Origin of the sequence: Salipiger abyssi, from assembly GCF_001975705.1 — a bacterium.
Lineage (GTDB): Bacteria > Pseudomonadota > Alphaproteobacteria > Rhodobacterales > Rhodobacteraceae > Salipiger > Salipiger abyssi.
Window position 1 is genome coordinate 3,175,571 of sequence record NZ_CP015093.1, and the last position, 51,930, is coordinate 3,227,500.

Consider the following 51,930-nt stretch of genomic DNA (forward strand, 5'->3'; position numbering starts at 1 on the left):
CCGATCCCGAAACCGGGCAATCGGTGCGGACCATCGTCCCCGAAATCTCGGAAATTTCTTTCGTCCCCGTGCCCGCCGATAAGGGGGCCACAATCAGGAGTAAAAACGTGGAAAACGACGAAATCACGGTGGATGAAAACGCCACCGAAACCCGCGAAGACGAGCGGGCGCAGACCCGGGCAGCGATCCGGCAAATTGCCCGTTCCGCTGGCCTGACCAGCGAACAGGCTGACGACATGGTGGACCGTGAGCTGTCCATCACCGAAGCCCGGGCGGAAGCCTTTGAGGCAATGCAGGACCGTGGCCGCACCACGCCGCGCATCCGCACGGCTCACCGCGAGGCAGACAACCCCGCCACGGTCCTGCAACACCGCTCCGACGCGCTCTATGCGCGGACCTCTGGCGAAGCCCCGTCTGATGGGGCGCGGCCCTATATGGGCGAGACGCTGCGCGACATGGCACGGGCTTGCGTGGAGGCGACCGGCACCAGCACCCGGGCGATGGACACGGACCAGCTCTTCCGCGCTGCCATGCACACCACGTCCGATTTTCCCCAGCTTCTCACCAGCACCGGCAACCGGACGCTGGTGACGGCCTATCAGGCGGCGCAGAGCGCGGTGAAGACCACGCTGGCGCGGCAGTCCACCCTTGCCGACTTCCGGCCCGGGACGCGGCTCAAGCTGAGCGACATCGGCACTCTGGGCAAGGTGAGCGAGTCGGGCGAGATCAAGCACACCAGCCGGGCGGAAGCGTCCGAGTCCTATGCGCTCGACACCTACGCCACCCAATTCGCGATCAGCCGCAAGGCGCTCATCAACGATGACCTTGGCGGCCTGAATGACTGGGGTGCAACGGCGGGCCGCATGGCGGCGGAGACCGAAGCCAACCTGCTGCTGTCGCTGCTGCTGAGCAATCCGACGATGGGCGAAGACAACACCGCGCTCTTCCATGCCGATCACGGCAACCTCGCAAGCTCCGGCACGTCGCTGGGCAGCGTGGCGGACATCAACGCTCTGGGCGCGGCCCGCAAGGCCATGCGCGGCATGAAGGCACTGGACGGCAAGACCCCGATCAACGCCACGCCTCGTTATCTGCTGGTCGGGCCGGAGTCGGAGACGGCGGCAGAGCAAATCCTCGCCCAAATCTACGCCGCGAGCTATCAGGACGCCAACCCGTTCTCGGGCCGCCTGACGCTGCTGGTAGAGCCGCGCATCACCGATGAGAGCTGGTATGTCTTCGCTGACCCGGCTGTCCTGCCCGTGCTCGAATACAGCTATCTCAGCTCCGCTCAGGGGCCGCAGATGGCGTCCCGCGAAGGCTGGGACGTGCTGGGCATGGAGTTCCGCGTGGTGCTCGACTTCGGCTGCGGTGCGGTCGACTGGCGCGGGGCCTACCTCAACCCGGGTGACGCCTGATGGCGTCCGTGGCTGAGCTGACTCAAATGCGGGCGGACCTCCATGCCGCCCGCATGACCGGGGCACGGGAGTTCCGCGACCAGAACGGCGAAACCGTCGTCTACAAGTCCGACTCCGAGATGGCCCGGGCTCTTGCCGCGCTGGACGCTGAGATCGCTGCCCAGTCCGCCCGCCCAGCCTCCACCATCCTCTTCAAGACCTCGAAAGGACTCTGAGATGAAGAACTACGTGCAGAAGGGTGAGAACATCACCGTGACCGCAGCCGCCGCCGCCAGCTCGGGCGATGGCGTTCTCATGGGCAGCCTCTTCGGCATTGCCGCCGGGGACGCTGCTATCGGCGAAGACCTCGACCTTGTGACCGTGGGCGTCTTTTCCATGCCGAAGGTGAGCACCGACGTGATGACGGTTGGTGCGCCCGTCTACTGGGATGACTCTGCCGGGCTGGTCACAACCGACGACGACACCGGCAGCAACGCGGAAATCGGGCTGGCCGTGACCGCAGCCGCCAACCCCAGCGGCACCGTCAACGTGCGGCTCCACGGCTGAGACGATGAACGCCCCGGCCACCATCACGTCGGACCTGTCGCGCCTTCACCGGGCGCGGGACAAGGTTGCACGACTGGTGGTGGCCGATCCGGCCTATGCGCCGATCTTCCAGCGCCTTGAGCTTGAGATTGCCGAAGCTGAGGCGGCTGGCGACATTCTGGCCCGCGCCCGAGCTGTCGCTCAGATGGCCAGAGGGGACAGAACTTCGCGCTGATATTCCAGCGTGGCACCGTCGCCATACTCTTCTCGGGTGAGGCGATGGCCCATCAAATCCCGCCGCACCCGTTCATCAACCTTGGCCGCAAGCAAGCGGTCTTCAAACGCATGTCTCAACGAGTAGAGCGAATGTCTGTCGGACTCCAACAAGCCGTTTTCCCGCAAGAACTTGTTCACCGCACCGGACAAGCCCGACCTGTCGCGGTAGCGCGGGAAGCCGCCCGGGAAGCCGCGCATGGCCTCCAAGCTGACCCCAGTCAGCGCGATCTTCCGACGCGCCCGGCGGCTCTTGAGCTGGCGGCCTACCGGCTCAATCGAGATGTGGGGCACGTTGGCCTTGAGATGGATCGTCTCGGGCGTCAGAGCGGCAATCTCCGAGGGTCTGCATCCCGTGTTCACCATCACCAGCAAGATGGCGCGGGCCTCATCGTTGAGACCGTCCAACGCGCCGGGCTTCAAAAGGTGATCCCGAATCCACGGCACCGAAAACGGCGGGCGCTTCTTGGCTTCGCCTTCCTTCAAGGACAGGTCCGAAAGCGGCAGGACAAGCCCCAGCCGCTTCATCCGGTTGACCGTTTTGAGCACGTCGCCAAGGTGGATCAGGTCCTTGTTCGCGCTGTTGGGCGTCATGTCCTCATCGGCAATGCGGTCAATCCACCAGTCGCGGAAGGCCAGCATATCGTCTCCGGTGATCTGGGGCAGTGGCCTATCGCCAACAACTTCGACGAAGTTCTTAACCGCCTTCTTGCGCGGGTTCTGCCAGCGCCTGATTTGGTCTTCACTCTTCCCCAGCGTCTTGTCCTTGGCGAGCGCCCAGTAGAGGTCAAGCGCCCGCGTCACCGTGATGGGCGGCTCTGTGACCGCGCCCAAGATGGCGGCAGCCTCGACCGGGTTGGGCTCGCCTTTGTGCTCCGGCACGGCTTCGATGCGGTCCAGAAGCTCAGCCTTGGGCAGCTCTGCCACCTTCGCGGCGGGCATGAATCGGAATCCCCGGCGCTCTGCCAGCTCACGCGCCGCATCAAATCTGCGCTCTGCATCCTGAGTGTCACCGGCCAATCGGCTTTCCCAACCCTCGATCAGCTCAGCCCATGCGGCTTCAGCCTTCAACTTGGCGAGCTGTTCGGAGTCAGTGTGCAGGCTCTGAGAGACCAGCTCGCGCGGCTCGATAGCGGCGAACCGCTTGGGCACCCGGCGGCGCAAATGGTAGGTCTTCCCGATCTTCTTGAGAGACATGGGCGAGCCCCAATGGCGGACAATGTAGCAGAAAAGTGGACAAAAATGTCGACCATTGTCAACCGCAAGTTTCCGATGATCCGGCCTAGTGGCCTGAGATCATTGGAAATTTTCGGTTTTCGCCTGAGTGTTTATGGCGGAGACGAAGGGATTCGAACCCTCGAGACGGTTTCCCGCCTACTCCCTTAGCAGGGGAGCGCCTTCGACCACTCGGCCACGTCTCCGCCGACCCGTTTAGAGGGGGAGACGCCGAGAAACAAGGCGAAAATACACTCTTTTTGCATCCGTTCGACACGGTGAAAATTCTTGCCAAACAGTAAAGGGCGTATGTCGCCGGGCCGCATGCGAAAGAGCGCTGTAGCGTGACAGCCAAACTTGCAGTGTTTGACACGCAAACTTGCAGCAACGCGATTTTGAAGAACGGCCATTGAAGGGCGCGCCAATGGCCGTTCGAACGGTCGAGACGATCAGACCTCCAGCATCTCGTAGGCGGCGGCGACTGCATTGCAGGGCATGCCATTGTTGGTCACGATGCGGCGCATAAGCGTCAGCTCCTCGGCTGTCACCTCGACTTCGCCACCGCCATAGATCCGCATTGCCAGCTTGCCTCGCTCCAGCGACGACGACTCGGCCTCGCGGGTTGTGTTGACGATATGGCCGACATAGCGGCCCAGCGTCGCCTCGACAGCCGGACGGACCTCGGAGCCGTCCGCGTCGAGGACGGGCGGGAACATGACGAGCGGGGTGCCGTCGAGATTGGTGATCGGCTGATCGAAGTCGATTTTCATGGTACTTCCTTTCTTCGGGGGGAGGTTTCAGGGGGGGGGATATCAGGATACGACGGAGAGCTTGCGCAGCACCCCGTTCGCGTCTTTGATCGTCAGGGTGCCACTGGCTGTCTCGCCTGCCAGCGCTGCATAGGAGCCCATACGCACGTGCCCTGCGCCTGCCGGATCAAGCAAAAGGTCTGCGTCGTCATCGACGCCATCGACATAGATCCGGGCAGGGCTCCCTGTCCCGGCCGCGCCAATCGCCACATAGTTCAGCGCTACGGACCCGACCCCGTTGTTGAGAAAAAAGAACGGATGCTCAGCGTCATTCAAAAACGAAATACCGCTGTCATTGGCGCGCATGCCCATACGTGAGCTGGCCGCGCCGGTCATGTTTGCAGTGATATAGAACTGCTCGTAGGGACTTCCGGCCATGGCGCCAGCGGTGAACCAACTGAACCGGGTGCCGTTTGCCTGCATATTGATGGCCCGGCGACCGCCGTCTGCCCACGGCTCCAACGCACCCGGCCCAAACGTTATGCCATTATAGAACGTGCTGCCGTTGGGAGCGATATAGAGCGCCACGTCCACCGGGTAGGAGGTCGCGTGCACGTTGGGGTCTGCGCCACTGCCAATGGTCAGGCCGCGCGTGGAGCCCGACAAAAATCGCCCGTGAGGCGTGATGCCGGGTGCGCCGTCATCAGCAGTCGGGCTTGGCCCCTTGTTGCCGACTTGCAGCTCCCCACCCCAGACGGACCCGGCCCCGGGCATGCGCACAGCGTCGAGGTAAAGGGCCCACCCGGGGCCGTCCGCATCATGGTTGGCCATATGGGATGCGAGGGTTATAGTTTTGTCGCCCGATGTCGTGTTTTTGCTCGTCGCCGCAAACGCACCCGCAATACCGTAGTCCGTGGCCACGACGATGGTGGCATTGTTGGCAAAGTATTCCAGATCCTCGGTTCCATCGAACACGCTCGGGTCAGTGAGCTGCGATACCGTCGTGGTGTTATTCCCAGCCGTCGCCCCCGAAAATCCCATGGCGTCACCAAAAAAGGCCCTGGGCGCTCTGGCGGCGGCGAACGGGGCTTTCCCCGCAGGCACTGTAGCGTTCGAGAAGAACACGCTTTCCGGCGCGCCCAGCTGAACACCGGTGCTGAAATCGACGGCGGCTACGTTGATGCGCTGCATGGTCTACGCCCCCAAGAATACATGGCCAGAGAATTTTATCGTGGTGGTCGCGGTGAGGTCAGACACCTCCGCGCTGACCGGCGTTGTCGCCGCCGCCGGATAGCGCAGCAATGTAATCCGTCCGCTGGCGTCGTCTTCAATCTGTAACCCGAACCGCGTGCCCGCAGCCGCATAGTCATAGATCTCAAGCGACGCAGATCCATCGACGTATGTCGCAAACGGCAGGCCGATATCAGAAAGGTCGATCTTGATCTTACCCGTAGACGTATTTAGCCCGGTAAGGCTCACCCGTCCGCTGAACTTGATGCAGTTGCTGCTGACACGCTCCCACTGTCCGCGTGTTGCGAAGCCGTAGGAGAAATTGGTAACACCGTCTGTTATGAGTGCAGGCGTCCAGCGGTTTGCATTTGTGGCAATGCCCCATACCTCGCCATCGGCTCCATAGTTCGGGCCTGAGATCACGTAGCCACGACCCGAGCCGCTATCCACGCTGTTTAGGTTATCATAGGTCAGGATCTCTGCGGCAGGGTTTGCAGGGCGCACATGATTGTTTTTGACAACCATGTGCGCCTTGGTCACATCCGAGTAGTTGCGCACGCCCGCGCCTGTATACCCGTCGAGAATGCAGTCCTGAATGTCCACCACATTTCCATCGGAGAGCGCTTCTGCGGTGATCTCAACGCAACTGTCGCCCTTGGTGACGAAGGTCACGCCGCGCGCGATCAACGAGGACATATTGGCGCTGCCGACTGTGAGCGGCGAGCTATCGACGCGTGTCGATCTCAGGACGGTTCCGGGCAACAGGCGAAGCTCGACCTCCGGGATATTTACGAAGACCGCCGCATAGTTCGCGCTGATCTGCGCACCATCGAGCGTGACAACACGCGTCATGTCCCCGACGGCACCGTCGATAACAGTGAAGCCGAACTCGGTCGCAGCGGCGACATCAGACTGCCACGGCACGCCTTGCAGCGTCACATCACCACCACGCCACTGCATGGCGTAGTGAAAAATCTGGTCTGCGAGGCACCCGTCCCTGAACGTCCAGTCACCGCATCCCTCGTGACACGTATAGGCTGCGGCGTGGTTGTTGAGCGGCATGATGTTGTCGCAGATCACATCGAAACTGTCATTCCCGTCCACCACATGACGCAGCCGGATGCCGGTGATCCCGTCCGCCCTGCATATGGCGGACCTATCGAACCACACGCCGTAGAAACCGCTATCGAGATCTTCGGTGACTGGCCCGTAAGCATCGGTGTGACCCCGCAAAGTTGTGTTGATAGCAGAGGCTCTCTGTCCGTCCTTGAAATGGATCGCGCGCCCCTGAAAGCCCTCCACGTAAACGGGCTCGAAAGTGCAGTTGTAGTAGCCCTCAGAAAAGAGCGCCGCCGGGCCAAACCCGTTGGCCATCGCCTGCCGAACGCCGCCGCCCTGCCAGATGCCGCCGCTGATGCGCACGTCACGTACGGGCGTGTACGTATCGACCGTTACGGTGTGGGAGGTCGCGTCGTACTCGAAGCGCAGCGGCCGGTCGAGAGTGAGAGTATTGCCGGTCACATCGGTAATTCTGACGGGCTCGCCCTTGTAGATCTCTTTGCCTGACAGGGTGTACCAGCGCTCTCCATCGCTTTGAATAAACGCCTGATCGCCTGCACTGATGCCCGACGCCGAGGCCACGGTGATCGTGGTCGCCCGACGCCCGGTATCCGCAGAAAGTGTTGTGCTCGGACCTTCCTGACCGCGCACCTCAACGGGGGCTCGTACACGCCCCGTATTCCACCCATCGCCCGCCACAGCCAGCCAGCCGGTGAACGCAGTCGCGTCGATCCGTGTTGCACCGAACGCGATCTCCTGACCGTGCGCTGAAATCACGGCAGTGCCATCCATGCGCAGCGCCGCTCCGGTCGAATGCAGCTTGGTGCCAGCGGCGGCTGTGATGGCGGCCTGAATGATCGCGGTGCTATCGACCGTGCCTGTATAATCGGCGCCAAAATGACCGAAGTCCCAGGCCCCCGACGGGCAGGCGCCGGGCAGGTCCGCGATGGTGCCGTAAAGCGCATGCCCGACTGGCATTTTGAGGTAGTTCCGCTCCCCGTCGCTGAACACTTTTCCGGGAGGAACCGCATTGCGGTTGCCAGCGACACCCCACCAGCTGACAAGCTGGTCGCGCCCAGCGAACGCGGGCATGGGATACCGGTCCTCAAGGCTGTCGCCCGCCTCGAATGTGGTGCTGCCTGCGCTGGCCGTGCTGATCACGCCCTCCCAAATGAGCACGTCAACATGGGTGATCCCGTCGGGCCAGCCATCGACCATGGTCAGTTCGGCCCCATCCCGCGTCCATTCCGTGCGCGGCTGATAACTGCCGCCGGCCAGCACGATGACAGCATCGTCATTGGCGGGGGCAACTGGCAGGGTTATGGGGTTCGGAGGTGGCGCGCCTTCGTAGCGTTCGCTGCGCATCCGCGACGAGGAGGTTATCAATCCTGTGTTCACGAGCGCAGTGGCCAGCGTGGCCAAGGCCACCCGGCCGAGTGAGCCGTCATAGTGGCCCAGAAGGTCGCTGACAGAGGCTAGTTGAGCCTTATCTACCGATCGCATCCCGTTGCTCATCTCGTTCTCCGTTAAGCGATTTCGGCTGTGGCTGGCCCTGCGATACCTGCCAGGGCCTCGTCATTGCGGGGCTGCGCGTAGTAGTCCCAAGCGCCCTGCGGGGCGCAGGCGGAAGTACGCAAGTACAGTGTCACGTCATCGAGATGTCCCTCGAAATCACCGGACTTGAGGAACTCAAGATGGGTCGTACCCGCCGTCACGGTCAGCTCCGCATAGTGGCGGCCGTTCGCGTTGACCTCTGCGGCTGACACCACGGCGCCACCTGTCAGCCGAGCGGTGACCGTGCCGGACTGGCGATCCGAGATCCGATAGGCCAGACGCAGAACCTGGCCGGCGCTTACGGCAATCGACTGGCTGAGGACCGTTTCGGTCAGCGGCGTGGCGCTGGCGGCGGCGTAGCCGCTTTCGATGGTCCAGCCCGTCCCGGCGACCCATGCAGAAGCGTCGGAAAACTGACCGTTGGCGATAATTGTCTGGCGGGTCGCGTCGCCATCCATGAGCGAGATCGTGCTGCCAGCCGTGACCGGGACCGGATCGCCGACGGCGTGCATTTCGGTATCGAGCATTCCTCCGGCAGGCACGCGGAAGAGCTGCATTCCGGTGGTGGCTCCCGAGGGCACAGCCATGGTGATCGTCGCGCTGCCGAGCCCGCTGCTCGCTGTGATGGCCTGCGCATCCAGATCGTCCGGCAGCGCAGGGTCGTCCTGACCGACAGTGATGGTCACGACCGGCGAATAGGCGCTCTCTGTATCACCAACGGCGATGGCCACGGCGCGCAGCTCAACCTGGTCGCCAACCACATACCCTTCGATCAGGCCGGCTCCCTGAGCGACCGGAACCGTTACAGATGACCAGCCATTCGGTCCCTCATAGCGATGCTCGATTCGATACGACTTCAGCAGCGCGGAGCCTTCGCCCGGCGCGAGCTGCACGGTGATCTCGCGAGGGCCAGTATCTTCCCCGGATGCCAGGCTTTCGAAGATCTCAAGCCCCGACCGGATGGACACCCATTTCGGCGATCCCGGTGCAGGCCCGACATATTCAACCTCATCGCCAATGCGCCCGGTCCATGGCGGAGCCACGTAGGCGTCAGTCAGCTCGTCGATGATCGGTGCGTGCGCGACCATGCGCACAACGGAGGTGAACTCCTCGCCAGCCTCGACCCCTTGTATCACGACTGGATAGCTGTCGGCTGCGGCTGGGCCAAAATGCACCAGGTCGCCCTCCTGGGGCGTCACACCGGAACCGACAAGCAGCAGCGTGCCGGTTTCGCCCGGTACTGTCCGGACGAGCCGCAGCACGGATTGCCCCACCGTATCCTGATCCTCACCCGGCGCAGGCTCGGGGAAATGCCGGAAACGCATGGCATATGTCTCGCCTTCGAGCATGGAGACCAGTTCGTCCAGGACGACGATCTCACCCTCCACCGCTCGCACCCGTCCGACATACTGGTGCTCGGTCAGCAAGTAGTTCGAGAACATAACCAGGTCGCCGCGTGTCGCGGTCCTCACGCCGTGATCCTGCGTTGCCTGATGCACATCCGGTCGGTGGATCAGCTCATAGGCGCGGCGGGTCGCCTCGCGCGCGATCTCGGCGGGGTCTGTCTTGCCAGGCATTTCCAGCACTTCGGTGAGGTTGATCGGCCCGTCATAGCCCGGCCAGCGCACCAGGCGCTCGGCCTCGTTGTAATCGTCTGTGGCGTCGCGAAACTTGACGCGGAAGCCATGCGGCGGCTCGAAATAGCTGCGGGTCGTGCTGAGTTCGTCGGCATTGCGCGGATTGATATGATCGACGATCAGGCTCTGCGGCCGGTCGATTACGACACCCCATTTACCGCCCATGCGTCGGGGCATCGCACGTCCGGCGGCGGCGATCACCGTCAGCACATCGCGCAGTGTCATGCTTTCGTCCTCGAAGACGTGATCGAACTTCAGATCCTTCAGCCGGCAGAAATCGTGCCAGTCCTGAAGCTCTTCGAGATCAATATCCTCGTCTGCGCTTGGCTTGGGGTTTGCCTCAGATTGGAGCGCCAGCCGATAATACGACGCGGGATTGCTGGTCGCACGCTCGACCCATTCCCCCGTCTCATGGTCCCAATCCGGGCAGATCCGGCTGCACAGCGCGTTGAAATTGTCGATCTGTCCGTTGAACTGCGCGGTGGCCCGACCACGAAAACCGACTTTGGTCACCTTACCGTCATAGGCGATCGGGTTCTCCGGCCGAACCGTTTGCAGCGCCGCCCAGACCAGCCGCTTGATATAGCGCTCGTTCGGTCCCGGACTGTCCATGAGCGTGACCTGCACCTGCCAGCGACCGCGCGTCGGCAGATCCCATGTATATTGGCGGAAAAAGGATTCCTGTTTTTTCGCGCGGAAGGTCAGTGTCGTGACCTCCTGCCAGGGATCGGAGGAGGTCAGCCGCTGTGCGATGCGGACGCTGACGCGGTACTCCTTCTTGTCGCCTTCGCGGTTGTAGCGGATCAGGCCTGCGGGGAACCAGAAGATCACCGAGGCGGCTGCCGCATCCTTTCCGGTAGACCGCACAACCGGTGTTTCGATGCTCGGACCGTCGATCCGCTCGCCGGCATCATCGGTCGGCCAGGGCCGCTCCAGCTCCGCACCGACGCGCTCTTCCACCACCTGCCACGGGTAGAGGCCGAGGGAAGTGTTTGCCGGCAAATCGGTATGGGTTTCGGTTTCGATCTCGTCGAATTCGTCGATCGACGTGTCGCCCAAACGGATATCGCTCAACTCGACATTGCCGCCGCCGAAGAGGAAGGCTGCGCGGATATACTGGATATCTCCGACGATCTCGCTCCAGCTCGACCCGGCGAAAGGCGGGGCATAGCGGATCGTACCCATGATCTCCGGCACCGCGCCATCCGGGCGCATCTCGTTGCGGAAACCGGAAATCTGATACCGGTTCCTGACCTTGTCGGGCTCCGGCGGCGGAAACATCGAGTTGATCAGCAGGTTCCCGACCGCCGTCGTGCCCATCATGATCAGAGCGCCCCAGGCTTCCGCCCCGAGGCCGAAGGTGCCAGCCAGCATCGGCCCAAAATATGCCCCCAGCGCCACCGCCGCGACCGCCACCACGATCTGCAACACCGATTTCATGGCGCCGTCGCCGGGCGCCAGGCGCAGAACCACGCGCACGCCCGGCCGGGGGCGGGCAATATGCCAGATTGCCGGATCGACAATCTGCACGCCCTGGTCGGTCACCAGCGCAACGCGAACCCGGCGCCGTGCAGCCTCCGGCAGGCCGGGCATCGCAATTGTCACGATCTCGGAGAGCGTCGCGCCTTCTTGAACTTCGAGATCGACACGCCCGGCGCCGGGATCGAACATAGGCGCTGCGAGGACGGGGATATTGCGCGGTCTGGTCATCGTGCGGCAAGCCCGATCAGCTCGACATGGCGATAAACGCCGTTAAGACGCGGCCTCCACCGGCCCACATCATAGCTCTCCACCTTCGCGCAATCGCCGGAGGAGACGTGGATCATCAGCCCGTGGCGGATCACTATGCCCACATGAGCATTCCAGCGGTCTCGCCGGAACACGGCGATGTCGAAGGCAACAGCCGGCCCGTCCACCGGCACCCACAGTGGTGATGCGGCCTCGCCGGCGATCAGCGCGGCGATCTCCGCATGCTCGCCCTCGGCGCCTTGACCGAGGTATTCCGGCAGGCTCACGCCGAGCTCTTCCTGGTAGATGATGCAGGCGAGCCCCCAGCAGTCGCAGCCCAGCCGGGTGCGGCCGTATTCCTGATAGGGGATACCCACGAACCTGTTTGGCCAATCCATCATGTCGCGTGCCTCCCTGTTCATCGGTGCAGCCCCGGGAACCACGAGCGGGACATACGGGCCTTGGGGAAAGGCTCGTTCTCGCGCTCCTCGAAGCTGTAGGTGATGGTGATCTCGGTGCCGGTGATCACGGCTGAGGTGATTTCCAGCCCCAGCGCCTGCTCGATCGGATCGTTGGGCATATCCGCCATGACCGTGGCCAGACTGATGCCCGCCAGATCGGTGTAGGAGCGGACAAGCTCCGCCATTGCGGGGCTGAGATTATCCAGGATCAGCTGGCCGGCTTCAGGCGTATCGTCCAGATCGGATGGCAGGATCGCCGCCGCGATCACGAACAGGAAAGGCTCCGTCTCGGGGTCGGCGCCGAGCCAGGACGACCGGGTTCCCCGGATCTGCCCTTCATCCGTAACCGAGATCAGATCTGCATTGTCAGTCGACAACCGGATCGGAGCGTCGAGCTGCGCATGGGTGATTTCGATCAGGATCACCGGCAGCTCGTCCGAGACCTCCGCATCCATCATCTGGCGGGCGTTGAGGGAAACGCGTCTCATGGCAGCACCGCGACAGTGAAGGTCAACCGGAACTTGACCTGCTCGACAACGGTCTCCTTCGGCAGCTCGGCGCCGAACAGACAAAGCCATTGCGCCGACATGAGAATTGGCACGCCGTTTTCATCGAGCACCGCCGTGCCGTTTTCATCGAGCATCGCCCACCCGTCGGTGGTCGGATCAGGCATCCGGAAAACGCGGGACCCGAAGTTGGTGTCCTGCTCGAAAAACCGGTCGAAGACGCCCTTTTGCAGCCGGGTGCAGACCAGAGACAAGGAAACGGGCTTTGCGACCGCCGAATAGCGCCGGCGGTAGCGCGGTCCGCCGGTTTCTCCACGCCGCTTCTGACGTGGATCATTCCATCCGGCGTTCCAGCTATTGCGCTCGGGCTTGTCGAGTTCGGAGGGCCAGTTCAGTGGTGTCATCGCCGCACCGGCCCTTTCTTCACGCCCATCATCTGCAACTGCTTGCGCATCGGATTTCCCGGCTGCGCCATTGCCGCTGCGCCCTGCTGACCGACCGTCATCAGCAATTGCCGGCCACCCCGACCGTCCGACTGTTCCTCGAACTCGACACCCTGACCGGCATAGTCGTTGACAACGACGCTGAGCGGCTGCGCCACCGGCAGCGCGACCGCTGAGCTCGACTCGCGCGCGGCCGTCAGGAACGGATACGCCGCTGCCCGGCTGGCATAGCCGCCGACCTCGTAGCCCGGCATGACGCCCCGGCGGATCGCCTCCAGATTGGGGACGCCGATCCGCGCTGTGGACGCGGCGTCGAAAACAAACTCCTGCTCATGGACCAGCCCTGCGACCCGCTTCGGGTCGCTTCCACCGGTCGGGCCGCCAATGTCGAAACCCGGTAGCCCCATTGCCCCGGAGATGCCCGAAACGATGGTCCAGATCCCGCCGCCGCCCGTGTTTCCGGCGCCACCGCCTCCGAGGCCGGCCAGAATGGAGCCCAGGTTTCCGAGCCCCAGATCGAAAGCGCCAAGCCCATCCGTGGCCTGCGCCGCAGTGGTGCCGAATTTTGCAAGCGCCTCTTCGGCCGCGCCGAGCCGTACCGGCCAGCTCTCGACCATCGAGCTGTCCGCAGGCCGCTCGAACTGACGCATCCAGACATTCGTGGCATCGCCGACATTCGTCGTGGCGAGCAGCTTTTGCAGCGCGCCGCTTTCCGAGGTCAGCAGCTCTTTCCAGACATAATCCAGCTGCCCCTGGACATTGCCAAGACCGGCCCGGCCGCCCACCGCCGCCAGCAGCCCGTCCGCGCGGGAGGCATGGTGCTGAAAGAGCCCGAACGAGGTGCCCTTGTCACCGACAGCAAGGGGATCGAACCCGCTTTCGCCCGCCGCGTTGCCGACGATGGCCGCGATCTGATGCGGCGCCAGCCCCTTGCCCTTGAAGAACTCCCAGATCTGGGAGGCGACCGGGGAATTTGGCAGGTTCACACCCGCCGCAGCGCCCCCGACGCCGCCCATGGTGCTGGCGAACTGGCTGATGCCGCTGCCGCCAATGATCACATTGGCTGCGGTCACCTGCATCGTGGCAACGGATCGCGCGGCCGCGTCGGCGGCGGCGCGGGTCGGGTCGATCTCCTGAACCTGACCCGTCAGCCGGGCCCAGACACCTTCGAGCCCGCCGAGATCGGCAAGCGTCGCGTAATCCGAACCTGTGAAAGCGTTCTTGAGCGGGTTCTTGATGGCCAGATCGGTGAGGATACCCTGGATCTCCTCGGCGATGCCTTCGAAGAGCCCCGGAAGGTCCGCCTCCATCGCGGCGTCGACGATGCGGTCGATCGAGCTTTCGGCGGCGGCCTGCACATCCGACCAGGCATCCGCCTCGCGCGCGACCTCGGCGGCGAGATCGGCCTCGGCCAATGCACCGTCACGGATCTGCTGCGCCAACGCACCCGTCGCGTCGATGCCCTGTTGCCGGATGTCGAGCTCGGCCTCGTAGAGCGCCAGAACGCGGCGGCGGGTTTCTTCGGATTGCCCGAGCAGCACCTGTTCGAGCTGCATCTGGGCGACAGATCGCTGCTGCGCTTCCAGCATCGCCTGGGCCGCAGCGAGCGACCCGAACGGATCGACGCTCGCCAGCCCCCGTGCCGCATCCCACTGGGCCAGAAGCGCGCCCTTCGTCTCCTGAGAAACCAGCAGGGTCTTGAGCGATTGCGCGTATTCCGCGCGCGCCGCCTCTATCTGGAGCGTCTTGACCGCAAGGCTGTCGCGCCCGTGCTGAAGGATCGCGGCATTGATCTCGGCCTCGCGCTGCATCTCCGCCAGCGACTGGCCGGCCTCGCGCTCAGCCTTGGCGATCTGCGCGTCGCGCGCACGCCGGCGGCTCTGCTCGATCAGCTCCTCGCCCTGGGCGATCTGTTGCTCAGTCGCTCCGAGCTCCTCAAGGCGCAACCGCAGCGCCTCCCTGGCCTGCTCGGTGCGCAACCGCTCCACCTCGACGCTCTGCTCGCCATTGGCAATGACGCTCTGGGTAATCGCCAGTTCGTTCGACAGGCCCGTCAGGGTTTCGGTGATGGCCCGCTGCCGCTCCTGGGCGCGCAGCGCCTCCTCGGCCGCAAGCGCGCGGTCCAGATCGGCCAGGGCTTCGCGCTCGCGGGTGCTGTCTTCCTCGATGCCCAGTTCGCGCAGCTTCAGCGTCAGCGCGTCGCGGGCATGACGGTTGCGAACCGCATCCACTTCGGCGCTGTTCTCGCCATGGCGCGTCACCGCCTCTGCGAGCTCCGCCTGCTGGCGGTATGCATCGCTGACTGAGGCCATCTGCTTATCGAGCCGCGCCTCTTGGGCACTGCCATTGTAAAGTGCCTCAGTCTGCGCTGTTTGAAGCGCTGCCTTGGTCAGCTCGTTGAGCATAGCAGCCATATCGGTATTGATTTCCGATACAGGCCCACCGGCAGCAAACTCATTGACGAGATTGCGGATCTCACGAATGACGGCTTCGACATCGCCCGCTGTTGAGAGCTGGACGAGCTGCTCCTTCTGCGCTTGGAACTCTTCGTAGCTAGGTCCCCGACCACCGGTCAGTTCACGGTAGTTCTCGACACGCAGGCGCTCCTCCATCTCCCGTGTCTCAGCGAGACCACCAGTGCCAAAGGTTCCCCCAAGTGTTGTAGAGCGTCCTGCCTCATTGAGGCGCTGCCACAAAGACGGTTCAAGTCGCTCCGAGAGAATGCCGTCTAGAGCACTTCCCAGACTTTTCAGTTCAGCAGCCCGTTCCAACGCGAGGAGATCCTGCGTCATGGCGCGGATATCGCCGGACATGCTGCCGAAGATCTGCCCGAGATCCCGGTCATTCAGGATCTTGAGATGATCGCCAATCGCTTGCAGCGAGGTGTCGAGCTTGCCCAGGCGTTCGTCCAGCGTGCCGGCCGCATCCTCGCTGTCGAGCAGCATGCGAACGAAGGGCACGCCCACGGCGACCACCGCGCCCAGCACGGCGCCCATCATGCCAAAGCCGCCCAGAAGCTGAGGAAGCTGCTGGGCCATAACCACCGATGCGGCAGTGCCCATCTGCAACTGAACGGCGATATCCTGCGCCTGGAACGCCGCGGTCTGCACGCCGCCCCGGGCCATGCTGCGCCTGCCTCCACGGGACTGCGCGGCGGCAAAAGCGTCATACCCAGCCTTGGCGCGTGTCCGGGCCGCAGCTGCGGTTTCGGCGGAGAGTGCGCCCATGCGTTCGGCAGCGGCGATATCGCGCAGCTCTTTTTCATAGGTGCGCATCGCGGCGAAGAGCGGATCGAAGCGCGCGCGCACTTGGTCGAGCTGTCCCTGCCAGGCGGCGGTCTCGCGCTGCGTGGCCACGAGATCCGCTGCCTGCGCCTTCAGCCCCGTGCTCATCGAGGCGGTTTGCGTTTGCAGCGATCCGATGGCGGTTTCGGCGCTCCGCGCACCGCCCGAGACCTTGCCGAAGCCCGCCGCCGTGCGGACCGACGATTGCATGATCCGATCCAGGTTCTCCCTGGTGCCAGGCGAGGCGGTGCGCTGAAGCGCAACGGCGGCCCGGTCGGCGGCGGCCGACATGCCGTCCAGCCCCTCGGCCGACCGCCGCGTTTCTCCCACGATGGCGGAGGCATCGGCTTCGACAACCAGCTTTGCGCGCATTTCCGTCATGTCTTGTCCAGCACTTTGAGCGCCGCGCGCTCGATGATCCCGATCCCGTCCAGAAGCCGCGCATCACGGGCGATGCCCATCCAGCGCGCGGCCACGTCAATCTCGCCGTAGTCGAAGCCCAGCAGGCGGATCTTGCCGCTCCAGTGCGTGGCGACCCGCCATTTCCCGATAGTGGCCAGAGCAAGGCGAACCGTGTCTCGCTCACGCTCGGGCAGTCGGATCGTCCGGTCTTCGACCCCGATCATCTCCCCGGCGACCGACCGGGCGGCCTCTTTGTCCAGCCCGGTTTCGGCCATGACGTCCTCGACCAGATCGTCGGAGACGGTCGCGCCGCCATAAATGGCCTGCGCGACCTCGGTCAGTTTTTTTCCCGGATCCCCAGAACCGCTTCGCTCAGCGCGCGATCGACGGCCTCACGGATGGGCCGCTGCTTCAGCAGCCGGGCGCGTGCATCCTCGGAAAACGCCAGATCCCCACCGCCCTTGAGCTCGATGTCACGCCAGCCCACCCAATGGCTGGCCAGACGGTCGCGCACCGCCTGGATCACCTCGGAGATCGAGCCCTGTTCGCCGCGCTCGTAGATCTCCAGCTCGTCTTCGGGCAGACGGAAAATGCCGGTGAACTCGCGGGTCTCCTCGCCGCCGGCGCTCGGATACTTGACCTTCACGGGCCATTCGAAGGTGTAGTCGGGTTCAAAAACGAACATTGCGCGGTCCTCAGCTGAAGCGGATTTCGATTTCGTCGTCGCCGGTGGCGGTGGGCAGGAAGCGCAGGTCGAGCCGCAGCCCGAGATCGCCGTTGATCTCCTGCTCGGAGGGCGCCTTGATCTGCACCTTGGGCGCCGTGACGGTGATCGTCTGGCCGGCCGTCTTGCCCAGGGTGAAGATCACCGGCTCGGTCACCACGGTCTTCACCATGGTGAGCAGGTCTTTCGTCGCGAGATCCGGGTGTTTGACAGTCATCGAGCCGGTGAACATGCGCGGCGTAAGCTTGGTGCCCTCACAGTTCATGTACTCGTTGACCCGCGCATTGCGGCCATCGGTGAAGCTGAAGCTGGTGGCGCAGAGCTTGGTCCCGCCAAGGGTAAAGGCGAACATGTTCTCGGGCGTGCATTCCAGTCCGCGCGGCCAAGCGGAGAAGTCATGCGCTTCTGCCGCAAAGGCCACCGGCGCCTGATACTGCCCCTGGCGCGTGAAGCTGAAATACGCCCGCCGGTTGACCTCGGCGGTGAAGCCGAAGGAGCCGCGCACGCCCACCACGTTCTGCATCTGCGCCCCGTTGCGGAGCTGCATCGTGCAGGCCGGGATCTCGGTGCCCACAGGCAGCGGCGTAAAGACCGTGTCATCGGCATCCGACGCCATGGCCATGGCCGAGGATTGCAGCAGATGCGCATAGGCGGGCGGCGTCGCGATCGCACCGGGTGCCGCCGCTTCGACCTGGTACTGGGCGCCGGCGCGGATATTGCTCAGATCCTCGATCTGCGCGCCCTCCTGGCCGGTCAGGAAATCCTGCTCGGTATAGTCGGCGTCGAGCATGTTGAAGGTCACCTCGCGGCAGAGGATCGCGTCTGCGGCGGCGGTGGCTTCGAGCGTGCCCGGGGTGGTTTCGAGGGCTTCGCGGATAAGCCGCTGTTTCCAGTAAGCCATGGATGGTTCAACTCCTCATGTGATCTGGATGCGCCGGTCGAAGCGCAGCGTGTAGTCGTCCTGCCAGAAGAGACCGCCATGGGCGTCGATCCCGCTTTGCAGAGCGCCTTTGTCGAAACGGAATGCCTGGCCGCCCGGGTCGGGGACGAAACGGCAGAGCGAGAGCAGCACCGCCTCGCGCAACGGTTTGAGATGCGTGCCGGCCAGGGCGCCGGTGGTGTCGCCGATATCGCGCACGGCCATGATCACCCCGATCCGGGCGGTTACGTCCTGCTCGATCAGGTCTTCGCTGAAGTAGCGGTTCTCTCCCGACCGCTCCCCCAGCAGGACCACGAAGGCGGAGGGGTAGAGCAGCGTCCGGGCGCTGATGCGGCCGAGATCGGCGGAGAGCCCGACCCGCTTGAACGCGGGGACGGTCAGCTCCAGGCGGTCCTTGACCAGGTTCGGATCCAGCTGAAGCATCACGGCGCACCCCCGTCCAGGAGCCCGGTGAAATACGCGACCGAGAGATCCTCTATATCGGCTTGCTCGCCCTCGGAGATCCCCAGATAGGGCCGGGCCGGGATCGTCACCGACCCGACGGTGACGGTCTCGCCGTTCGCAAGGGTAAAGGTCAGAGCGCCCTTTTCCCGGGGAACGATCGTGCCGCCTGTCTGGTGAATACCGGCATAGATCATGTTCGATCCGACCGTAACCTGGTTGGGCGCGGCCTCTTCGGTGATCGAGCGCATCAGCTGGCCGCTGTCATGCAGCGTGACGCCATCCTCCAGCTGGGCGCGCAGGCTTTTCGGCCAGGGCGTTCCGTCCGGGGCGACATTGGTCTGGCCGATGCGCTCGACCGCGCCATTCACCAGGACCGTACCGATCTGATCCATGAGCGGGGTCAGATCCCGTGCCCCGGCATCGGCCCGTGCAAGCGCCGCCCTGGGTGCCACGTCGTCGAAGCTGACCGTGAGAGTGACAACCATCTCAGAAGCCCTTCAGGCTTTTGCGGGTGAACAGCCGGTCGGGCCCATCGGTCATCGCCACGCCCGGAGAGGTCAGTGCGCTGTCGCCGTCGCCATCGTCACCGATGGCGGTTTCGCCCTTCGCAATGCTTTTCAGCGTGGCGATCGCGTCGCGCCGCAGGGCTTCATAGACCTCGCTGCCATGTCCGAGGTTCATATAGAGCCGGTGCATCGCCAGATCGCGACAGACGACTGTCAGGATATGCGGCGTCTCCGCGATGGGCAGCGAAACGACCTTCGCGATATAGGTGTTGATCTCCGCGCTCGCGTCGTCCAGCGCCTGCTCCAGGCGGGCGTCCGACGGGGTCTCCGCCCCGTCGAAATCCGTGAGCAGCGCGAGATCCCCGGAGGGGATCACGGCCTTGAGCTGATCGACGCTTGCATAGGGCATGATCAGCCTTCGCGCTTGACGATGAACTGCGGGTCCGCTTCGAGAACTGCGATCTGGAAGGCGGTCAGCTCGTCCTCGGGCACGAGGGTTTCGCCCTCGTCCCAGCGACGGCCGGCGCGACGGCGCCCGTCGGGGCGCAGGCAGATCACGGTGATGATCGGGGCCTCTCCGGCGAGGTCCGTCTGCTGTTCCCCGCCGGTGGTTGCCGCCAGTTCGGCGGCTTCGGTCCGGGCCTCGGCGTCTTTCGACGCGTCATCGGCCCCCTGGGTATTCTTGGGTGCGGCCGTGTCGGAGAGGCCGGGTTTCGCCGCCTCTCCGACCTGCGCCGTCTCGCTCTCTTCGGGCGCATCAGCGGGGCTTTGGGCCGTCTTCGCGACCTCCTCCACCCCCTGGGTATTCTTGGCCTTGGCCGCTTCGGCTTCGGCTTTCGCGACGCGCTCGGCCAGCTTCTCGTCCCCGATATTCGGGGCAAAGCTGACGCCAAGATCCTGCGCCTTCTGTTCGAGCGCGATACGCTCTTCGGTCTTCTCGTCCATGTGGGTTCTCCTGTCGGCTTATCGTCGGGGCCGGATGTACCGGCCCCTCGGGAAACCGACCGCTTCAGAGGGTCAGGCGCCCCTCGACCATCAGTTCGGCGGTGTTGCGCCATTTGTTGGTGGCGCCGGCCGCGTCGCGTTCGTTCATCAGGATCTCGCGGGCTGCGCCTTCGTTGGCGGCCGAGACGACCAGGAGCTTCGGCTTGAGGTTCAGCTTGCGACCGCGATGACCCCGCGCCGAAATCATGGCGGCGCGGGCCAGGGCGTAGTTCTCGGGGGTCAGCGCCTGGCGCGAGGCATAGCAGAGCTGCCAGGCCCCGAAGCCGGCGGCGCAGCGTCGCTTGGCGCCCCAGACGAATTCGTCGCGATCGAAAACGTTGTCATCGGTGAGCGAGGTTTTCGGCGTGATCTTCGCCTTTTCCCGGTCCTGGAAGATCAGCGGCTTGATCACGCGGCTGTCGTCGATCAGATACCAGGCCGCGCCAGCACCGCCCTGGAAGTTGGAAACCGACTGCTCGACGCCTTTTTCATCGACAACGGGGTGATCGGTATCGAAGAACATCTGGCCGTCGTAGTGTTCGGTGGTGAAGCCCTTCTCCAGCTGCTCCCAGACCAGATCGTCCGGCAGTTCGGCGGCTGTCTGCCCCATGTCGCTGACGATGGGCGCATAAATCCCGATCTGATCGTCGGCGATGTCATCCGCCTGAATTCCGATCGTCTTCTCGAACTTCCGGTTGCGGATCGTGAAACCGTCGACTTCCAGACGCTCGATGAAGCGCTCGCCGATCCATTCGCGCATCGGGCCCAGCTCGGAAAGCTTCGGATAGGTCTGGTTGCGCGTGGTCGAGTTCACCGTCATGGCGATGCGGCCATAGGTGGTTTCGACCCCGGTGAGACGCTTGTTGAATTCGGTGCTGAACGCGGTGTTCAAAGCCGCGAGCGCGGCATGATTGATATCCATGTCAGGAGCTCCTCAGAGGATTTCGACGACGACGCCGAAATCGGTCACGTCGAGGCATTTGCCGGCGACCAGCGTACCTGCGGCGCCGACGGTATTGTCATCGACCACATAGACGCCGGTGCCGATATGGGTGCGGTCGATGCTGCCGTCGTTGGCGACCAGAAACGGGCCGCGCTCGATCGGCACGGTCGCATCGCCCGCCGCACCGTCGGTGTTGTCGGCCTCTTCCAGGGCGACGCCGCGCATGACGGTCCCGGTCGGGATCGCGGGAATGGCATTCCCGGTCGCGTCCAGCGCGGTCATCGCGCCATTGAAAATGCGCGTATCGGCCGCAACCGGATCGACGAAGCGCTGACCCACACCGACGCGGGTCCGGGGGGTATTCTTGGCAAGCGCGGTCATGTCAGTGCTCCTTCACGGCGGCGTTGCGGGTGGCGAGGAATTCGTCCTCGTCCACACCCATCAGCGAGGCGACCTGACGCTCGGTCTCGTCGAGCGCCTCGGTCTTCTGGGGCGCGGGGCGACCCGCAACCCGGGGCTTGCCCAGGTTCACCAGCACCGGCGCCGCAGCGGCCCAGGCTTCGAACTGGCCGAGATCCTTGGAGGCGAGCTGGGTTGCCCAATCCTCCATGCCCGGCGTCAGCTTGCCCGCGTCACGGGCCTGCTGGAGCGCGGCTTCCGCCTTGTCGCCGGCAACGGTGCTCTGGAGCGACGCGAACTGCGTCTGAAGCTCTGCGAAGGTGGACAGCGGCACGTATTTCGCCGGGTCGACCTCGGGCTTTGCCGAGAGGCGTGCGCAGACCTGGGTGACCGTGTCGTCACCGGTCACGCCGGCAGCTTCAGCGATCGAGGCCATCTGGGTTTCGGTTTCGCAGAGCGCCTCGATGCGCTCCACGATCTTGTCGGGCGCGTCGGCGGCAAGGCCGAGCAAGCCCGCGATCGTTTCGATCGGGTCCATATCTTCATCCTTCGAAGCGAGTTGACGGAGTTCGGGAAGGGCCGGGTTGTTGACCAGACCGGCCCCTTCGATCAGCGCGACACGACCGTCGCGCCGGGTTTTGAAGACGGGGGAAACGAAGCGGTAGGAACGCCCCTCCAGGGCCTGACGCCCCTCCGCCGTCCAGTCCACCGAGGCGAACACGCGGTCGCCTTCCACCTCCATGGCGGTGATCCAGCCGGCAGCGCGGCTGTCGGCCGTGCCTTGCGGCGCGAGCGAACGATGATCGAAGTCGATCGGAAGAACGCCGCCGGTTGCCGCCGCGAAGCTCGCAGCGATCACCGAGGATGCTTCCGCGCCATCGAGGCGCATCTCGGTCCGACCGCGCTTGTCGGCCAGCCGGAACGCACCGACCGGGATCAGCTCGATCCGGTCACCCGGTTCGGAGGGAAGCGGCGTCAGGGCGCAGACATGTCGGGTCAAATTGGTCATGGAGGCTGGATGCCATGACCGGCCGAACAAGTGCCCGGGGATGCAGTTTCGGGGGGCTTGCGCTGCGCGCCGTGTATTCGTGCGGGAGGGGTGCTACGGGATGGCGTTCAAAAACGCCGGAGCGCGTTCAAAAACGGCCATGTCCGATTTTTGCGGGGCCTTGCCGCCGAAGCATCTCAGGCGGCCTCTCCGGGCGATTTTCGGCCCGGTTCGCTCAGCAGCTCGACCATCGTCTCGGCATGGGAGATCGCCGCCTCGCGTCCTGCCGCATCCTGCGGCTCGGCGCGCAGCTCTTCGAGACGCGCCTCCCAGGCGGGAAGATCGAAGAAATCGGGAGATGGACGAAGGGCGAGCTTCATGACGACAACCTTTCGATCAGATCGGCGAATTCGTCAAAGAGATCCCTGAGCCGGCCTGTCAGGGAGTAATGATAGTGGATCGCTCCCCGCCGCTCAAGATAAAGCCCGAGCGCGTGGTGAACGATATGATTGCGGTCCTCGGCCTGCATTCCTGACGAATAGGCATCGAGCAGCGGCTTTGCCTGCCGGGCGAACCCGCCGAAATGGGGATTGAGGATCTCCGCACCCGTGCGCGCCCGCCAGATCCCGCCGCCAGGCGAGATCGCCGTGACCGACCGGATCTGCGGGTTCGCAAGCGTCAGCAGATCGTCATAGGACAGCGGCGAATCCGTCAGATGGCTGTGGAGCAGATCGACCTGGCCGGGCTCGAAACCTGCCGTGCCGGCGAACACATCGTCGACCGAAACGCGATCCGGGTGCTCCGGCGCGGCGTCGCCCATGACGTGCAGCTCATGGGCCGTGTCCGAAACCACGAGGGTTTCCCGGCCGATTGCCGTCTGCCGCAGCCGAACACCTTGCAGGAGGCCGCGCTCATAGGCGCGGCGTTCGGGGGTGAGATCCGGCATGACCTCATCTGTTCGCGCCTCGATATCGAGCCATGTCGCCCCGGGGTTCGTATCGAAACCCGGATGCACGCCTTTCGGGACGGGGGTCACCTCACCTGTGCGCTTGTTGGTCCAGGGCTGTTCGTCCAGGTCGATGGGATCGGAGACGGTCCGGTTGTTCCTGCGCATCCATCCTTCCGTTCGCTGCACCACATGGCAGCCGCAGAAGAAGCCGTTCGGGGGATAGATGCGCAGCCAGATCGGATCGTCGACGCGCCAGATCTTGTCGTGAAAGCGCTCGTGGTCGTGGCGTTTGCTCGGCCTCTCGATCTGGATGTATTGCAGATAGGGAAAGGCCGTCTTCGTGCGCTGAATACGCGCCCAGTGCCCGGCCGCGTGAGCCGTGCGCATATTCGTGTCGTAGATGGTGCGCAGCCGGCGCATGGAGCCCAGCTGAACCTCCTGCGTCTCGCCGGTCAGAGGGTCGGTCATCTGGGACCGGCCCCACCAGCCTTCCCGGCGCAGGACCGGTTCAAGAGCCGCCTGAAACTGCGCCAGCGTGCGGCCCTGTTCCAGTGAACTCAGCAACTCGTCGCGAAACAGCTTCGCGATATCGTCGCGCATGGCCTTGGCGACCACGAACTGGCGCGCATGGTCCTCGCGAAAATGGTCCAGATGGTGGAAGCGCTGGAGCTGCGGCGCAAATCCCTTCGATCGGAAATAAGCGATCGCCTCGGCATGGGGCAGCGGTTCGAGCTCGATCATCGCTTCGTGACCTCGGCCCCGACCTCGCCGGCAATACGGGCCGCGAAAATAGATCGTGTCAGCTGATCGCGGAAAGCCTCCGAAGGCGGCTCTTTGGCGAAGGCGTCGAGAACATCCTGCACTTCATCCATGTCCGATGCCCCCGCCAAGGCCTCCAGGAACGGCCCGATCTCGGCATCCATCGCCTCCTGCATCTCGCCTGTCGCGATCAGCTCCTCGATGAGCGCGTCGATGCTGTCTCGCGCCGAAGGACTTTCGTCACGAGACGCCGCAAGGCGCTCGGTCGGAGAAACCTCCGGTGCCGGGGGCACCGGACGATCTTCCAGAACCTCTTCGTCATCGTCCGGCTTGCGCAGGTTGAACGCCTTGTAGACATCGGCCGTCGCGATGCGCAGCCCGGGCGGGCGCTTCTCGATCAGGTCGAGCAACACCCTCGGATCGACCGCATCCTCCATCTCGAAGCGGATATTCGGCAGCGGCACGCTGATGGCTGCCGAAAAACAGACCCTTCGGAGCGCCCCTGCCACGTCCCGCTGGAGGGTGGCTGCGAGCTGTTCTGCGTCCGCGTCGCGAATGTCGTCACGGACATTCTCGTGGATCTTGCCGACGGCGTGACCGCCGGCGATGGCGTCGGTCGTCGCGACCTGCCCCAGGACACCCTTTGAAAGCTGCTCGTCCCACCAACGCGCCTTGCCCTCATAGAGCTTTTCAGATCCTGCGGCAGCGGCATTGACGATCTCGACGTCCATGCTCTTGGGGATGATCGCCGCCATATCGACGCCGATCTGTCGGACAGCGCGCAGCAGGGTCAGCCGGTCCTGCGGCGTGGCCGCGCTGTCATAGCGACCGAGGCGAAGCGGGTGCCCGTATGCCTCGCAAAAGATCGACCAGTCCTTCACCGTGTAGTTCTTGAAGAGATACGCCCAGGCCGCCAGCCGCGCCAGCCCGCCACGGACCGGCAATCCGGACTTGGCCTTCGACATGTGAATGACGTAGCTGTCCGGTCGCAGCGCCTGCGGCCCGTCATTGTCGCGCAGATAAAGATGACGTCCGTTCTCCTGGTCGAACTCGAACCAGCGTGGGTCGATCCATTCCAGATCCGCGATCTTCAGGGACTTCCCCTCGCGCTCCCAGACGATTTCGCAGACCGAATAGCCCTTGCCGATCGCGTCCATCATGTCGATCAGCGTCGTGCGGATTGCGCTGGAGTTCAGCGCGATCCGGGTCATCTCCGCAAGATCTTCGGCAGCCGAGCTGTCATCGCCCGGCGTGACATGCAGTTCGAGCGACCGGATCGCCCGTTTCCGCACTCCCAGCACGGCGGAATAGTGGAGATCCTTCTCCTCCATCTGTTCGGCCAGCTCCAGATAGGACGTCGCATCGCCCATCTCGGCGGCGCGCAGCAGGCCGGTCAGCCGGACGGGGGTCAAGCCATCCGCCGGGTGACCCGACTGGATCTGCCGTACCGACCCGAGCGAGGCGACCGCCTGCCGCTCCAGGAGCTCCGCGTCGGCGGCCTTCTGCAAAGGGCGTCCGAATTGATCGAGCAAAGCCATTACCATGCACCTCCGCCATTGCCCCAGCGACCGCCGGCGCCTTCCTCATCATCGTCGTCATTTGCCGGCGCATATCTGGACCGTGTCCCGGCGACGCCCTGATACTCGTATTCCGCCTCGCCAAGTTCCGCCGCGGCCATGCCGAGCGCCCCGGCCCAGAACCGGTCTGCGTGCCCGTCGCTGTCGCCATCCGCGATCAGCGTGCGAATGCCGGTCATACCGACCCGCGACTTGATCGAGTGCAGATCCGCCCGCAGAGCCGGATCGCCGGCCGGGATGCGGGCGCGCCGGTCCTGAAACCGCTCTTTCATGGTGGTGGCCATGTCGAGTTTGACGGCGGCATTGAACAGCACGCCCTGCACCCGGTCTTCACCATGACGGCGCTTTGCATCCTCGACCGGCTTTTCGCCCATGCCGGTCTGGTCCATCAGGCATCGTACGACGCGGTAACGCCGCATGACACTCGCCAGCAGCTCGTCCTGCTCGGCGAATTTGATCCGCTTCTTTGCGATGATCTCACGCGTCACCAGCACGTCGCCCACCAGCTCGAACACCCAGATGACGAAGAGGTCGTTGCGCGCTGCGATATCGACCCCGACAAAGCAGGGCCCGCCCATGTAAAGCTCGGGCACGCCCGCCGAGTTGCCCTCGCAGGACGAGATCAGATCGTAATCGAGCCAGGCGCTGGCCTCGTCGAGCCAGGCGAGCTCGAATTCCTGCGCCCAGGCGTCCTGGTCGGCCATGCCCTTGCGCAGCTCCTCGATGTTGACATCGAGCCCCTGTTTCACCGCCTCGTAGATATCGACATGGTGCTTCGACCACCCGTTGTCCTGGGTGGTCATCAGTTCATAGAACTTGTTGCCCTTGCCGTTGGGGGTGGAGATCACACGGATCTTGTGGCCACCCCGCGCCGCCACCGGATAGGCCGAGCCCCAGATCCGCCGGCTGTCAGCATGGAAGGCAAACTCGTCGAGCAGCAGGTTGCCGCCAAAGCCCCGCGCCGCGTCCGGGCTGGCCGAGAGCGCCACGACCCGAGAGCCGCCGGGGAAATGCACCTCCTGCGTCTTGTAGCGCGCCTCGGGCACGTCGATCGTCACCAGCTCGTTGCCCTGGCGGATTTCCCGGGCATGGGCCGGGACATGGAATTCGTCCTGGACAAACTCCGGCTTGCCCCGCCGCGACAGGCCGGACAGCACCGCGTAATAGGCCCGCGTCATCGGCTTCAGCGCATCGTCGAGCGCCTCTTTGGCGGTGTTCTCAGACCGCGAAAGGATGGTCCAGCGCACCTTGCGCCGGTCCATCTCCGCCTTGACGCAATCGTCAACGATCTCCCCGCACGATCCGAAGGTCTTGCCGCCGCGCCGGGTGAACATGCCAATCTTGAAACGGCTGTCGTCTTCGATCCAGGCGCGCTGGTAGGGCAGGAAATTGATGACGGGATCAACCATAAAGATCGTCCCCATTCTGAAACGCCTCAACGCGCTCGCTCTCCGCCTCCGCAGCCTCCTCCAGCTCCCGGATCACCTCGGCCTGAGCCACAAGCATATCGGCAGCGCGCAGAAGGGATCGGCAGAGCGGATCAAGCCGCTCACCCTGATGGTGGCACCCGTTGAGCTTTACAGCCCAGAGCCGGATATCCGTGGCGATTTGCGCGGGGCTGGCCATCAACGAAGCTCCGTCCAGCCGGGATAGCGCGGTCCATAGGTGCGAAACACCTCGATGACCCATTCGTCATTCAGGATCAGACCGACCGGGTTCCAGTCGTGGTAGCAGGCGTGGATACAGATGCGATCCCAGAGCGTCATGCCTCATCCCCCTCTAGGTCGATCAGGAACGGATCACCGCGCCACCAGCTGATCTCCGCGACATCGCCCAGATGGGTGCGGAACACTTCGCGCCTGCCGAAAGCCCAGGCGAGGATCGCTTTCCAGCGCGGACCGCGACGCCAGTGCCAATCCGCGACGATCAGAAGCGCATCTTCCAAGACGGGTGATCGGGGGCGGCTCATGCGAACCCCATGATCTCACGGGCCTGCTGGCGGAAATCCTCGTCGATCTCACCGGATGCCACGGCGGCGTCCAGCTTGGCGGCCTGTTCCTTGCGCTCTTTCTCCTGCATCGCCTGCACGATGCCCGAGGACGACATGACGTCTTTCATCATGCGTGCCAGGAAATGCAGGTTCTGCGGACTGATCTCCGCGCCTTTCTTCGAGACCTCGGCCTGCATGACCTTGAAGGCCAGCGTGGTCAGCATCTGGAACAGCACGTTCTGGCGCTGCGCCTGGTCTTCCAGCCCCATATCGCCGAGCCACTCCGACGCCCAGTCGGAGGCCTGCTCCTGGAGCCGGACGAATTCACGATACTCGGAGCCGAACGCATGGATCGCGGATTTGCCGATCCGCAGTTCGAGACCTTCCTCGGCGAGCCAGTCGTTGAGCTCTTCGGTCACAGCCTCGTAGTCACCGAAGCCACGGCGGCGTAGCTCCTCCTGAAGCCGGGAGCGCATCTCGACCGGGAGGAGGTCGACCTTTCTGGGCGGCGGCATGTCAGACCTCGGGGGTATCGCGCGCGATGCCCGGATCGACATTCTCGCGGCGTGCAATGCGCCGGCCTGCCGGCGTCGCCTCCACCACGATGGTGTTCAGCCCGTTCAGCACGACATAGCCCTTTTCTTCGAGCCAGCGGAGATCCTCGACGACCTCGCTGTAATAGGCCGTCACCCCGTCTGGCGTGCCGTTGATGACGGACATGAGGATGTCGGCATTGGAGGTGTAGGCCTTGCTGCGCTCCAGAAAGCCCAGAATGATGGCCCGGCGGATCGGCTTGACCCGCTTTTCGAGGTAGTCGCTCATGGAGTTTCTCCACTCAGGTGGCGTTCATGACGGGTGACTGCGGTCTCGGTTCTGGTCACGCTCTTGGCCAATCCGTCCATCGTGGCGGTCATCGCCCTCATGTCACCGGACATTTCGACCAGGGCAAGTTCCAAGCGGTGCAGATCTTCTTTGCCAGGCATTCCCTTGACGTCCTGCTCAAGTGCCTGAAGCCGCAAATCGTGACGATCCATACGCTTGCTGCCCTCATGGAACCGACGCTCGACGTCTTTCCGCCGGTTTGCGAAGAACGTGTAGAGCATCGCGGCGACGGATATGACGAAGCCGAGAAGTCCAGTCATGCGTTGAAGAAATGCTAGATCCAGCGTCATGCTGGCCGCGCTCGCTGGCGGCGACTGAACGCCCTGCGCAAGCACTACGGCGGCCGACAATGCGAAGGCGATCAACGCAAGCGTGAAGAGCAGCGCGGCGCGTCCGGCAGTACGGCTCATCTCAGCGCTCCGCCGGACGGTAGCTCCCCGTGCGCCACCTCATTAACCCCAGATGCCATGTTGTTGATCAGCATTGCGGGCGCAGCATTCTCTCGATCACCCAATGCGCTTTCGAGGATGTTGTCGAAGGTGAGAGGCTTCGGTCTGAGCGCAGCCATCGCGTCAGGAACGCTTTCAAATACATGCCGCCGCATATACGTCTTCGCTTCGAGCCCCTTGAACCCTGCGCGAATGGCCGCCTTCGCGCCGGTCGCTGCCGCCTTCTTGATCGCCCGCTCGTGCTTCTCCTCGATCTGCATTTTGAAATGCGTGCGCAGGATGGTGAAGAGCCAGCCGATCAATGCGGTGACGATGACCGCGCATAACTCGACCAGCTGCGGCTCGATCGCGATCAGCAGGGATTGCAGAAAAGACATCTTCGGCTCCTTTGGTCAGGGGCGCCCCGACGACGGCACCTGGGGGAGTTGCTTTGCAGGCCGGGGCGCACAGGTCCGGCATGGACCTGATCAGGTATTGTGGTAGGTGATCGGTGCGGCGTAGCGGGCGACGATCCAGCCTTCCTGACCGCCATAGAGCACCCGCAGCCATTTCCGCCCCGCGAAGGTGCCCTTGCGGATGACCGGTACAACCGTGCCGTCAGGGATCGCCGCGATGACGTTGGGATTGAACGACGGCCAGCGCCGCATGTTGAGCGTGTCACCGTGGGTCTCGATCTCGACGGTTTCGTCGCCGCTCGGGTCCGATCCTTTCTCCGCCTCCAGGTCGGCGGGATCGTTGCGACCGAGAACACGGGCGCGGATGTGCTCCAGCGGGAACAGCGGGTTGGTATCGACCTTGCGGCCGGGGCTGACGTACCAGTGGGTGGTGATATCGGTGAGCGTCGGCACGTCGCGGAACAGGCATTCGAGCAGCGAGATCACTGCCGTGATCTGGGCCTCGGTATAGGCCATCCAGACCCCATCACCGTGCTCCGGGGTTGCGACCTTCGCCAGATCGTACTCGTCGCGCATGCTGAAGGTCTCGCCCCACCAGGCACGGGCCTCGCTGGCGTCGCCCGTCATCCGTCCCGGATTGACGATCTCGATCCCGATGGAGAAACCGTTGCACCACTCGCGCCCATGATAATTCGAGCGCCCGGCATGGTTCGCGCGGCAGTTGGTCGGCACCAGTTGCCGAACGGTTGCGTCGCGCTCGACCACAAAGTGAACCGACGCCTTTCCCGTGTTCTCCGATGCCAGGTAACGGGCGGAGTTTCCGTTCTCCAGGCGCCCAGCCGTGTCGTGCAGGACGACGATCTCGGGAACGATCTCGCCTCCGGTGAAATGCGCCGGCCAGAAATCGACGCCTTTGAGCCTGTGATTGATGATCCGCATGAGTGCCTCCGGTGCTAAACAGGAGGTGCCACGCAAGACGGAACTTTTGCCCGGGGAAGCAGTTTCGGGGGTCAGTCGTTTTGGAAAGGGAGGGAGAGCTGCGCGTCAGCCCCCGTATGTTCGCGGCGCATCTCGGTGCGCAGCTTGTGCACCCAGGCCGCTGTCACGCCGTGCTCTGACGCGATTACATTGGCCGAACGTGTGGGGTTGGTCAATCCGGCGTCGAGAATGGCCGCGCGAAGCTCCGCCGCGCGATCCTGCTTTTGCCTGGCGCGAAAGCTCGGGAAATCCACCGAGGTGCCGCCGAAGCGCTTGGCCAGCCATTCGACCGTGGCCTCTCCGATCTCGGCTGCCAGACGCGAGCCCCGGGCTCGTTTCGGCACATCCCGCCGCTGCCCACCAGCATTCGCCAGGAGGCGCAGGACGGCTGGTGTCCCGAGATCCCGCTCCAGCTCGTCAATCCAGGCATCGGTCGGGCGCGCAGTCATTCGAAGGCGATCCCGTTTCTGCGACACATATCCTTGAGCGCCCGGATCACGGCGTTGATCTCGGCCGCGTTCTGCATCGTGTCGATGTCGATCGGCACATGCCCCCATTTGCCTTCGAAGCGGGACCGAATGAAGGCATTCAGCCCTGTGGCGCCTCGCACGCGCACATGGCCAGCCTCCGCAAGGAGCCGCCAGAGAACATGGCAATACCGGACATCGGAGCGGGCCGCGCGGGGCCGGCGATTGCCCTGCTTTGGCTTGAAGCCCAGCCGCTTCAGCTCGTCGATGACAGCGTGTTTCTGGCTGTCCGACATGACCCGCAGCGAGGTCTGGCCGGTCACCCGACCGAGCAGGTCGCGGTAATCCTCCTCCTCGATGCCGAGTTCCTTGCGGGCGATATTGATGATCGCGGTGTGGTTCATGACAACAGCACCTCCAGTTCGCGGGCAATATCGCTGAGCATGTGGGCACGGCGGGTATCGTAGGAGCCGATCTCCGGCACCAGCACGGCGAGAATTCCGGGCTTGTCGAACTGTTCGACCGCCATGGTGCCGTCGCGGTCCAGGACCTTGGCGAGGGCCTCTTCCAGGATCGCCACGCGCTGGGATATTGTCTGATCGTCGCGGAGTTGCATTTCAGCCGTCCTTCGAGCAGCGGGCGCACCGCCCATCGCTCTCGGCAGTGGGCTTAAACGCACGCTCGCAGAGCCGGCATGTCTCCATACCGGTCTCAGGCGATGGCGCCGGGTCTGGTTTCTTCTGATTACGGCACCAGGCGCCGTACTTGGCGCGCAGCTTGTACACGTTCACATTGAGCGCGGCAGCGATCTTCTTCATGTCGCCGCCATTGGCCAGCGCCTGAAAGGCCTGCTCCCAATCCGCGTCGCCCGGCGTGGCCCATTCCGGCCTTTCCTCGGGCTCAGCCTTCGGTTCGGCAGGCTGCACTTTCACCATCAGTTTCGCGGCCGTCTTTCCGGAGCTGGACCTCGCCTCCGGAACGGGCTCCGCCTTTGGCAGATTCAGCTCGGCTGCCCTGCTGGAGGCCACCGGTTTTGCCGCGCCGGTCTCCGCCAGGATCCCGTAGTAGCGTTCGGCATGCGCCAGGTCCCTAAAATTCGCAATCACGACCGGGATGATCTCGACAAGATCGACCGTGCCGTCGTCTCGGGTCTTCAGCTCATATCCCATTTTCATTCTCCGGCTGCTCATCAGGTCCGGGCCACCACGCCCGCACGACGCCCCGGCGGGGCGTTTCGCTCAGGTCTTGGGTTTCGACACCTTGAAGGTCAGGCGGCGCGAGGCGGCGATCTCCACGGGCTCGCCGGTGCGGGGATTGCGGCCGGTGCGCGCCGCGCTCTCCTTCACGACGAAGCTCCCGAAGCCCTGGAGGGTGACCTTGTCGCCGGCGTCTGCGCGATCAGAGATTTGTTCGAGCGTCGCCTCCAGCATGTCTTTCACGGCGGCCTGGCTGTGGTTCAGCCTCGCGGCGACGTCCTTGATGAGATCGGATTTCGAATAGTTGGGCATGATTTTTCCCTTTGGGTTGAGATGCCCCCCGGCCGGACCACCCGGCCGGGGGCGGGGGTCAGGCAGAGCCGACTTTGGCTTTGACCTGCCTGATCCAGTTGCGGCAGGCGCCGCATAGACCGGAGGTAGAGGAGGCGCGAAACCCGAGCATCGAGATGCTTGTTCCGTCGAAGCTCTTCCGGATGTTCGCCTGCGCATCCGACCGCGTGGTCAGTTCGAGGCCAAGGGCGTCCTGCTCTTTCCGGAACTCAGCATGCGACGCGGACCAGTCCGGCCCGGCGATCTCCGGGAGCTGTTCCAGGCGTGCCGCAAGCTGATCGGAAACCCGCAAGACATAGGCCGCGTCGTGGCCGTTCTTCATGGTCCGTCCCATCTTCACGCCTTCGCCAGGTCGATGGTGACGGTCTGCCAGGGTGCGTCGAAGCTCTCGCGGGTCTGGATGCGGTAATAGGTCTTCGATCCGACCACCCGGATGGCCTGGCGGATCGCTTCCATCGCGCGGTTCCAGCGCGAATCGTTCACGTCCATGCGCAGCAGCGTGAAGAGCAGCGCCCGGTTCACCTGACCTTCCTTGTCGGTGTTGAACGTCTCAGTGATCAGCGCGCGGATCTCGGGGCGGCTTTCTTCGGACCATTCGTTGAGGCACTCGTCGAGCAAGCTCTTGGCCACCTGAAGCTCCGGGCCGAAGTCGATCAGATCCGCAACACGGACCTCGACCTTCATCAGCCCGTCATGGGTCTGGTAGGTGCGGTTCCCTTTGGGTCCGCCCTTCGTCAGCTTGTATTCCTGCGCGAGGATCTCATCGAACGCCCCCAGATCCTCGAAGGTGTGCGCCTTGAAGCGCTTCACCTGGTCGGAAAGGGCCAGAGCATACCCCATGATCTTGCGCACCGTCTCGTCTTCCAGAAGGTGCTGCGGGCGGATCAGCTCGATTGGTGTCAGGTTGCCCTTGGCATCGGCCATGTAATCCTTGCCGTTGACCGGGATACGGCCGTCCGGCACCGGCGCGGGGGTGAAAGTCGTGCTGTGCTGGCTCATGTTTCAGGTTCCTCGAATGTGATCAGGAGGGTTTCGGGGGCGGGTGCCCCAGGCGGGATCGGCACGAGACCGAAGAGCGCAAGCGCCCCGGCCATCGCTTCTGTTTCTTCCATGCTGACCAGCGTGGCACCGCGCGGGCCGAGTTCATCGACCTTGCCCAGGCCTCGCGCGGCGTGGATCAGCATTTCGTTCAGGGTCCAGCGCTCAGGCATCGGTGCCCCCAACGACCTGGAGAACGGGATGACCGCTCTGGCGCTGGCGCATGTCGCGCACGGTGAAAACCAGCTGGATGAATTCGGCGCCGAGGCGGGCAAGCGCCGCGTCCTCGGTCCGCGTTCCAATGGGGTGTTCCTGCGCCAGCAGAGCCGCTGCCGCCACCAGGACCACCGCACCGCGTTCATCAGTTGACGATGCGTTCACAAGCTCCAGAAACTGTCGCTTCGCCGCGTCGCTGAAGTCGATGCGGTCGATCTGTTCCGTGAGAGACGGTCGGGTCATCGTGCGCCCTCCTTTCGCTTTCGCGGGCACGCATTGCAGGCGCGGAACATGCGCTGCCGCGCGCTATTGACGTTGGAATAGCTCCGGCTCTTCTGCTGCCAGTCACGGCAGACATTTGCGCGGATCTCGCCCAGGGCCGGGCAGCGCACCGTCGCGCGCTCGAAGACGCCGCGCACGACCTCCTCGACGGCTGTCATGTCGCCCCGGTACTTGTTGCGCAGCACGGCCGACACGAGTGAGGCGGACCGGTTCAGGCGTGCGGCGACCTTGTTCTGACTGGTCTGCGCGCATTCCGCTGCCAGGCGCTCCACCCAATCCGGCATCTCGCCGCCCCAGGCGGCGCGTGCGGTGTCCATCGGGCCCGTCATTCGCGCCCCTCCGGCATATACACTTCGCGGGTGTTGGGATCGTAGATGCGCTTGACCCGCTGCACCTGCGGCGGCTTCGGCCCGGTGTTCCGGATCAGCGAGTAGCTCGCGATCTGGCCTTTCGCCGGATCGGCTTTTTTCAGGACGCGCAGATAGCCGGTCGCCAGCAACATGGAGCAATAGCTCTTCGCCGTACCCTCCGGGATCTCGACAGTGGCAGTCTCAATCAGGTCGCGATAGGTGAACGTCTTGAGAATGCACATGCTGCGCCAGAGCTGCTCGGTGCTCTGGCCCTGCACGACCGCCGAGCCATCCTTGCGCAGGCGCGGCGCGTGATGCCCCGTATCGCGCAGCATCTGATAGGTCGAGAACTGGCCGCGGGCCTCCGCCGCAGCGTGCGAGACATAGCTCCCGGCCACCAGGCACCCCAGATAGTCACGGATGGTCTTGGGGTTGGCGCCGGTCGCGGCGACCACATCTTCAACCGTGAATGCATCCGATTTCTTGCGGATAGCCTGCCAGATCTCCTGGCGCCCGGGCGTGCCTGCACTGGCGGGTCTGCGCCCGCTCTTTCCTGCCTGTGTCATCAGATATTCCCCCTCGGACGCGGGGCTTCTCCGGTGAAGAACTCGACGTCTTTCACATCGGCCATACCGATGACCGTCAGATCCTCGCTCAGCGCGTGTTCGGAGAGCTTGCGCAGGTTCACGACGATCCGCCGCGCACGAGCCTGCGACCTCTCAAGGATCAGTTGCAAGACCTCATCGGAGATCTCAAGTCCGGGGCATTTCAGCCGCGCGAGCAGGCCAGCTTCGCGCAGATCGCAGGGCTGCGCCTGCACCCAGTCCAGCATCCGGTTGTGAACGCGCTCCCAGCGGGCGAGCGTCTGCGGGAGCATCTCCTCCCCGATCAGGATGACCGTCCCCCCAGCGGAGCTCTCGTAGAGATCGCGCACGATCCCGATCAAGCGGGGTTTCGCGAGAAGATGCGCCTCATCAAGGAGCAACGGGCGGCCGGATTTGGCAAGCTCCTCGCCGGCCTGCTCGACCATATCGCCGATGGTGCCACGCGGCTCTATCCCCATGGCCTCGACGATCTTCGAAGCGAACTTCCGCGCCGACCAGCTCTCTTTCATTTCGACATGGCAGCAATCGTATTGATTGGCATTCCATGCGGCGGCTTTGGTTTTCCCAAGACCGCTCGGCCCCGAAAAGCATGCCATGCCCGGCAGATCGTCGTCGCGGTTCCGAACCCGTTCGATCAGCTCCGTCAGCAGCATCACATTGCGCAGTGGCGCGACTGTCGTCACCCTGTTGACCATTCCTGCTCCGTCCATCATCTTCTCCTTGCTTCGTCATGCCGCCGTGGGGTCAGCACACCCCCGGCGGCTCCTTTGTCAGTTGATCGCCTGATCACCCCAGCTGTCGTAGCTCAGCCGTTGAGCCCGGTATTTCGGGAGCTTCTGCATTCGCGACAGGAACTCGGCGTCCTCCTCCGAAATCGGCTCGCCGGCCTCAGACCGCCGCTCGATATCCAGCGCACGGCGGAACCGATCTTCTGCAGTCTCGGTCTTGGCCTCGGGAGCGGGTTTCGGCTTGCCAAACTCGGCGGTGAACACCTTCAGGCGCTCGTCCGCCGCCGTATCCGGCACCGGCAGCGATCTCTGCACCAGCGGTTTGCGATGGCGCGCGGGCGCCATCTCCACCACCTTGGCCTCGACAAGCGGGGTTTCCGGCTGGGGCAGACGGTCGAGCTCCGCCGCGATGTCCTGCACCGAGACGGGCCGCATGGCGTCGAGCAGGGCCTTTTCGGCTTTCCTGCGCTGACGCTTCACCTTGGCGTGGAGCTTGGCGCCGACGAGGTCGAAGAACCCGACCTTCTGGCTGCACTCAGACATGCCCATAAACGCGCCAGCCAGAGAGTAGATGTAGACCCCGGCGTGCAGGTTCTCCGGATCGAAGCGCGCGACCACCTTCTCGCCCGCGTGTTCGTTCATCCAGTCGGCCCAATACTTATTCCGGTGCAGCGTCAGCTCGCCATGGGTGCGGTGCAGCTTGCGCACCTCCTGTCCCATAAGCCAAAGCCGGTGCTGTTCCGGCGTCGCCTTGCGGATCGGCGCGCTGGCATAGCTTTCGGCAAAGGTGTCGTCGAAGCTGCGGCCCTTGGCGGTATCCGTCAGACGGCCCTGACGCGCATTGTGATCGCGAATGCCCTCATCGAGAACGCGCAGGAAATCCTCCAGCGGGATCGCCCGCGATCCGTAGTCCTCCGGCTTTGCATCGGGCCGCTTGCCGACATAGGCCCCCGCAAAACGCGGATCGAGCGCAATCCGATCGGCAAAATCGCGGAACCCCCGTTCAATCGGCTTGGCTTGCCCGTGCGCTGGCTGGGCCCAGTGGATCTGGATGCCCATCTGCGGCAGCACGCCGAGCGCATCGTCGTCCCGGATTTTGAAGCGGAACCGCGTCGGCACGCCGCCGGTCAGCCATTTGTTCGCGAATTCCCGACCATTGTCGAAGAGGCAATGGTGCGGAATGCCCCAGGTCTCGACCAGCTCGCCAAAGGCCGACATGACCGCCACCTTGTTCGGGTCGAGATCGACGCGCCACGACAGGATCTTGTTCGAATAAAGATCCTGAAACCCCACGATCTGAGGCCGCACCGGCTTCTCGATCCCCGGCCACTGCACGAAGACGTCGATCTTGTGGCAGTCCGCATTGACCCCCTCCAGCGCGGTCAGCGTCGAGCGGTCACGGATCTGGGGCGGGAAGCACTTCGCAAGCCCGGCTTCACCCTCGCGTGCAAACACCTGGGTCACACGCGGAACGTTCTGATCGAACCAGCGCCGCGCGGTGCGCGGGGTCAGATAGGCCAGTCCCTTGGCTTTGCAGATTTTCACCGCGCGCTCATAGGAGCTGGTGAAGCTGTGCGGCCCGAGGCGGAGATAATCGCCCTTCAGCAGATCGAAGAACTCGGCCGAGGCCCTGGCGGTCACGCCCTTTTTCGAGGAGGCGCGGTGTTTTGGCGCGAGATAGGCCAGCCAGTCCGCCGGATCCACGCCCTCGATCCGCCTGTAGAGGTTCCAGATCGTCCGCTCGCTACACCCGTGCTGGCTGGCAACCATCCCGACGGCAAGGTTCTTCGTCATCGCGCGGCAAGAGGTCTCGACCTCCTGCACGATACGCAAGTTGCAGCGTGCTTTGTCCTTGGTCTTCTCCGGCAGCCCGTCGAACCACGCCCAAACGTCTTCTCGCCCGGTCGAGCCGCCCTCGGACGTCGGTGCGGTCGCGCGTCCGATCAGCTCGCGCTGTGCCCGCGAGGGAAAGAGGCGCCAGTGGTACTCCCAGCCGCCGCCACGGCCCGCCCGTTTGCGAGCATGCTCTGGATGTGCGCGCCAGTCGTCGCGCTTTGCCTGTGCCTCAACCCCCTGACGGGAATTCGCGAGGTCGGGCAGTGCCTGGGCGGCGATTTCGGCGGCGGTCCACCATTCCTTGGTCGGGGTCAGCGTCATTCGGCGGCGACCTCCGGCTTCGGCATCAGCTCCGACACGTCCTGGCCGAACTCCTCCAGGAACCGCCGCCGAGCCGCCGCCGGCGCCCGCCTCCAAGCCTCGGCAAGCGCCTGATACGCCTTGTCCGTCGGGTTGACTGGCGCCGGGGCTTTGCCCTCTTCATGCGCGATATGGCGGCGGGCTTCGGTCGCGGATTTCGCCTTCCCGTCGAAAAGCGTCAGCACTACACGCCGGCGCTCTGCCATTTCTCCGATCTTGGAGATCTCGGTCAGATCCTTGAGCGTGACTGGGCGCGGCGCGCGGCGCAGCAGCCCGACCTCTTCGCCTTCCAGGGCGACGCCGGCGGCGATGATGCGCTCGACCTGCCGCTTGGACATGCCGAATTTCTCGGCAGTCGCGGTGGCGAACGACACGATGTCGCTCGCCAGCTTTCCGGTATGCTGGTTGCCCTTGAACGCCTCAGCGCGCGTCTCCGGATGCAGCTTCTCATAGACCCGCTTGCGCTCGGCCAAGAACACCGCCGTGTCGAGCGCGTTCATCTCGGCACCGGCGAGGTTGTCGTCGATCTCCATCAGACGGGCCCAGTCATCGGTGACGTCGGTCCAGACCTTCGCCTCGATATCGTCCCAGCCAAGGCGCCGCCCCGCCTCCAGGCGGTGACCGCCCGCGATCAGGGCCAGAACACCATCCTTGCGCTGGCGCACATGGATCGCATCCTTCATCACCCCGATCTCATTGATCGACGCAATGAGGCTTTCGACACCGGCCTCGGTCACCGGCCGCAGGCGTTTGCTGGCATCCACATCGGCGATCCGGACGCGGGTTTTCTGCATCAGTCGTGGTTCGGCCATCAGCTGAGCCCCCATGCGATGAAGGACAGCCCGATCATTCCGATCACAGCGCAGATACCGGCCAGCAGATCGCCCCAGACACCTTCGGAAAACCGCCGCTCAGCAGCGCGAAGAGTTGCCCAGGCCGCGCGCAGGGAGGAGGAGAGGCGCGGCCTGGGCGCCCCGGCGGTGCCTCGGCCGCCGGGGTGACGATCGAAGACAGGTCCGTGAGTGGTGTCGATCGTCATATCGAGAAACGGGGCTTCATCAGCGCCGGCATGCAGCGCCTCGGCGGTCAGCGCATTGGCGTGATCGCTGACCATGCGCCCGGCACGTTGCACCGCGCCGAAGCTTTCCGGCTGGCGGGCCATGCAGATCAGGGTCACGCCCAGGGCAACACGCTGTTCATCCGGAAGCATCTGCCCGACCTCGCGGGCTCGCTGAATTACATCGGCATGACAGGTCAGCATGTGAAACCTCCGAAGGAAAAGCGCGGGAAAAGGGCTTGCGCCAGGCCACACGAGCGAGCAGGTGCGGCGCGCGGCCTGACGGGCTCACGCAGGACAACGGCAGCAGCCCGGCGGAGACGGATGTTGGGCGCAAAGCTCATGCGACCCCCCAGATTTTGTGCTATGCGACTCGGGGACCCTTTGCGGAACCGGAAGGCGTGCCAGCGCCTCCCGGCTCCTACACCCCCTTCTGCCAGAACCAGAAAAGGATGATTCGAAATGCTGGAGACCATCACGACACTCGTCTCACTGACCAAGGCCGCGATCGGGACAGCAAAGGGGGCTGTCGACCTCGGAAACAGCATCAAGGAGGTCGTCGACAAGCCCGACGTCGACACCACCGCCCTCCGCCAAACAGTCTCTCAGCTTCTCGACGAACTCATCAGATTGCAGGCCCAACAGCTGACGATGCAAAGCGCGGTTGGACAGCTTAGCGAGGAACAGCGACGCATCGAGCGCTTTGAGCGCAATGCCGACCGATACATGCTCAAGCGGACGGAACAGGGGTCGCTTGTTCGCGAGCTCAAGGCATCTCACGCCGATGGAGATCCCATTCATTGCGTGTGTGCAGAGTGTTATGAGAAACAGGTCATATCTTTCCTGCAACCGGTCGCGCACAACACCTTTGAATGCGCGCGCTGTAAAAGCCGCGTCTTTATGCCCGACGGGAACGACATCGGCATTCGCGTCGCTCGATCTCCTCTCAGCACCCGATGGGATATCCATGACCCTTACGGTGACGAGTGACGCGGGCTGCGGTTCTACAGTGCTTTTCTTGTTGTTCTCAGCCATCACGACACCTCTCCTTCGGGAATGAACGGGCGCTCGATCCCGGCAGGCCAGGCGGGCTCACGCGGGGCAACGGCAGCAGCTTGGCGGGGAACGACACCCCCTAAACTGGACCCCCGGGCCTCCCGGCCGCGACTCAGGTCAGTTTCGGTTTTGCGGCGGCGAGAGGTGTAACCAGCACCCCCCGCCACCTGAGCCCCTGAGTACCCAAACCACCCAAGGACTGTTCGAATGAAGAAGCCGAACGAAAAGAAACCCCTCCCCAAACTCGACGAGCTGATGGCAGACATCGGCAAAAACCCGGACATGGCCAAAGCAACTATCGGCGGAGTTGTCCTGGGCCTGATAGGCAGAGGAGAGGCGGTATCGCTCGACGCCATCAAGCTGGAGCTTGAAAAGACTGCGAGCGGGTCTGGAGACGGCAGTGGGCCAAGCGCGGCCCTGGCAAGAGGCGCCCTAAAGGTCATCGGCGAGATCCCCCCGTCACGGGAAGATTGATCTGCAAGACCAGCGCGACAATCAGAGCAATGAACGCGTCGTCGCCTCCCAGCTCTTCGTTGCGTCTGCCGCGCTCTGCGAGAATGTCGCGGAGCGCGGTCCAGGGGTCTTCAGATCCCTCGATATGCGCGACCGCTCTGGCGAATTCGCCTTCGAAACACTCGGCCATCACGACACCTCTCCTTCGGGGATGAACGGGCGGTCGATCCCGGCAGGCCAGGCCGCGCCTGCCGGCCAGATCGACGCGAAGTAGTGGCGCCCCACATGCGCTGTCAGGGGATGAAACCCCACCGCACCGCGCCGCACGCGCTCCAGGGCGCTCAGAGTGGACTTGCGCACCCCGAAAGCCCCTCTACGCCACTCGTAAAGCGGGCCTCGATATGCCGGGCCATTGGCCTCCTTGAGGATCACGCCGGTGAGTTCGGTATAGGCTCGGTCAAGCGCACGAAGATCGTCAGCCGCCCGACCGTGTTCGGGAGAGCGGGCTTGGCGGGCGCGGTCCGGTGGCAGGGAATGCATCGCCAGCCTCAGGACAGCCATGCTGCCGCGCAGCTCGCAAAGCGCCTGCGACAATTCGGGACGGATCACAGGGGCAGCCATCACGCTGCCTCCTGAGGCTTGGATTTCGACGGGCGAGGGATGTCCTGCGGCCATTCCAGATCGGCGGGCCAATTCTCCGAAAACCAGCGGATCGTTTTCGCTAAGCGAGCAGTCGTCATGTCGGCCTTACCTTTGCGGTAGAGCCGGAGCCGCTTTCCATCACCCAGCGCGTATGTGGACACGGTCGACTCCTTTAGGCCGGTATGTGCCGAGTACGCTCCTGCAAGCGCTGAGATCGTTGAGATGTCCTGTGTGCTCATGTTCGCCTCGGTATCGTTACCGCATATCATGCACGGTAACGATACCGATAGTCAAGCAAGATTATTTTCGGTAACAATACCGAATCAATGGACGCGCAAAATCAGCTGATTCAGGCAATCGAAGCCAAGCTCGCAGAGCTCAAGTTGCGTCCGTACGCGGCGGAGCAGCGCTTTGGCTTACCAGCGGACACACTGAGGAACATTTTGCGTGCGCCGGTTAAACCGGATAGCAAGAAAGCTGGCCCAACTCTGGCAAAGGTTGCGGATGTTTGCGCTGCACTGGGACTGGAAATTTATATCGGCCCGCCGCGCGAGACGGGTATGCCACCACCACCACCGCCAGAGGGTGCCTTCGCCAACGTTCCTCTTCACGAAGCCAGTCTCGCGGCTGGGGCCGGTTGGGAAAATGGTACGGAAGAGATAGTAGACTACCTGGCCTTCCGCAGGGATTGGCTTCGAAGGATCGGTGTGGCGCCTACGAATGCGGCACTAGCCCGCGTTGCTGGCGACAGCATGCAGCCGACTATCTGGGCTGGTGACATGGTGCTGATTGATACGACAAGGACCGAAGTCGCGATACGAGGTGGGACTTCGTCCCGACGCCGCAGCCCGATCTATGCGATCCTCGACGATGGCGCCGCTCGCGTGAAGCGCATTGAGCGCCCTCGCGAAGACCAGGTCATTCTTCTGTCCGACAATCCAGATCATGGCCCTGAATTTACCGACGTGCAAACCCTCTCCATCATCGGCAAGGTGATGTGGTGGGGGCATACGAGTAAGGAGTGAAGACCATGTCTCGAACTAAGGTGTCACGTAAGGTATTTTCTTGCGGCCTGCTCTTAAGCGCATGGCTATCACCACAAGTCTGCGCTGCGGATTGGCAGTATACGTCTTGGGGGGATGCGCCAGATCAGGTGGTTGCCGCTGGTCCTGACATGGCTGATCTCAAACTTAGTGCAACAGGGGCCGATACCCCCTTTGGAAGGGTCATGATCAATGGATCTTACGCTGCAATGGGTTTGCACGGATACGTTAGCTTCGCATTTCACGAGGACCAACTTTCCGGCGTAATCTTCAGGTTCGCAGGCAAGGACAGTGTCAGCGTGCTTATGATGTTGCAGGATCAATACGGAGCACCGGACATGGAGCCAACCGCCATCAGAGGTCCGGAACAAATCTGGTTCTGGCGGGATGAGGCTTCGGGTAACAACGTGCGATACATCCATGTGCCCGCCAGCCTAGAGCCAGACGCTCTGGTCTATACTCCAATTTCGAGCGGTGACCTGTCAGGGCTTTAGGGCTGGCGTTTCCGCGAAAATCCGTTGCATGTTCGGCGGCAGGGCGCGGCGCTCTGCCCCACACTCAAGATGCTGATGCTTAACGGCTTTTCGGAACATGCAACGCCTCATGGCAACATGCAACGCCGTTTGCATGTTCCGACACTTGGCGGCGGCGCTGAAGATCCTGCAAGATCCGCCTCAAACGCCTTGTTTCATGGGCTCTGACACGCTCCCGGCCGCCTTTGCACGCGTCACCGTCAAACAGCTCTGCATCGCCCTTTCAGGCCCGTTTTCCGGTCTACTGAAAGACATCCTGCACAGCGCCCACGGAGCGCCCGAATCCTCCCCAAACGCCTTTTTTACAAGGCCCATCCGGATACTTCCGAGGTCATTCCGCCTCTTCCGGCATCACTGAAAGAATGTCTGTCACAGTACAAGCGCAACAGAGTCGCGTTCAGCTGCCGGAAAGCACGATGTCAGCTCTCGATACGCGGACTGCCCTTGCGCTGAACCGGCGCCTCCGGATCCGCCCAGGAGACCCGCAGGCTGACCTCGCAGCGGCCGTCTTCACGTTCGGCCTTGATCCGCAGGTTCAGCAGGTCGGCGGTCTTCAGAACAAGCTCTTCCTCGCCGTCGCCCAGATGCATCTCGCCCTTCGAAAAGCCCTTGGACAGCGCCGAGAGCAGGGTCTTGATCGTCTTCGCGTCCTGAAGCGACTCGTGGGTGAAGCGGCGGTTTTCGTCGGCCACGCGGCTCTCCTGTTTCAGCTCATGCGCTCGGGGGCGAAATGTTTCGCCGCCGGGTAATCCCGGCTCAGACCGATCACATCCCCGCTGGGAAAGATCAAGGTCGCGCCGGCGCCGATGCCGTCGAGCCCTTCGAGCGCGCGGGAGGCGCGGTCGAGCGTGACATCGCCCTCCAGATGCAACAGCCCGCGCTTGGCCAGCAGCCGCTGGCCGCTATGGCTGTTCACATGGCCCTGAACCACCATGTGAATGCCCGCGCGGTGCAGCGCGGTGACGCCGCGATCCGTCAGGTCGCAATCGGAGGCGCGGTATTTCGTGCGCACCAGATTGGCGAGCGGGCCGAAATAGAAGCCGAGCGAGGCGCGCTCGGCCTCGGCGCGGTAGCTTGCGTTGACCGCCGACGGCCCCTCGGTCGCCAGCAGGGCGCACATGATGTCGCAGAGCCCGGCATGCACAAAGAGCAGAGAGCCGCTGCGCAGCACCACATCCATACTGTCGTAGAACCAGGCATAGGCGCCGCCGGGTTCGAAGAACACCTCGTGGCACTTGAGCGCGGCGGCGAGGATGTCGCGGCAGCTCAGCCCGCTGCGGGCGCGGTCGCGGTCGAATTTGCCGAGCTTTTCGGTGAGCTTGGCGATTTCCTTGTCGATGAGCTTCGGATGTAGCTCGGCCTCAGCCGCGCGGGCGAAACGCGCGGGCCAGTCCGGTCCGGGCAGCAGGCGGGCGCGGCAGCGTTCCTCATCGGGCAGGGCGGTAAGATCGGCATCGGTGACGAAGCGGTCGCGCACCTCGCGCAGCGCCGGCAGGATCTTGCGGCCCATGCGGGCAAAGAGATGTTCGGTCAACGCCGCGCGCGGGCCACGCAGTGCCGCCACCGCCATCCGCATGCGCAGATCGTGATTGCCGGCGAGGATATGCAGCTCGGCGCCGGTGGCGCGCAGCGCGGCGAGCGCGTCGAGCAGGGCGAGGTTGCTCGGCCCCTTGTCGAGACTGTCGCCGCCGAGCACGATCCGCGCCTGTTTGCCGAAGGCGGTCAGCGCGATGCGCCCGCGTTCGCGGCGGATGACGCCGCCGGCGATCAGCGAGCGCAGGAAGCCTTCGGCATCCGCATGCGGATCGGAGACGAAGATCACCGGACGTTCGGGCCAGCGCCAGCCGCCATGGGCGCGGGCGCGGTCGAGACAGGCGGAGATCTGCGGATGCGCCTGCGTGCCGGGCCAGGGCGCGAGATCGCGCGGCAGGTCGGCAAGGCAGGAGTCGGTGTCGAACATGGGCGGCAGCAGCGGCGCGGCTGGCGGGCGGAGATGCGGCTGATAGGTCAAGAGCGGGCCTTTCCAACGCGGCCGGATCCCGTCAGTCGATCGGGGCCTCGCCTTTGGCCCTGACCTTCCATTCCCCGGCCAAATGACGCCATCTACCATCGCTGTCGTGACAGATCAGTGACGGTCTTGCATGAAACATGGAAAGCTTCGGGATGTCGTCAAGCGCCAGCAGGCCAAGATGGTGGCAGGCATGGCGGAACGAGGCGCCGTGGCCGACATGGATCGTGAGCATCCCGGGCCGGGCGATCGCTTGCAGGTGGTGGGCCACGCGCCGGCCTGCCTCGGTGAGGCTTTCGGCACCTTCCAGCGGCAGGCGATAGTGGCTGTTGGATTTCCAGCCGGGGGGTGGCGGGCCATAGCGGGGGTCGTCGCGCAGCACCGCCTCGATTTCCTCCACCGTCAGGTTTGCCGCGCTGCCGAGGCCGCGCTCGGCCAGCGCCGGGGTCTCCTTGATCTCGGTCACGGCGAGGCCATGTGCGCGCAGCCCGTCGCGCAGCGCATCGGCGGTCTGCCAGGCGCGGAGCTGGTGGGAGCAATGGATGACCGGGGCAGGAGAGAGATTATGCTCTGCAATCATCGCCGCCAGCATGTCGGCCCCGGCGCGGGCCTGGGCCAGCCCCTCCTCGGTGAGCGGGAAAGGCTGGCGGGCGGAGGGCGCGCCGGGGCGCTGGTGATAGGCGCCGTGGCGCAGGAAGGCGATATAGGCGGGCTCAGCCATCGAAGAGCTGCCGGCCATGATCGGCAAGCGCGTCGAAATCGACGCGGCCCGAGACCTCGAAGACCCGCACCCCCGCCAGCGCCGCGAGATAGCCGGCGGGATCGGGGGTATTGCCGTTCGGTTCGAAAGGCCCGTCGCGATGCTGGTAGAACGGGCCGGGGCTTTTCATGATGGCGCCAAGCAGGTCGGGCCGGTCCGCGATACTCACCTCAGTAAGCCGCGTGGGCGCGTCGCTGCCATGCTGCCAGTTCAGCACCCAGAAATCGCTGAGCGGCGCGTCGTAGCGGATGCGGCCGGGGCCGTAGATCTCGGGCACGATCAGGTCGTGTTTCTCCTCCAGCGCCCAGAGCTCGGCGGGCGGCAGCGCGGCAAGCTCGGCGCGCCGTTCGGGCGAGAGTATGCCGTGCAGGCGCGGGTTGCCGAGGATGGTGCCGGGGTTAATGCGCGGATGCTTGGGAATCCCCAGCGCTTGCGGCGGATCGCCGGCGCGGATCAGCACCCGGTCATTGCTGACAAAGCGTGTGCCGGGGATCTCCATCATCCGCAGGATCGAGGTGGATTTGCCGCCGCCCGAGAGCCCGGCAATGGCCAGCGTGCGCGTCTCGCGCGTCACCGCCGCCGCATGGCAGAGCTGCCAGCCGTCCCGCAGGCAGGCGGAGAGGATCTGCGTGTTGATGAAATTGATCACCGTGCTGACATTGTCCTCCAGCGGGCCGAAGGCCATCGCCGCATCGGGCGCCTGAAGGAAGGTGACGCCGCTGCGCACCTTGCGGATCAGCCGCGCGCCCTCGAGATCGCAGATCGCATCCTTGCGGCCCGCTTTGCCGGGCTCGCGCTGCCAGGCGGTCCAGTCGGGCTCGGCCGCCAGCGCCTGCCCGGGCAGCAGATGCACGGCGATGTCTCCGGGCGTGTCGCTCAGCGCGTCGGCGAAATAGGCGGTCAGCGCGTCGCGCAGCGTACCGGGACAATAGACAGAGAGGGTGACCGCGCCGACATCAAGGTGAAAGGGCGCGGCGCTCTGCGCCGGGGCGAGATCGAGCCGGGCGAGTACATCGGCGGCATTTCTCATGTCGAGACCTCCGCCAGCACATGCTCGGCCACCAGCGCTGCGGCGTCGATGCCGCAACCCTTCTGCGCGCCGCTATAGCCGCCGAAGGCCGAGACCTCGAAGACGATCGGCCCCTCCGGCGTCAGCGCGATGTCGACGGTGGTGAAGGTGAGCCCGAAGGGCGCCTGCGCGCGGCGGCCCAGCTCGATCAGCTCGGGGCTCGGATCGTAAGGCGCGTATTTGCCGCCCGAATGGATCGTGGTGTTCCAGCTTCCGGTCTGGCTGACCCGCGCATAGGTGCAGAGATAGCGCCCGTCGAGAAACACCATGCCAAGGTCGTGGCCGGAGAGATCCGCCTTCTTCTGGATATACATCACCGGGTTCTCCGCCCGGAACGCGGCGATCTGCGCATCGGCATCCGGGTCGCCGTCTTCCAGCAGCAGCATGCCGCGCGCCTTGGTGGAAAAGAGCGGCTTGAACACCGCCGCGCCGTAGCGCGCGAGGGCGGCGCGGGCGGCGGTCTCGTCCTCGCTGATCGTGGTGGGCGGCATCGGGATATCCGCCACGCGCAGCGTCATGGTGCAGGCCAGCCGGTCCATCAGCCGCAGCACATTCTCCGCCGGGCTGAAGATCCGCACCTCGGCGGCCTCGGCCATGCGCAGCATCTCCAGCCGGTCGAGCGCGTCGGGGCTGTAGTCTTCGGCGATCTTCTTCAGCACCAGCCCGTCGAGCGCGCAGAGATCGACCCCGTCGCAGAGCAGCGTGCCGGCGTCGAGATCCAGCACCGCGCGTGCCATGTCGATCACCAGCCTGTGGCCGGTGCGCGCCTGAAGCGCGTCGGCCAGCGCCTCGGTCGACCATTTTCCGGGGGTGCCTATGACCCCGATCCTCTTAGTCACTGAACAGGTTCCTTATGGGCAGTCTGAACCGCGCCTCCTTGCCCTCGGGCACGGCCAGCGCGGTTTCGAGAATATAGCGGGCGCGCAGCATCATCCGGCGCGCGTGGTCCTTGTCGACGACAAAGCGCGTCGAGCTGGCGAGCGAGCGCGCCAGCCCCAGCGCCAGCCGGTATTCAAAGGTCGGATCCTTCTGCCGTCGGGCGAATTTCGCCGCCATGCCGTGCATGTCGGTGGCGACCCGGGCGATGCGGGCGCGGGTGCCGGCATCGAGCACCTGAAGCCGGTAGTTCGACACCATGAAGACCGAGACATCCTGCACGTAGTCCATATAGCGCGAACGGTGCAGGTCGATGAAGCGGATCTTGCGGCCCACCGGATCGTAGATGACGTTATCGAGATTGAAATCGCCATGGATATAGACCGAGAACGGCGCCGCCAGCGTCGCCTCGCGCCGGGCGCCGGCGGCGATCAGCGCGTCGAAGCTCTTGACCGTCACGCCGTTCACGCTCTGCGCCCCGCGGGCGTAGCGGGGATGCAGGCGGTAGACATCCTTCATGCGCCTGGCGAGCTGCTCCATCGCCTTCATCTCGGCGGGCTCGTCGGTGCGGGTCTGGCGCCAGATATCGCCCACGGTCTTGTGCAGCGCCTTCTGCGCCTCGGCCAGCGCCGCGTCGCTGGCGCCAAGCACGATATCCTCGAAGGTCTCGCCCTCCAGATGCTCGATCAGCAGCGCCGCCGATTTGCCGCGCCGCTCATATGACAGGATCTCGGGCGCGAGGCCGGGATAGACCGAATTCCAGCTCTTCACCCCGACGCGCTCTTCCTTGACCTTGCGCCGGTCGCCGTCCTTGAAGACCGCCGTCACCGTCTCGCCCTTGCCGTTGCGCAGGCTTAGGCTGGAGATGGCGCTGCCCGAGCGCGTCTCGGCCAGCGGCTGGAGGCTGATCTCCTCGTCGCGGGCAACCCCGTCGAGCACGCTGCGCAGGGTGAAATAGCGCTCGAACTGCACGGACTGGCCGATATTGATCGACAACAGCGCCTCGCTGATCGCCAGAAGCGCCTCGCCCATGCGGTGGATCTCGTTCAGCACCAGCAGCCCGTGGGCGAGGTCCTCGGTATGCTTGGTGCCCTGCATGTCGCGGGTATAGGTGCGGAACAGCCGGTCGTGGAACCCGCCGAGCTCGGCGCGGGCCTCGCCGATCTCCACCGCAAGCTTGCTGTCGCCGTCCCGCAGCGCCTCGCCGATGCGCGCCACCGTCGCGCGCACCCGTTTGAGCGGGGTCACATAGGTCTGGGGGCGCAGCAGCTTCTGCCGCTCGGCGCGCTCGGCATGATCGACGGCGCGCCGGCCCAGCCGCGAGATGAGATCGAGATTGCGCGCGATGGTATCGGCGCCCTGGAGACGGAGCCGCTTTGCCTCGGCGCGTTTGCCGCGCATCATCGCCGCGAGGCAGGCCTTGCGCACGCGCGCGGAAAGGTTGTGCGAATAGCCCGCCCGTTGCACCAGTTGCAGCGCGGTCTCGCGGCGCGGCGCCTCGAAATAGCCGATCAGCCGGGTCAGCTGCCCGTCGAGCTCGGCCAGCAGGAAGGACATGTTCTCTTCGACCGCGTCAGGCAGGGGCACAGCTCAGCCTTCCCAGATAGACCGGCGCATCGGCGCGGCTCAGCGCGAGATCGTAGCGCGGAAAGAACGCCGCGCCGGTCTCGGTCGGGTCCACCCATTCCGTCGCGATCTGGCGCTTGTCGGGCTTGCTGCCCATCCGCGGCACGTAGCTTTCCGGCACGGCGCAGGCAAAGAGCGTCTCGACCAGAAAACGCCGCGCGCCGGGGCCCTCGCGCAGCACATCGGCCACATGCAGCACATCGCCGATCACCGGCGCCACGCCGATTTCCTCGCGGCATTCGCGCAGCAGACACTCCTGCATGGTCTCGCTGATCTCCTGCCGTCCGCCGGGCAGGGTGAGATAGCGGTGTCCCGAAGGCCACGCTTTCACCTGCACGAGCACCAGCGGCCCCCGGCGGATGACAGCGCGAACTGCCGGTCGTATGTAATCGTCAGGTATCATAAGGGTCATATGCGCGTTATGTGCCCGGTGTGAAAAGCTGTAATCGGCCCCCTTCGACCAGCCGGAGATGAATTTGCCATGACATCGCTGCATGTGGAGCGCGAATTGCGGCTTCCCGACGATCTGCGGGTGGCGCGGGCGCAGAGCACGCCGCATCTCGGGCCGCGTATCCTGTTCTTCAGCGGCGGCAGCGCGCTCAACGGGATTTCGCGGCAGTTGAAGCAATTCACATTCAACTCCATGCATCTTATTACACCCTTCGACAGCGGCGGCAGCTCGCAGGTACTGCGGCGCGCCTTCGACATGCCCGCCGTCGGCGATCTGCGCAGCCGGCTGATGGCGCTGGCGGACGAATCCGTGCTCGGCCAGCCCGATGTCTATGCGCTCTTCAGCCACCGTCTGCCGAAGGACGCGCCATCCCAGGCGCTGGAGGCCGAGGTGGCGCGCATGCTCTCGGGCAAGCACCCGCTGATCGCGGCGATTCCCAAGCCGATGCGCCAGCTCATCCGCTCGCTGCTCGGCAGTTTCGCCGCCGAAGTGCCGGCAGGGTTCGATTACCGCAATGCCAGCATCGGCAACCTGATCCTCGCCGGCGGCTATCTCGACAACGGGCGGGCGTTGGAGCCGGTGCTGTTCCTGATGTCCAAGATGGTCGATGTGCGCGGCACCGTGCGTGCCATCGTCGACGAGAATCTGCATCTGGGCGTCGATCTCGCCGACGGGCGGCGCGTGGTCAGCCAGCGCCTCATCAGCGGCAAGGAGGCGCCGGCGCTCGACAGTCCGATTGCGCGCTGCTTCCTGAGCGACGGCGAAGGCGGCGGGCCGGTGGCGCGCGTGACCCTGCCGAAGCGGAACCGCAAGCTGATCGAGCAGGCGGATGTGATCTGCTACCCGCCGGGCAGCCTCTATTCCAGCGTCATCGCCAATCTGCTGCCGGCGGGGGTGGGCAAGGCCATCGCCGCGCGGCGCGTGCCGAAAGCCTATCTGCCGAGCCTCGGCGCGGATCCGGAGGCGCTTGGCCACAGCCTCGCCGATCAGGTCGCGGCGATCCTGGCGCCCTTGCGCGAAGATGCAGGCGGCGATGTGCCGGCGGCGCGGCTGATGACCCATGTGATCTGCGACAGCTCGGTGCCGGAGGCAGCGTGCGCCGAGGTCACGGCGCGCCATGGTATCCCCTGCATCCGCCTGCCGCTGAAGCGCGAGGGAGAGGCGAAATACGATCCGGCAAAGATCGCGCGTATCCTCGTTTCGCTCGACTGAGGGGCCGGAGGCGCGGCGCACATATATATGTGTGTGCGTGACACATATATATGTGCAACGGGCGCCCGCCCGTCCCAGGGCGGGCGCGTGAGTGGCTTATCGCGACGTGTCCTGCATCAGCTCGCCGCGATATTCGCTCTGACGCTCGATCATCCAGCCGGGATATTCCGCCGGCAGCCGGGTCACCGCATCGAGCGCCTCGAGCTCTTCGCCGCTCAGCGAGACATCCGCCGCGCCGATATTGTCGGCAAGCTGTTCGACCCGCTTGGCGCCGAGGATGACGCTGGTCACCACCTTCTGGTGCAGCAGCCAGGCCAGTGCCACCTGCGCCACGGTGCAGCCCTTGTCGACAGCGATGGCCCGCATCACGTCGATGGCGTCATAGGCGCGTTCCTTGTCGACCGGCGGGAAGTCGAAATTCACCCGACGGCCCTCGGCGGTCTTGCCCTCGCGGTCGAACTTGCCCGACAGGAATCCGCCGGCGAGCGGGCTCCAGACCATCAGCCCGATTTCTTCGGCGAGCAGCATTGGCGCCAGCTCGCGCTCCAGATCGCGGCCCGCCAGCGTATAGTAGGCCTGAAGCGAGACGATGGGCGCCAAACGCCGCGCCTCGGCGATGCCCACCGCCTTTACCACCTGCCAGGCGGCCCAGTTCGACAGGCCGAGATAGCGGACATGGCCCTGCCGGACCAGCGTGTCGAGCGCCTCCAGCGTCTCGGTGATCGGCGTGGCCGGATCGAAGCCGTGGATCTGGTAGAGGTCGATATGATCGAGCTGGAGCCGCGACAGGCTGGCCTTGGCCTGATCGAGGATATGTCCCCGCGAGGCGCCGCGCGCGTTCGGGCCGTCGCCCATCGGGCCCAGCACCTTGGTGGCGATCACCACATCCTCGCGGCGCACCCCCAGCGATTTCAGCGATTGCCCGAGGATCTCCTCGCTGCGGCCATTGGCATAGATATTGGCGGTGTCGATAAAGTTGATGCCCGCGTCGAGCGCGGTTTTCAGCAGGGCATCGGCCTCCTCCTGCCGGAGCTTGCCGACCTGGCCCCACATGTCGTCGGCGCCGCCGAAGGTCATGGTGCCGAGGCAAAGCTCGGAAACAAAAAGGCCGCTGTGGCCGAGACGACGATAGCGCATGAATGCTGTCCTTGTGTTGAAGCGGCGCGGCAGTGATGCGCGCCATGCAATGAATGTGGGGCCCGCTGCGCAACGCCGCGCCGCCGATCCTCGCGAAATCCTGCACGATCCTCTCATTCGCCGCTCCGGCGCTGGTCTTGGCGGCGCAATCGGGTCACTTTCGGCGCATGGACCAGTCCCGTTTCGAGTC

At 64.4% G+C, this 51,930-nt stretch carries 66 protein-coding genes, 1 tRNA gene and 1 other RNA gene (2 of these 68 only partly in view); 8 read left to right on the forward strand and 60 right to left on the reverse strand.

Annotated elements, in window-relative coordinates:
* The 4 genes in view from Ga0080574_RS18990 to Ga0080574_RS26015 are tightly spaced (at most 4 nt apart) and all read left to right on the forward strand, a layout consistent with a single transcriptional unit that may run on beyond the window.
* Positions 1 to 1,415: the 3' portion of a prohead protease/major capsid protein fusion protein gene (locus Ga0080574_RS18990; protein WP_076703299.1), read on the forward strand. 358 nt of this gene lie to the left of the window's left edge; only the last 1,415 of its 1,773 coding nucleotides appear in the window; its start codon lies off the left edge, out of view; it ends in the stop codon at positions 1,413 to 1,415.
* Positions 1,415 to 1,630, forward strand: a complete 216-nt coding sequence (locus tag Ga0080574_RS18995; protein WP_076703302.1) for a phage head-tail joining protein — start codon at positions 1,415 to 1,417, stop codon at positions 1,628 to 1,630. Before Ga0080574_RS18990 ends, Ga0080574_RS18995 begins: the two co-directional genes overlap by 1 nt.
* A 1-nt stretch (position 1,631) precedes the next feature.
* Positions 1,632 to 1,961 carry a DUF2190 family protein gene (locus Ga0080574_RS19000; protein ID WP_076703304.1) on the forward strand — a complete coding sequence of 110 codons (330 nt, stop codon included), beginning with the start codon at positions 1,632 to 1,634 and terminating at the stop codon, positions 1,959 to 1,961.
* 4 nt (positions 1,962 to 1,965) lie between these two features.
* The gene (locus Ga0080574_RS26015) at positions 1,966 to 2,175 is read left to right on the forward strand and encodes a hypothetical protein (RefSeq protein ID WP_156876403.1); all 210 of its coding nucleotides are present in this window, start codon (positions 1,966 to 1,968) and stop codon (positions 2,173 to 2,175) included.
* Here the strand turns inward: Ga0080574_RS26015 and Ga0080574_RS19005 are convergent.
* From Ga0080574_RS19005 to Ga0080574_RS26280, 49 genes are all read right to left on the reverse strand, one after another.
* Positions 2,142 to 3,410, reverse strand: a complete 1,269-nt coding sequence (locus tag Ga0080574_RS19005; RefSeq protein WP_076703306.1) for a DUF6538 domain-containing protein — start codon at positions 3,408 to 3,410, stop codon at positions 2,142 to 2,144. The two genes, Ga0080574_RS26015 and Ga0080574_RS19005, sit on opposite strands and share 34 nt — an antisense overlap.
* 134 nt (positions 3,411 to 3,544) lie before the next feature.
* A tRNA-Ser gene (locus Ga0080574_RS19010) sits at positions 3,545 to 3,634 on the reverse strand.
* Between the two features lie 243 nt (positions 3,635 to 3,877).
* Complete coding sequence (locus tag Ga0080574_RS19015) at positions 3,878 to 4,198, reverse strand: hypothetical protein (RefSeq protein ID WP_076703308.1); 321 nt, start codon at positions 4,196 to 4,198, stop codon at positions 3,878 to 3,880.
* Between the two features lie 42 nt (positions 4,199 to 4,240).
* Positions 4,241 to 5,368, reverse strand: coding sequence for a hypothetical protein (locus tag Ga0080574_RS19020; protein WP_076703310.1), 1,128 nt, complete (start codon positions 5,366 to 5,368; stop codon positions 4,241 to 4,243).
* A 3-nt stretch (positions 5,369 to 5,371) separates the two neighbouring features.
* Positions 5,372 to 7,981 (reverse strand): hypothetical protein, encoded by a 2,610-nt coding sequence (locus Ga0080574_RS19025; RefSeq protein WP_076703312.1) that lies wholly within the window; start codon positions 7,979 to 7,981, stop codon positions 5,372 to 5,374.
* An 11-nt stretch (positions 7,982 to 7,992) separates the two neighbouring features.
* Positions 7,993 to 11,328, reverse strand: coding sequence for a TipJ family phage tail tip protein (locus Ga0080574_RS19030; protein ID WP_076703314.1), 3,336 nt, complete (start codon positions 11,326 to 11,328; stop codon positions 7,993 to 7,995).
* Positions 11,329 to 11,363: 35 nt separating this feature from the next.
* Complete coding sequence (locus Ga0080574_RS19035) at positions 11,364 to 11,786, reverse strand: C40 family peptidase (RefSeq protein WP_237219285.1); 423 nt, start codon at positions 11,784 to 11,786, stop codon at positions 11,364 to 11,366.
* 17 nt (positions 11,787 to 11,803) lie between these two features.
* Positions 11,804 to 12,334, reverse strand: a complete 531-nt coding sequence (locus Ga0080574_RS19040) for a DUF1833 family protein (RefSeq protein WP_076703316.1) — start codon at positions 12,332 to 12,334, stop codon at positions 11,804 to 11,806.
* Entirely contained in the window at positions 12,331 to 12,756 is a 426-nt protein-coding gene (locus tag Ga0080574_RS19045; RefSeq protein ID WP_076703318.1) for a hypothetical protein, read from the reverse strand. The genes Ga0080574_RS19040 and Ga0080574_RS19045 overlap by 4 nt, the downstream gene beginning before the upstream one ends.
* Positions 12,753 to 16,460 (reverse strand): phage tail tip lysozyme, encoded by a 3,708-nt coding sequence (locus Ga0080574_RS19050; RefSeq protein WP_156876404.1) that lies wholly within the window; start codon positions 16,458 to 16,460, stop codon positions 12,753 to 12,755. The genes Ga0080574_RS19045 and Ga0080574_RS19050 overlap by 4 nt, the downstream gene beginning before the upstream one ends.
* Complete coding sequence (locus Ga0080574_RS19055) at positions 16,457 to 16,756, reverse strand: hypothetical protein (protein ID WP_076703323.1); 300 nt, start codon at positions 16,754 to 16,756, stop codon at positions 16,457 to 16,459. Before Ga0080574_RS19055 ends, Ga0080574_RS19050 begins: the two co-directional genes overlap by 4 nt.
* A 62-nt stretch (positions 16,757 to 16,818) precedes the next feature.
* Entirely contained in the window at positions 16,819 to 17,166 is a 348-nt protein-coding gene (locus Ga0080574_RS19060; RefSeq protein ID WP_076703325.1) for a hypothetical protein, read from the reverse strand.
* A 10-nt stretch (positions 17,167 to 17,176) separates the two neighbouring features.
* On the reverse strand, positions 17,177 to 18,106 hold the full coding sequence (locus Ga0080574_RS19065) for a phage tail tube protein (RefSeq protein WP_076703327.1): 930 nt from the start codon (positions 18,104 to 18,106) through the stop codon (positions 17,177 to 17,179).
* 15 nt (positions 18,107 to 18,121) lie between these two features.
* Complete coding sequence (locus Ga0080574_RS19070; RefSeq protein WP_076703329.1) at positions 18,122 to 18,568, reverse strand: phage tail terminator protein; 447 nt, start codon at positions 18,566 to 18,568, stop codon at positions 18,122 to 18,124.
* The gene (locus Ga0080574_RS19075) at positions 18,568 to 19,074 is read right to left on the reverse strand and encodes a phage virion morphogenesis protein (protein ID WP_076703332.1); all 507 of its coding nucleotides are present in this window, start codon (positions 19,072 to 19,074) and stop codon (positions 18,568 to 18,570) included. Before Ga0080574_RS19075 ends, Ga0080574_RS19070 begins: the two co-directional genes overlap by 1 nt.
* Before the next feature lies 1 nt (position 19,075).
* Complete coding sequence (locus Ga0080574_RS19080) at positions 19,076 to 19,504, reverse strand: gp436 family protein (RefSeq protein ID WP_076703334.1); 429 nt, start codon at positions 19,502 to 19,504, stop codon at positions 19,076 to 19,078.
* A 2-nt stretch (positions 19,505 to 19,506) separates the two neighbouring features.
* Positions 19,507 to 20,040 (reverse strand): HI1506-related protein, encoded by a 534-nt coding sequence (locus tag Ga0080574_RS19085; protein WP_076703336.1) that lies wholly within the window; start codon positions 20,038 to 20,040, stop codon positions 19,507 to 19,509.
* A gap of 64 nt (positions 20,041 to 20,104) precedes the next feature.
* Positions 20,105 to 21,001 carry a Mu-like prophage major head subunit gpT family protein gene (locus Ga0080574_RS19090; RefSeq protein WP_076703338.1) on the reverse strand — a complete coding sequence of 299 codons (897 nt, stop codon included), beginning with the start codon at positions 20,999 to 21,001 and terminating at the stop codon, positions 20,105 to 20,107.
* Positions 21,002 to 21,013: 12 nt separating this feature from the next.
* Positions 21,014 to 21,403 (reverse strand): hypothetical protein, encoded by a 390-nt coding sequence (locus tag Ga0080574_RS19095; RefSeq protein ID WP_076703341.1) that lies wholly within the window; start codon positions 21,401 to 21,403, stop codon positions 21,014 to 21,016.
* A gap of 1 nt (position 21,404) precedes the next feature.
* Positions 21,405 to 22,430 (reverse strand): phage protease, encoded by a 1,026-nt coding sequence (locus Ga0080574_RS19100; RefSeq protein WP_076703343.1) that lies wholly within the window; start codon positions 22,428 to 22,430, stop codon positions 21,405 to 21,407.
* Positions 22,431 to 22,606: 176 nt separating this feature from the next.
* Positions 22,607 to 22,789, reverse strand: coding sequence for a hypothetical protein (locus Ga0080574_RS19105; RefSeq protein ID WP_076703345.1), 183 nt, complete (start codon positions 22,787 to 22,789; stop codon positions 22,607 to 22,609).
* The gene (locus Ga0080574_RS19110) at positions 22,786 to 24,099 is read right to left on the reverse strand and encodes a phage head morphogenesis protein (RefSeq protein WP_076703347.1); all 1,314 of its coding nucleotides are present in this window, start codon (positions 24,097 to 24,099) and stop codon (positions 22,786 to 22,788) included. Before Ga0080574_RS19110 ends, Ga0080574_RS19105 begins: the two co-directional genes overlap by 4 nt.
* Positions 24,096 to 25,655, reverse strand: coding sequence for a DUF935 domain-containing protein (locus Ga0080574_RS19115; protein WP_076703349.1), 1,560 nt, complete (start codon positions 25,653 to 25,655; stop codon positions 24,096 to 24,098). Before Ga0080574_RS19115 ends, Ga0080574_RS19110 begins: the two co-directional genes overlap by 4 nt.
* Positions 25,655 to 27,103: a phage terminase large subunit family protein gene (locus Ga0080574_RS19120; RefSeq protein ID WP_156876406.1), complete on the reverse strand. Its 1,449-nt coding sequence runs from the start codon at positions 27,101 to 27,103 to the stop codon at positions 25,655 to 25,657. Before Ga0080574_RS19120 ends, Ga0080574_RS19115 begins: the two co-directional genes overlap by 1 nt.
* Complete coding sequence (locus Ga0080574_RS19125; protein WP_076703351.1) at positions 27,096 to 27,320, reverse strand: hypothetical protein; 225 nt, start codon at positions 27,318 to 27,320, stop codon at positions 27,096 to 27,098. Before Ga0080574_RS19125 ends, Ga0080574_RS19120 begins: the two co-directional genes overlap by 8 nt.
* Positions 27,320 to 27,460, reverse strand: a complete 141-nt coding sequence (locus Ga0080574_RS26020) for a hypothetical protein (RefSeq protein WP_156876407.1) — start codon at positions 27,458 to 27,460, stop codon at positions 27,320 to 27,322. Before Ga0080574_RS26020 ends, Ga0080574_RS19125 begins: the two co-directional genes overlap by 1 nt.
* Complete coding sequence (locus tag Ga0080574_RS19130) at positions 27,457 to 27,663, reverse strand: hypothetical protein (protein WP_156876408.1); 207 nt, start codon at positions 27,661 to 27,663, stop codon at positions 27,457 to 27,459. The genes Ga0080574_RS26020 and Ga0080574_RS19130 overlap by 4 nt, the downstream gene beginning before the upstream one ends.
* Positions 27,660 to 28,199: a phage protein Gp27 family protein gene (locus Ga0080574_RS19135; RefSeq protein WP_076703355.1), complete on the reverse strand. Its 540-nt coding sequence runs from the start codon at positions 28,197 to 28,199 to the stop codon at positions 27,660 to 27,662. The genes Ga0080574_RS19130 and Ga0080574_RS19135 overlap by 4 nt, the downstream gene beginning before the upstream one ends.
* A gap of 1 nt (position 28,200) precedes the next feature.
* Positions 28,201 to 28,506 (reverse strand): hypothetical protein, encoded by a 306-nt coding sequence (locus Ga0080574_RS19140; RefSeq protein ID WP_076703357.1) that lies wholly within the window; start codon positions 28,504 to 28,506, stop codon positions 28,201 to 28,203.
* Entirely contained in the window at positions 28,503 to 28,976 is a 474-nt protein-coding gene (locus Ga0080574_RS19145) for a DUF2730 family protein (protein ID WP_083716897.1), read from the reverse strand. The genes Ga0080574_RS19140 and Ga0080574_RS19145 overlap by 4 nt, the downstream gene beginning before the upstream one ends.
* On the reverse strand, positions 28,973 to 29,392 hold the full coding sequence (locus Ga0080574_RS19150) for a hypothetical protein (RefSeq protein ID WP_076703359.1): 420 nt from the start codon (positions 29,390 to 29,392) through the stop codon (positions 28,973 to 28,975). The genes Ga0080574_RS19145 and Ga0080574_RS19150 overlap by 4 nt, the downstream gene beginning before the upstream one ends.
* A gap of 90 nt (positions 29,393 to 29,482) precedes the next feature.
* Positions 29,483 to 30,349, reverse strand: a complete 867-nt coding sequence (locus tag Ga0080574_RS19155; RefSeq protein WP_076703361.1) for an N-acetylmuramoyl-L-alanine amidase — start codon at positions 30,347 to 30,349, stop codon at positions 29,483 to 29,485.
* Between the two features lie 71 nt (positions 30,350 to 30,420).
* Positions 30,421 to 30,837 carry a hypothetical protein gene (locus tag Ga0080574_RS19160; RefSeq protein ID WP_076703363.1) on the reverse strand — a complete coding sequence of 139 codons (417 nt, stop codon included), beginning with the start codon at positions 30,835 to 30,837 and terminating at the stop codon, positions 30,421 to 30,423.
* Positions 30,834 to 31,259: a regulatory protein GemA gene (locus tag Ga0080574_RS19165; RefSeq protein WP_076703365.1), complete on the reverse strand. Its 426-nt coding sequence runs from the start codon at positions 31,257 to 31,259 to the stop codon at positions 30,834 to 30,836. The genes Ga0080574_RS19160 and Ga0080574_RS19165 overlap by 4 nt, the downstream gene beginning before the upstream one ends.
* Positions 31,256 to 31,471, reverse strand: a complete 216-nt coding sequence (locus tag Ga0080574_RS19170; RefSeq protein ID WP_076703367.1) for a hypothetical protein — start codon at positions 31,469 to 31,471, stop codon at positions 31,256 to 31,258. Before Ga0080574_RS19170 ends, Ga0080574_RS19165 begins: the two co-directional genes overlap by 4 nt.
* 1 nt (position 31,472) lies before the next feature.
* Positions 31,473 to 32,024 (reverse strand): hypothetical protein, encoded by a 552-nt coding sequence (locus tag Ga0080574_RS19175; RefSeq protein WP_076703370.1) that lies wholly within the window; start codon positions 32,022 to 32,024, stop codon positions 31,473 to 31,475.
* A gap of 7 nt (positions 32,025 to 32,031) precedes the next feature.
* Positions 32,032 to 32,095: hammerhead ribozyme type II (locus Ga0080574_RS19180), an RNA gene on the reverse strand.
* Positions 32,094 to 32,363: an HU family DNA-binding protein gene (locus Ga0080574_RS19185; RefSeq protein ID WP_076703372.1), complete on the reverse strand. Its 270-nt coding sequence runs from the start codon at positions 32,361 to 32,363 to the stop codon at positions 32,094 to 32,096. Before Ga0080574_RS19185 ends, Ga0080574_RS19180 begins: the two co-directional genes overlap by 2 nt.
* Before the next feature lie 58 nt (positions 32,364 to 32,421).
* The gene (locus Ga0080574_RS19190; RefSeq protein WP_076703374.1) at positions 32,422 to 32,736 is read right to left on the reverse strand and encodes a hypothetical protein; all 315 of its coding nucleotides are present in this window, start codon (positions 32,734 to 32,736) and stop codon (positions 32,422 to 32,424) included.
* Between the two features lie 2 nt (positions 32,737 to 32,738).
* Complete coding sequence (locus Ga0080574_RS19195) at positions 32,739 to 33,401, reverse strand: DUF3164 family protein (protein WP_076703376.1); 663 nt, start codon at positions 33,399 to 33,401, stop codon at positions 32,739 to 32,741.
* The gene (locus tag Ga0080574_RS19200; RefSeq protein ID WP_156876409.1) at positions 33,398 to 33,613 is read right to left on the reverse strand and encodes a hypothetical protein; all 216 of its coding nucleotides are present in this window, start codon (positions 33,611 to 33,613) and stop codon (positions 33,398 to 33,400) included. The genes Ga0080574_RS19195 and Ga0080574_RS19200 overlap by 4 nt, the downstream gene beginning before the upstream one ends.
* A complete protein-coding gene (locus tag Ga0080574_RS19205) occupies positions 33,606 to 33,899 on the reverse strand; it encodes a hypothetical protein (protein ID WP_076703380.1) in 294 nt (97 codons plus the stop codon). Before Ga0080574_RS19205 ends, Ga0080574_RS19200 begins: the two co-directional genes overlap by 8 nt.
* Positions 33,896 to 34,255, reverse strand: coding sequence for a hypothetical protein (locus Ga0080574_RS19210; protein ID WP_237219286.1), 360 nt, complete (start codon positions 34,253 to 34,255; stop codon positions 33,896 to 33,898). Before Ga0080574_RS19210 ends, Ga0080574_RS19205 begins: the two co-directional genes overlap by 4 nt.
* Before the next feature lie 8 nt (positions 34,256 to 34,263).
* Positions 34,264 to 34,854 (reverse strand): hypothetical protein, encoded by a 591-nt coding sequence (locus Ga0080574_RS19215; protein ID WP_076703384.1) that lies wholly within the window; start codon positions 34,852 to 34,854, stop codon positions 34,264 to 34,266.
* Positions 34,854 to 35,606 (reverse strand): AAA family ATPase, encoded by a 753-nt coding sequence (locus Ga0080574_RS19220; RefSeq protein ID WP_076703386.1) that lies wholly within the window; start codon positions 35,604 to 35,606, stop codon positions 34,854 to 34,856. The genes Ga0080574_RS19215 and Ga0080574_RS19220 overlap by 1 nt, the downstream gene beginning before the upstream one ends.
* A gap of 57 nt (positions 35,607 to 35,663) precedes the next feature.
* A complete protein-coding gene (locus Ga0080574_RS19225) occupies positions 35,664 to 37,778 on the reverse strand; it encodes a transposase domain-containing protein (RefSeq protein ID WP_076703389.1) in 2,115 nt (704 codons plus the stop codon).
* A complete protein-coding gene (locus Ga0080574_RS19230) occupies positions 37,775 to 38,629 on the reverse strand; it encodes a ParB N-terminal domain-containing protein (protein ID WP_076706059.1) in 855 nt (284 codons plus the stop codon). The genes Ga0080574_RS19225 and Ga0080574_RS19230 overlap by 4 nt, the downstream gene beginning before the upstream one ends.
* Positions 38,629 to 39,078: a hypothetical protein gene (locus Ga0080574_RS19235; RefSeq protein ID WP_076703391.1), complete on the reverse strand. Its 450-nt coding sequence runs from the start codon at positions 39,076 to 39,078 to the stop codon at positions 38,629 to 38,631. The genes Ga0080574_RS19230 and Ga0080574_RS19235 overlap by 1 nt, the downstream gene beginning before the upstream one ends.
* Before the next feature lie 285 nt (positions 39,079 to 39,363).
* Positions 39,364 to 39,909 carry a hypothetical protein gene (locus tag Ga0080574_RS26280; RefSeq protein ID WP_198039747.1) on the reverse strand — a complete coding sequence of 182 codons (546 nt, stop codon included), beginning with the start codon at positions 39,907 to 39,909 and terminating at the stop codon, positions 39,364 to 39,366.
* Positions 39,910 to 40,137: 228 nt separating this feature from the next.
* Between Ga0080574_RS26280 and Ga0080574_RS19245 the strand changes: the two genes are divergently transcribed.
* Positions 40,138 to 40,404 (forward strand): hypothetical protein, encoded by a 267-nt coding sequence (locus Ga0080574_RS19245; protein ID WP_076703395.1) that lies wholly within the window; start codon positions 40,138 to 40,140, stop codon positions 40,402 to 40,404.
* Here the strand turns inward: Ga0080574_RS19245 and Ga0080574_RS19250 are convergent.
* Genes Ga0080574_RS19250 through Ga0080574_RS26025 form a run of 3 tightly spaced genes read right to left on the reverse strand, consistent with a single transcriptional unit; the run spans position 40,370 to position 41,264 of the window.
* A complete protein-coding gene (locus Ga0080574_RS19250) occupies positions 40,370 to 40,573 on the reverse strand; it encodes a hypothetical protein (protein ID WP_076703397.1) in 204 nt (67 codons plus the stop codon). The two genes, Ga0080574_RS19245 and Ga0080574_RS19250, sit on opposite strands and share 35 nt — an antisense overlap.
* Positions 40,573 to 41,004 (reverse strand): hypothetical protein, encoded by a 432-nt coding sequence (locus Ga0080574_RS19255; protein ID WP_076703400.1) that lies wholly within the window; start codon positions 41,002 to 41,004, stop codon positions 40,573 to 40,575. Before Ga0080574_RS19255 ends, Ga0080574_RS19250 begins: the two co-directional genes overlap by 1 nt.
* The gene (locus Ga0080574_RS26025) at positions 41,004 to 41,264 is read right to left on the reverse strand and encodes a hypothetical protein (RefSeq protein ID WP_076706060.1); all 261 of its coding nucleotides are present in this window, start codon (positions 41,262 to 41,264) and stop codon (positions 41,004 to 41,006) included. The genes Ga0080574_RS19255 and Ga0080574_RS26025 overlap by 1 nt, the downstream gene beginning before the upstream one ends.
* Positions 41,265 to 41,351: 87 nt before the next feature.
* Here Ga0080574_RS26025 and Ga0080574_RS19265 point away from each other — a divergent pair, with 87 nt between their 5' ends.
* Positions 41,352 to 42,050 (forward strand): S24 family peptidase, encoded by a 699-nt coding sequence (locus Ga0080574_RS19265; RefSeq protein WP_076703402.1) that lies wholly within the window; start codon positions 41,352 to 41,354, stop codon positions 42,048 to 42,050.
* Positions 42,051 to 43,020: 970 nt separating this feature from the next.
* On the opposite strand, the gene Ga0080574_RS19275 is transcribed toward Ga0080574_RS19265, so the two are convergent.
* The 7 genes from Ga0080574_RS19275 to Ga0080574_RS19305 are packed head-to-tail and all read right to left on the reverse strand — an operon-like array spanning position 43,021 to position 49,352.
* Positions 43,021 to 43,293, reverse strand: a complete 273-nt coding sequence (locus Ga0080574_RS19275) for an amphi-Trp domain-containing protein (RefSeq protein WP_076703406.1) — start codon at positions 43,291 to 43,293, stop codon at positions 43,021 to 43,023.
* A gap of 14 nt (positions 43,294 to 43,307) precedes the next feature.
* A complete protein-coding gene (locus tag Ga0080574_RS19280) occupies positions 43,308 to 44,612 on the reverse strand; it encodes a metallophosphoesterase (protein ID WP_237219287.1) in 1,305 nt (434 codons plus the stop codon).
* A gap of 31 nt (positions 44,613 to 44,643) precedes the next feature.
* The gene (locus Ga0080574_RS19285) at positions 44,644 to 45,330 is read right to left on the reverse strand and encodes a histidine phosphatase family protein (RefSeq protein WP_076703408.1); all 687 of its coding nucleotides are present in this window, start codon (positions 45,328 to 45,330) and stop codon (positions 44,644 to 44,646) included.
* The gene (locus Ga0080574_RS19290) at positions 45,323 to 46,399 is read right to left on the reverse strand and encodes an HprK-related kinase B (protein WP_076703410.1); all 1,077 of its coding nucleotides are present in this window, start codon (positions 46,397 to 46,399) and stop codon (positions 45,323 to 45,325) included. Before Ga0080574_RS19290 ends, Ga0080574_RS19285 begins: the two co-directional genes overlap by 8 nt.
* A complete protein-coding gene (locus tag Ga0080574_RS19295; RefSeq protein ID WP_076703412.1) occupies positions 46,396 to 47,277 on the reverse strand; it encodes a GAK system ATP-grasp enzyme in 882 nt (293 codons plus the stop codon). Before Ga0080574_RS19295 ends, Ga0080574_RS19290 begins: the two co-directional genes overlap by 4 nt.
* The gene (locus Ga0080574_RS19300) at positions 47,270 to 48,901 is read right to left on the reverse strand and encodes a phosphotransferase (RefSeq protein ID WP_156876411.1); all 1,632 of its coding nucleotides are present in this window, start codon (positions 48,899 to 48,901) and stop codon (positions 47,270 to 47,272) included. The genes Ga0080574_RS19295 and Ga0080574_RS19300 overlap by 8 nt, the downstream gene beginning before the upstream one ends.
* The gene (locus Ga0080574_RS19305; protein ID WP_237219288.1) at positions 48,888 to 49,352 is read right to left on the reverse strand and encodes an NUDIX domain-containing protein; all 465 of its coding nucleotides are present in this window, start codon (positions 49,350 to 49,352) and stop codon (positions 48,888 to 48,890) included. Before Ga0080574_RS19305 ends, Ga0080574_RS19300 begins: the two co-directional genes overlap by 14 nt.
* A gap of 69 nt (positions 49,353 to 49,421) precedes the next feature.
* Between Ga0080574_RS19305 and Ga0080574_RS19310 the strand changes: the two genes are divergently transcribed.
* The gene (locus tag Ga0080574_RS19310; RefSeq protein WP_076703414.1) at positions 49,422 to 50,603 is read left to right on the forward strand and encodes a GAK system CofD-like protein; all 1,182 of its coding nucleotides are present in this window, start codon (positions 49,422 to 49,424) and stop codon (positions 50,601 to 50,603) included.
* Positions 50,604 to 50,699: 96 nt separating this feature from the next.
* On the opposite strand, the gene Ga0080574_RS19315 is transcribed toward Ga0080574_RS19310, so the two are convergent.
* Positions 50,700 to 51,740 (reverse strand): aldo/keto reductase, encoded by a 1,041-nt coding sequence (locus Ga0080574_RS19315; protein ID WP_076703415.1) that lies wholly within the window; start codon positions 51,738 to 51,740, stop codon positions 50,700 to 50,702.
* Between the two features lie 167 nt (positions 51,741 to 51,907).
* Here Ga0080574_RS19315 and Ga0080574_RS19320 point away from each other — a divergent pair, with 167 nt between their 5' ends.
* Positions 51,908 to 51,930 carry the start of an AraC family transcriptional regulator gene (locus Ga0080574_RS19320; RefSeq protein ID WP_076706064.1) on the forward strand. 883 nt of this gene lie beyond the right edge of the window, so only the first 23 of its 906 coding nucleotides appear in the window; the start codon lies at positions 51,908 to 51,910; the stop codon falls past the right edge of the window.

Coding starts and splice junctions, on each gene's coding strand:
- Ga0080574_RS18995 (WP_076703302.1), top strand. CDS start 1,415: ATGGCGTCCGTGGCTGAGCTGACTCAAATGCGGGCGGACCTCCATGCC.
- Ga0080574_RS19000 (WP_076703304.1), top strand. CDS start 1,632: ATGAAGAACTACGTGCAGAAGGGTGAGAACATCACCGTGACCGCAGCC.
- Ga0080574_RS26015 (WP_156876403.1), top strand. CDS start 1,966: ATGAACGCCCCGGCCACCATCACGTCGGACCTGTCGCGCCTTCACCGG.
- Ga0080574_RS19005 (WP_076703306.1), bottom strand. CDS start 3,410: ATGTCTCTCAAGAAGATCGGGAAGACCTACCATTTGCGCCGCCGGGTG.
- Ga0080574_RS19015 (WP_076703308.1), bottom strand. CDS start 4,198: ATGAAAATCGACTTCGATCAGCCGATCACCAATCTCGACGGCACCCCG.
- Ga0080574_RS19020 (WP_076703310.1), bottom strand. CDS start 5,368: ATGCAGCGCATCAACGTAGCCGCCGTCGATTTCAGCACCGGTGTTCAG.
- Ga0080574_RS19025 (WP_076703312.1), bottom strand. CDS start 7,981: ATGAGCAACGGGATGCGATCGGTAGATAAGGCTCAACTAGCCTCTGTC.
- Ga0080574_RS19030 (WP_076703314.1), bottom strand. CDS start 11,328: ATGTTCGATCCCGGCGCCGGGCGTGTCGATCTCGAAGTTCAAGAAGGC.
- Ga0080574_RS19035 (WP_237219285.1), bottom strand. CDS start 11,786: ATGATGGATTGGCCAAACAGGTTCGTGGGTATCCCCTATCAGGAATAC.
- Ga0080574_RS19040 (WP_076703316.1), bottom strand. CDS start 12,334: ATGAGACGCGTTTCCCTCAACGCCCGCCAGATGATGGATGCGGAGGTC.
- Ga0080574_RS19045 (WP_076703318.1), bottom strand. CDS start 12,756: ATGACACCACTGAACTGGCCCTCCGAACTCGACAAGCCCGAGCGCAAT.
- Ga0080574_RS19050 (WP_156876404.1), bottom strand. CDS start 16,460: ATGACGGAAATGCGCGCAAAGCTGGTTGTCGAAGCCGATGCCTCCGCC.
- Ga0080574_RS19055 (WP_076703323.1), bottom strand. CDS start 16,756: ATGGCCGAAACCGGGCTGGACAAAGAGGCCGCCCGGTCGGTCGCCGGG.
- Ga0080574_RS19060 (WP_076703325.1), bottom strand. CDS start 17,166: ATGTTCGTTTTTGAACCCGACTACACCTTCGAATGGCCCGTGAAGGTC.
- Ga0080574_RS19065 (WP_076703327.1), bottom strand. CDS start 18,106: ATGGCTTACTGGAAACAGCGGCTTATCCGCGAAGCCCTCGAAACCACC.
- Ga0080574_RS19070 (WP_076703329.1), bottom strand. CDS start 18,568: ATGCTTCAGCTGGATCCGAACCTGGTCAAGGACCGCCTGGAGCTGACC.
- Ga0080574_RS19075 (WP_076703332.1), bottom strand. CDS start 19,074: ATGGTTGTCACTCTCACGGTCAGCTTCGACGACGTGGCACCCAGGGCG.
- Ga0080574_RS19080 (WP_076703334.1), bottom strand. CDS start 19,504: ATGCCCTATGCAAGCGTCGATCAGCTCAAGGCCGTGATCCCCTCCGGG.
- Ga0080574_RS19085 (WP_076703336.1), bottom strand. CDS start 20,040: ATGGACGAGAAGACCGAAGAGCGTATCGCGCTCGAACAGAAGGCGCAG.
- Ga0080574_RS19090 (WP_076703338.1), bottom strand. CDS start 21,001: ATGGATATCAATCATGCCGCGCTCGCGGCTTTGAACACCGCGTTCAGC.
- Ga0080574_RS19095 (WP_076703341.1), bottom strand. CDS start 21,403: ATGACCGCGCTTGCCAAGAATACCCCCCGGACCCGCGTCGGTGTGGGT.
- Ga0080574_RS19100 (WP_076703343.1), bottom strand. CDS start 22,430: ATGACCAATTTGACCCGACATGTCTGCGCCCTGACGCCGCTTCCCTCC.
- Ga0080574_RS19105 (WP_076703345.1), bottom strand. CDS start 22,789: ATGAAGCTCGCCCTTCGTCCATCTCCCGATTTCTTCGATCTTCCCGCC.
- Ga0080574_RS19110 (WP_076703347.1), bottom strand. CDS start 24,099: ATGATCGAGCTCGAACCGCTGCCCCATGCCGAGGCGATCGCTTATTTC.
- Ga0080574_RS19115 (WP_076703349.1), bottom strand. CDS start 25,655: ATGGCTTTGCTCGATCAATTCGGACGCCCTTTGCAGAAGGCCGCCGAC.
- Ga0080574_RS19120 (WP_156876406.1), bottom strand. CDS start 27,103: ATGGTTGATCCCGTCATCAATTTCCTGCCCTACCAGCGCGCCTGGATC.
- Ga0080574_RS19125 (WP_076703351.1), bottom strand. CDS start 27,320: ATGGCCAGCCCCGCGCAAATCGCCACGGATATCCGGCTCTGGGCTGTA.
- Ga0080574_RS26020 (WP_156876407.1), bottom strand. CDS start 27,460: ATGACGCTCTGGGATCGCATCTGTATCCACGCCTGCTACCACGACTGG.
- Ga0080574_RS19130 (WP_156876408.1), bottom strand. CDS start 27,663: ATGAGCCGCCCCCGATCACCCGTCTTGGAAGATGCGCTTCTGATCGTC.
- Ga0080574_RS19135 (WP_076703355.1), bottom strand. CDS start 28,199: ATGCCGCCGCCCAGAAAGGTCGACCTCCTCCCGGTCGAGATGCGCTCC.
- Ga0080574_RS19140 (WP_076703357.1), bottom strand. CDS start 28,506: ATGAGCGACTACCTCGAAAAGCGGGTCAAGCCGATCCGCCGGGCCATC.
- Ga0080574_RS19145 (WP_083716897.1), bottom strand. CDS start 28,976: ATGAGCCGTACTGCCGGACGCGCCGCGCTGCTCTTCACGCTTGCGTTG.
- Ga0080574_RS19150 (WP_076703359.1), bottom strand. CDS start 29,392: ATGTCTTTTCTGCAATCCCTGCTGATCGCGATCGAGCCGCAGCTGGTC.
- Ga0080574_RS19155 (WP_076703361.1), bottom strand. CDS start 30,349: ATGCGGATCATCAATCACAGGCTCAAAGGCGTCGATTTCTGGCCGGCG.
- Ga0080574_RS19160 (WP_076703363.1), bottom strand. CDS start 30,837: ATGACTGCGCGCCCGACCGATGCCTGGATTGACGAGCTGGAGCGGGAT.
- Ga0080574_RS19165 (WP_076703365.1), bottom strand. CDS start 31,259: ATGAACCACACCGCGATCATCAATATCGCCCGCAAGGAACTCGGCATC.
- Ga0080574_RS19170 (WP_076703367.1), bottom strand. CDS start 31,471: ATGCAACTCCGCGACGATCAGACAATATCCCAGCGCGTGGCGATCCTG.
- Ga0080574_RS19175 (WP_076703370.1), bottom strand. CDS start 32,024: ATGGGATATGAGCTGAAGACCCGAGACGACGGCACGGTCGATCTTGTC.
- Ga0080574_RS19185 (WP_076703372.1), bottom strand. CDS start 32,363: ATGCCCAACTATTCGAAATCCGATCTCATCAAGGACGTCGCCGCGAGG.
- Ga0080574_RS19190 (WP_076703374.1), bottom strand. CDS start 32,736: ATGGGACGGACCATGAAGAACGGCCACGACGCGGCCTATGTCTTGCGG.
- Ga0080574_RS19195 (WP_076703376.1), bottom strand. CDS start 33,401: ATGAGCCAGCACAGCACGACTTTCACCCCCGCGCCGGTGCCGGACGGC.
- Ga0080574_RS19200 (WP_156876409.1), bottom strand. CDS start 33,613: ATGCCTGAGCGCTGGACCCTGAACGAAATGCTGATCCACGCCGCGCGA.
- Ga0080574_RS19205 (WP_076703380.1), bottom strand. CDS start 33,899: ATGACCCGACCGTCTCTCACGGAACAGATCGACCGCATCGACTTCAGC.
- Ga0080574_RS19210 (WP_237219286.1), bottom strand. CDS start 34,255: ATGGACACCGCACGCGCCGCCTGGGGCGGCGAGATGCCGGATTGGGTG.
- Ga0080574_RS19215 (WP_076703384.1), bottom strand. CDS start 34,854: ATGACACAGGCAGGAAAGAGCGGGCGCAGACCCGCCAGTGCAGGCACG.
- Ga0080574_RS19220 (WP_076703386.1), bottom strand. CDS start 35,606: ATGATGGACGGAGCAGGAATGGTCAACAGGGTGACGACAGTCGCGCCA.
- Ga0080574_RS19225 (WP_076703389.1), bottom strand. CDS start 37,778: ATGACGCTGACCCCGACCAAGGAATGGTGGACCGCCGCCGAAATCGCC.
- Ga0080574_RS19230 (WP_076706059.1), bottom strand. CDS start 38,629: ATGGCCGAACCACGACTGATGCAGAAAACCCGCGTCCGGATCGCCGAT.
- Ga0080574_RS19235 (WP_076703391.1), bottom strand. CDS start 39,078: ATGCTGACCTGTCATGCCGATGTAATTCAGCGAGCCCGCGAGGTCGGG.
- Ga0080574_RS26280 (WP_198039747.1), bottom strand. CDS start 39,909: ATGGCTGAGAACAACAAGAAAAGCACTGTAGAACCGCAGCCCGCGTCA.
- Ga0080574_RS19245 (WP_076703395.1), top strand. CDS start 40,138: ATGAAGAAGCCGAACGAAAAGAAACCCCTCCCCAAACTCGACGAGCTG.
- Ga0080574_RS19250 (WP_076703397.1), bottom strand. CDS start 40,573: ATGGCCGAGTGTTTCGAAGGCGAATTCGCCAGAGCGGTCGCGCATATC.
- Ga0080574_RS19255 (WP_076703400.1), bottom strand. CDS start 41,004: ATGGCTGCCCCTGTGATCCGTCCCGAATTGTCGCAGGCGCTTTGCGAG.
- Ga0080574_RS26025 (WP_076706060.1), bottom strand. CDS start 41,264: ATGAGCACACAGGACATCTCAACGATCTCAGCGCTTGCAGGAGCGTAC.
- Ga0080574_RS19265 (WP_076703402.1), top strand. CDS start 41,352: ATGGACGCGCAAAATCAGCTGATTCAGGCAATCGAAGCCAAGCTCGCA.
- Ga0080574_RS19285 (WP_076703408.1), bottom strand. CDS start 45,330: ATGGCTGAGCCCGCCTATATCGCCTTCCTGCGCCACGGCGCCTATCAC.
- Ga0080574_RS19290 (WP_076703410.1), bottom strand. CDS start 46,399: ATGAGAAATGCCGCCGATGTACTCGCCCGGCTCGATCTCGCCCCGGCG.
- Ga0080574_RS19305 (WP_237219288.1), bottom strand. CDS start 49,352: ATGACCCTTATGATACCTGACGATTACATACGACCGGCAGTTCGCGCT.
- Ga0080574_RS19310 (WP_076703414.1), top strand. CDS start 49,422: ATGACATCGCTGCATGTGGAGCGCGAATTGCGGCTTCCCGACGATCTG.
- Ga0080574_RS19315 (WP_076703415.1), bottom strand. CDS start 51,740: ATGCGCTATCGTCGTCTCGGCCACAGCGGCCTTTTTGTTTCCGAGCTT.